The sequence below is a fragment of the Bacillus sp. FSL K6-2944 genome (assembly GCF_038005385.1).
Taxonomy (GTDB): Bacteria; Bacillota; Bacilli; order Bacillales; family Bacillaceae_G; genus Bacillus_A; species Bacillus_A cereus.
Window position 1 is genome coordinate 2,880,939 of record NZ_JBBOTE010000001.1, and the last position, 57,671, is coordinate 2,938,609.

Below are 57,671 nucleotides of genomic sequence, written 5' to 3' on the forward strand. Positions count from 1 at the left end.
CGCCACTCTTACACCATTATATCAGAAGAAGGGCTTCTGTCAAAAGAAAAAACAATAAAAACAAATTGATAATTATTCTCAAAAAGTATTTATTTTTTATTAATAGCCTCAACGACTTCTTTCATTAAAACTGGTGATGCGTAAGCCTCCACACTAGAAGCAAGTGCTAACACCACTCCAATTACGAGAAAGAAGCATGTATAACGGATTAATAATGGTAATAGTGGCTCGGTTATTTTTCTAATAAATTGATGCCTAATCATCCGTAAAGAAAAACTTGCAGCAATGGTTGTCATAACGAGAAAGACTGGAATGATAATTAAATTTTGTGGCAAAACAGATACAAATGCTAATAATAGTCCATTCCATCCATGCTGACTTACTAAAAAACCAACTGTAAATCCAACGACAACTCCTTTTACAAATAATAAAATAAAAATAAGTGGTAATCCAATAATTGAAATTCCTAAAATCCAAATAAATCCGATGTATTTTAATTGCGAAAAGTAACTTTCTCGAAACATTTCGCCCGCAATGGCAAATTCTCCTTTAGAGACTTGTCCAAAAAAACGTTGTAAATAAAATGATAAATCTTGTTTTTGATTGATTTGTAAACTATTCACGAGAATGGCTCCGAATATTACTCCCATCAATAATAAAACAGCGTTAAATATATATAATGAAGAGTTTTCCTGTATGTGAGACATTACACGGTCTTGCCAATTTTTTCGCCACATTTTTCTTCCCTCCGTTCACACTCTTATTAAAAATGTATGAAAGAAAGAAAAAAGTATGACGAATTAACATTGAAATTCCGCTCTACTTTGCTAAACTAAAAAGTAGAGAATAGGAGGGATTTCTCTTGAAACCATTATTATTAGATTTTCCAACATTATTTCAAACTGAACGCTTGCAAGTTCGTAAACCATTTCCAGGTGATGGTGCAGAAGTATATGAAGCAATCCAAGCTTCTCTAGAAGACTTAGTACCGTGGATACCAATTAACACTGAAACAGAAGAGAGTGCTGAAGAAATTGTTCGCGAAGCTCACGGACAGTTTTTACTTCGTGAAACACTTGATTTTCACTTATACGATAAAGTATCTGGTACATTCATCGGAGCAATTACACTAAAGCCTGAAAACTGGGATATTCCAAAGTTTTCACTTCACTTCTGGCTACATAGTGCCTATACAAAACAAGGCTATATGACCGAAGCTGTTAAAGGTGCAATTCAGTTCGCCTTTGATAAACTAGGCGCTAGAAGAATTGAAATTCGTACTGATGCAACAAATATAAATGCATGTAGCTTAGCAGAACGTCTAGAATTCATTCTAGAAGGGACAATGGAAAATGACTTCCTAGCACCAGATGGTAGCTTACGTGATGCACGTGTATATGCAAAAATCAATTAAAAAACACTCGCCTTTGGCGAGTGTTTATTTTTGTAGTTGTAAATATTGTACTGCAAACATCGTCTTCGCATCATGAATACGAAGATCTTTCATAAGAGTAATCGCTTCTTCTAACGATACTTCCATTAATTCCACAAACTCATCTTCATCTAACTCAGCTTTATTTTCTTTTCTTGTCAAACCTGTCGCTTTATATACATATAAAATTTCATCTGCGAATCCTGGAGATGTATAGAAAGAAGTAATGAGCTCCATATTTTCACATACATATCCTGTTTCCTCTTCTAATTCACGAACTGCTGTTACCTCAGGTTTTTCACCAGGTTCTAACTTGCCAGCCGGAATTTCTATAATCGCCTTTTCAAGTGCTTTACGATACTGCTCAACAAGCACAATTTTCCCCTCATCAGTAATAGCAATAATAGCAACTGCACCAGGGTGATTTACAATTTCACGTTTACTCATTGCTCCATTTGGTAATACTACATCATCAACACGAACTTTTATAACTCTACCATCAAAAATTGGCTCAGTTTTTACTGTTCTCTCTGCAAGATTACTCATACTACTTCATCTCCCTGTTCTATTTCCTATTCTTTCCTCATACATTTTACCACATTGAAAGGAGCGTGATAGAAATGAAAGTTTATATTTTACCAAATCGCGTCACTTTAGTCGGAAAAGCATGGCAAATTCGCCATAAGCTAAAGCAATATAGCAAAGAGTATACAACTGTACAAGAGTGGATTACAGCAAATAAAGTGAAACATTAATCATGCTTTTACGGGCAGTTAATGCGAAGCGGAAAGTAAACGTTTGTCAACCTCTTTTCCCTCTCGTACAATAAAGGTAAGGAGGTTGACCTATGAAAAAACGTCAATTAGGAAACTCAGATTTGTTTGTTACAGAAATGGGCCTTGGCTGTATGTCTCTCGGTACATCTGAAACAGAAGCTATGCATATTATCGATGAAGCAATCGATTTAGGAATTAATTTTTTTGATACAGCAGATTTATATGATTACGGATTAAATGAAGAATTTGTTGGAAAAGCCTTGAAGGGAAGAAGAGACCAAATTGTACTTACAACGAAGGTTGGAAATCGTTGGACAGAAGAAAAAAATGGCTGGTCTTGGGATCCTTCTAAAGCTTACATAAAGACTGAAGTAAAGGAAAGTTTACGTAGACTTCAAACTGATTATATTGACCTTTACCAACTTCATGGCGGAACAATTGAAGATCCAATAGATGAAACAATTGAAGCTTTTGAAGAATTGAAAAAGGAAGGTATTATTCGCCATTACGGTATTTCTTCTATACGCCCAAATGTCGTTCGTGAATATGCAAAACGCTCAAACATCGTTAGTGTACTAATGGAATATAACCTTTTAAATCGTCGTCCAGAAGAATGGTTCCCCCTTCTAAATGAACACCAAATTAGCGTCATTGCCCGCGGGCCACTTGCAAAAGGAATTTTAACTGACAATAATGCAAGAAAGATAGAAAGAGTAAAGGAAAAGGATTATCTCTCTTATTCTTACGATGAATTACATGCAACTCTAGCAAGTGTAAAAGAAATGATTGGAGCACGCTCTTTAACAGGAACAGCTATTCAATATTGCTTACATAATAAGACTGTTGCAGCTGTTATACCTGGTGCAAGCTCTCTTCAACAATTACAGGAAAATATACGAGCTAGTCAACAGTTACCTTTAACGAAAGAAGAATATATACAACTTCAAAAGATTGTTAAATATGACACATATGCTTTGCATCGTTAAAAATATCGAATTACCGATAAAACAGAAGACTGTCTCCAGTATTAGGAGACAGTCTTTTTTATAACGTATCATATTTATCAGGATTCGTTCCTACATGTAAATCACGATTCAACGTGTTAATTTGACGTATCTCTTCTTCAGTTAGTGCAAAATCAGAAATAGTAAAGTTTTCTTTAATACGAGATGGTGTAACAGATTTAGGAATTGTAACAATCCCGCTTTGAATATCCCACCTTAATATAACTTGTGCAGGTGTTTTTTCATATTTGTTAGCAATAGCCTGAATGATTGGATGCTGGAATACTTCTCCGCCCCTCATTAACGGACTCCATGCTTCCATTTGAATTTGCTCATCTTGACAATAATTTCGCAACTCAAATTGCGTCAACATCGGATGAAGTTCCACTTGGTTTACCATCGGCTTCACTTTGCAATTTGGTAATAATAGTTCTAAATGATGTTTATGAAAATTAGAAACACCAATCGCACGCACTTTACCTTCTTCATACAATTTCTCTAAAGCTCGGTACGTATCAACATACTTCCCTCTTACCGGCCAATGTATTAAATATAAATCTACATAGTCCATTTGTAATTTTTTCAAACTCTTTTCAAACGCCTCGAGTGTCTCCTCATATCCTTGATCGTCGTTCCATACTTTTGTTGTAATAAATATATCTTCTCTTGGAATTCCTGATTCACGTATCGCCTCTCCGACACCGCTTTCATTTTCATATACAGTTGCTGTATCAATCGAACGGTATCCAACTTCTAACGCTGTTTTTACTGCTTGCTTTACTTCGTCTCCTTCTTTCGCTTTATATACGCCTAGACCAATCATCGGCATTTTCACGCCATTATGAAGTGTAGTTGTTGGAATATGCACAGTCGTCTCCCTTTCATTGTTACATTTTTTATAAGCCACAATTTTATTTCAACAAGATTCATCCCAAAAGTCAAAACATACGTACAGTTTACATAACACTTTTATATAGCTAAAAAATAGCGTGAACTCATTCATTCACGTTATTTTTTCTCCATTCTTTCGCTTTTTCATCCACATTGCGCACAAACTCATTTTTTCCTTCCGTATATAACGCGCCATCATATGTATACTTTTCGGCTAATTCTTTCTTTAAGGTTGCATATGCCTCTGCTTCTTCACAATGAGCCATCATATAATCACGAAATGCTAAATGCCTTACTATCTCTGGATTTCCTTTTTCAAACACGTGTAAATGATACGAGCGTTTTTCTTCAGTTCCATGAATAAAATATCGGCGTCTTGAAATACCATTTTCCCCTTTTACGATGTAACCAAGCTCTATAAATCGTTCATTCCACCCATCTACTCTTTCGATATTTTCTACTTCCATGATCATATCAATAATAGGTTTAGCTGCCAGTCCGGGAACTGACGTACTTCCAATATGATAAATTTTTACCGTTTCTGGCATCGCTGATTTTAATCTTTTAGCCTCCATTTGAAATTTTTCACTCCAATGGTTTTCATGTGGAACAACGACAATTTTTCTCATTCTAACTCCCCTTTTCTTACAAGCTCGTCAAAAAATGATCAGTGGTATTTCACTAATCATTTTTTTATTATTTAAAGTCTTTCCAAGTAAGGTTACTTTCACTTAGCAGTTCTTCAAATGATTTATTCTTTTCACGTTCTTTTTGTTCTTGGCGCTTTCTTTCCAGTTCAGCTGCCTCTTTTTCCTCTTCCCTCACTTGCAACTCTTTCTTCTTACTCTTTAATTGTTGCATGAGTGAATCATTTAATTGATCGCCTAATGTAAGTGTTTCTTTCTTTGGTTGATTCACTTGTGATTGTCTTTGCATTTGTCTTTGTTTCTTTTTCTTCATGCTACTCACCTTTTACTTTTTTCTCCATTATAGTAGATACACAATGAAATCGACAATAAAAAAGGGTCTTTACTCTATTATTCACTTTTTGTAAATATGTTAATTTTTCGAAAAGACTAAATTTTTATGTAGCTATAATCCTATGAATCTATTAAAATTATGTCGTATGATGTCAGATTATAAAAAAGGAGAATTATATTATGTGGAAAAAAATTATTCCTGCCGTTGCTGTTTTAAGCACCATTACTTTTTCAAGCGTATTTGCCGCTCCCCCATCTCAGAATCCAGCTGAACAAAACCGCTACATAGACGTACAAATGCTTGGTATTAATGATCTCCATGGACAACTAGATACTGTTAAAAAAATCAATAATAAAGAAGCTGGTGGCGCTGATTACTTAGCTACTTATTTAAAAGAACATAAAAAACAAAACCCTAATACACTTCTCGTACATGCTGGTGATATCGTCGGAGCTAGTCCACCAGTTTCAGCATTATTACAAGATGAACCGACGATTGAATTTTTAAATGACTTAAAATTTGATGTCGGTACAATCGGGAACCATGAATTTGATGAAGGCATTGATGAAATGAAACGCCTCATTTACGGTGGATATCATGAAAAAACAGGAAATTTCAAAGGGGCTAACTTCCCCTATGTAGCTGCTAATTTCTATAACAAATCAACTGGCCGCTTATTTTTACCACCATTTACCGTAAAAATGGTAGATGGTGTTCCTGTAGGATTCATTGGGGTTGTTACAACTGATACACCAAATGTCGTTATGCCTACGATGCTTAACAATGTACAAATTACTGATGAAGTAGAAGCAATTAATAAATCAACACAACAATTAAAACGCCTCGGCGTTAAATCTATCGTCGTTCTTGCTCATGTCGGTGGAACAACCGATGAGTCTGGGGTAACAAATGGCGATCTTACTCGAATTGCAAATGAAACAGACCCAGAAGTTGATGTTATTTTCGGTGGACATAGTCATACGTATGTAAATGGTACAGTAAATAATAAACTAATTGTCCAAGCAAATTCATACGGAATGGCTTTCTCAGACGTCGATGTAACAATTGATCGTAAAACAAAGGATATTGTAAAGAAAAAAGCTGAAGTTATTACAACGTATCATGAAGGTGTAGAACCTGATAAACAAGTAAAGAAAAAACTAGATCAATATAAAGAAAAAATCGCACCACTTGTAAATGAAGTGGTCGGAAAATCTACAGCACCTATCGACCGTAAACAAAATGATGCTGGTGAGTCCACTCTTGGAAATTTAGTTGCCGATGCTCAGCGTCAAACGATGCAAACTCAAATCTCCCTCATGAATCCTGGTGGCATTCGTAATGACTTAGATGCTGGTGATATTACGTGGGGTGAGTTATACGGCATTCAACCTTTTGGAAATCAATTGATTAAAGTAGATTTAACAGGTCAAGACATTCGCGATATTTTAAATCAGCAATGGCAAAAAGGAACAACAAGAATGCTTCAAATTTCAGGTATTCAATATACGTGGGATGCAAATAAACCAAACGGTGAAAAAGTTACAAATATACGTTTAACAAACGGAGAAGAATTATCTCCATCTACAACGTATAGCGTAGTTGCAAATGCCTTCTTAGCTTCTGGCGGTGATGGATTCGTATCATTTAAAAATGGTAAAAATGCAGAAACTGGGCCAAACGACTTTGAAGCGTTAGTCAATTACGTAAAACAATTAAAAGAACCAATTCAGCCAGTTATTGATGGAAGAATTCAAAAAGTAAATTAAGTGTTTCTCTAATAATAAATTTCATTTTTCACGTATAAAGGATTTGTACTGATCCTCTATTTTATACGTAATATACATCATAAAAAGGATACTCGTTCTTCTAATGAACACAGTATCCTTTTCTTTAATTATCAAAATGTGATGTTTTGTCAACTTCATATTGCTGTAAAAATTGTTGCAACGCCTCTTCTACAAGTTTAGATTTTTGAATTCCTTTCGATTCTGATATAAGGTCCAATCTTGCTAATATTTCTGTATTAATAGAAAAGGTCCGTCTCTTTTTCTCTGTACTTTTACTCACAATTGGTGCAATTACTTCTTCTCTTTTTCTTAATAACTCATAAATGCTTTGTAATTGCTCATAAATTAATAATTGATAATCTGTTTTCTCATATTGAAGGGCGGTCGCTTCTTGGAGTTGTAAGTGACGTGGTTCTTCTCCATCTCCTACAAAAATACGTTTCTTCTGCTCTCCATCATATTCGTATCCAATCAATCTTAATTTCTTCGATAATGTATACGGGCTTATTTCAAGACGTTTTGCTATAATAGCGATGGATTCACGTCTATTTAAACCATCTATAATTTCTCCAATCGTCACAATTTCCCTCCTCCCGTGTTGAAATGACACTAGTATGGTATGTTACAATGATTTTCTAACAGTATATGCAAAATGAATAGCCTGTGCGATTCATACGATTTCACAAAAGGAGGTTTTCAATATGCTTTTTCGTAGCTACACCCCTCAGTTCTATAACGAAAACAAACAACTCATTCCTAATAGTATCGCTACGATAGAAAGCGTTATGATTAATAATCGAAAACAAACTCTCCTTATGCGTGGACAAAACGTAGAGCAACCTATTTTATTATGCTGTCACGGCGGACCTGGGATGGCACAAATCGGATTTATTCGCCATTTTCAAAAAGAATTAGAGAAGCAATTTATTGTTATTAATTGGGATCAGCGCGGAGCTGGTAAATCCTTTTCAATGAAAGATTTCGGAGCAAATTTCACAATCGAACAATTCGTTTCCGATGCAAAAGAAGTGATTCAATATGTACTTAAAAAGTTCAACAAACAAAAACTATTTCTCGCTGGTCATTCTTGGGGAAGTATTATTGGGCTTAACATAGCACATCAATATCCAAAGTATATCGAGGCTTACATCGGTATTGGGCAAATTGTACATATGAAACAAAATGAAGAATTGCTATATCAACATTTAATTCATTCTGCAAAAAAACATGATCATAAAAAAGCATTAGCTTCCCTTTTAAAATTAGGCAAACCACCATTTTTAGATACGAGACGTCTCATTATTCAAAGAAAGTGGCTTGGCACATTTGGAGGCGCAATCCAAAACGGATCTTCCTTTTCTTTCATACGAAAAGGTTTCTTTTCTCCCGAATATACGCTATTAGATTGGTTCAAGTTTCTCGCAGGAAATTTAAAATCTGGCATTTTATGGGAAGAAATGCTGACAATCGATTTCTTTTCTTCTATCTCAAGTTTATCTATTCCAGTTTATTTTTGTTCTGGTCGCTATGATTATCAAACTCCTTATGCACTCGTTCAGGAATATTGCGATATTATTGAAGCGCCTATAAAAAAGATGATTTGGTTCCCAAATTCAGCACATTCTCCTGATTTAGAAGAACCAGAATTATTCGCTAATTCTTTACAATCAATTAAACAAGAGCTAGCTTTTCAGCATTAGTAACAAAAGGCTCTTTTACATTTCATAGAAAACATTTTATAATAATATGTCGCAAGTATGTATAAACATAGCAAAATGTTTCATATTTACTTGTCTTAACAGAATAAAAATTTAGGGAGATTACATTTATTATGAACGCTGTACTCGTCGCAGTAGCAATTATGCTATTGCTTAGTTTGTTACGTGTCCAGGTCATTGTCGCCATCATTGTTGGAGCTTTAACAGGCGGACTTATCGGCGGACTCGGTATTTCAGAAACGATTAACACTTTTACAACTGGTCTTGGAAACAGTGCTCCAATCGCTTTAAGTTATGCAATGCTTGGTGGTTTCGCTATTTCCCTTTCCAAAACAGGACTTCCAGATGCTATGATTCAAACTGCATTAAAATGGATTGGCAATGAACAAGACACGAAAAAACAAGTTTATTCTAAAATACTTATTTTATTCATTATTTTAACGATGGCTTGTTTCTCACAAAATGTGATTCCTGTTCACATTGCTTTCATCCCCATCTTAATTCCAGCACTTTTAAAAGTATTAAATGAGCTGAGAGTGGATCGCAGACTTGTCACATGTATTATTACATTTGGATTGATTACTCCTTATATGTGGATCCCTGCAGGGTTCGGAAAAATTTATCATGACGTATTGCAAACCAACGCTGCGCAAAGCGGCCTTACATTTGATGTCACACTTATTCCAAAAGCAATGACTATTCCAGCAATTGGTATGATTATTGGATTATGTGTAGCGGTATTCATTACGTACCGAAAACCTCGTACGTATGAAACAGAACAAATTCATACTACCGAAAATGAAATCGTTCCCTATACAAAACGTAGCATTACTTTCGGGTTATTATCTATCATTGCTACATTAACTGTTCAATTAACAACAGAATCAATGATTTTCGGTGCTTTAGCAGGTATTATCGTCTTATCAGTTAGTGGCAGTCTACCACTTAAAGAAGCAGATGCGATATTAACAAGCGGAATGCGTATGATGTCCTTTATTGGCTTTGTTATGATTGCTGCCGCTGGATTCGGCGCTGTTCTTCGAAAAACAGGACATGTTGAATCTCTGGTGCAAACGAGTGCACATATAATTGGAAATAACAAACCACTCGCTGCATTTCTTATGCTCGTTATTGGACTTCTCGTTACGATGGGAATTGGTTCATCCTTTTCAACCATCCCTATCTTAACAACCATTTTTGTACCTCTTTGCATTCAGCTTGGATTTAGTCCAATGGCCACAATTGCAATTATCGGTACAGCCGGAGCACTAGGTGACGCAGGATCTCCAGCATCGGATAGTACCCTTGGACCAACATCCGGTTTAAATGCTGATGGTCAGCACCATCATATATGGGATACATGTGTACCCACTTTTCTACATTACAATATACCGTTACTTATATTTGGCTTTATTGCCGCAATTACATTATAAAAAGGTGCGTATAAAACGCACCTTTTACTTTTTTATTTTTCCTTTTAATTGTTGAAAAGCTACTTTTCCGTTATCTTTGACATAGCTTTCAATTGTCGGTAGTGATGGACCTATCCATTCACACTCTATACTCCCATTCGGTCCAACAATTTTTAATTTATCTGGTATATGTATATTTAGAAATCTCGCTGACCGAATTAACTCAATAGCAATCTGATCACTTGAGGCTACAATTCCATCTATATACGGATTGTTTTGCAATAATGTAATAAATTGTTTATTTGTATACCCTTGTACACATTCTTCTCGATAAGAGATTCCTTCATCCCAAACAGCGTCTAAAAACCCTGCTATATGATCTTCCATTTCTTCACTTTCTTCTCCCTCACCGAAATATGCAAGAAAGTGACACCCTTTCTCTTTTAATAAAGAAACAGCTCTCTGTCCACTTTCATAATAATTTCCATGTGATTGTTGCTCATCGATCACAACAAACGGAAATGGAATTTCTCCTACACTTTTAAAAACTGCTCTCGTCAAAATAACACCTGCAATGTTATTTTGCTTCAGCATATGTATGTATCTATCTTTATTCTCTATATTACAAATAATGATTTGATAGCCTTCTTTATATGCTATTTCCTCAATACAATGTAGCAAAGTGATGTTTGATTGGTTACATAAATTATCTACAAGTAATGCAATTATCGTTGAACTCTCTTTAAATAGTGGCTTCGCTGCACTGTTTGGCCTATAACGTAATTCTTCAATTGCTTCCTTTACTTGTTTTACTGTGTCCTCATGAACGTATCCTTTTTCATTAATAACTCGTGAAACGGTTGCGACTGAAACACCTGCCAATTTTGCAACATCACGTATAGTTGCCACATCGTCACCCCTTAATATGGTAATAGATTACAATTTTACGGTAACCTAAATTACACTATCCGTCAAGATTAATAACTAACATTTCTGAAAATTGTTACATCATTTCACTAAACGATACTCCAACTGAATTTCATGTAAAATTGGGATATTATCATATCCCATACGTGGAATTTCTTTCTTTATTTTTCGTGCCTCCTCTACCGCATTCACATATAAATTAGTCATTACAAAATTACGTTTTTGGTAAAATCGTAACGCATTCATATTATCATTTGTTGTAATAAGCCAAACCTGTCTGCACCGTTCTTCTTCTGCAACTTGTAATACACAATCCACAAGTTTCGTCCCTATTCCTTTTCTTTCTTCAAAGCTATCTAGCGATACAATTTCGCATATATTTCCGGTCACTTCATACGTTATAATTCCGATTATTCTGTCATCTGAGAGCGCAACAAATCCTGGCAACTCTTCTAACTGATGTCCCTTACCACGTGAAACCATCAATGAACTTCCCCAGTTCTCACACATGAACATTCGGATTGTTTCTTTCATCGCTGGCGTAATTTTTTGTATATGCAGCATTTCCTATTTCTCCCCTTTTATATCATTGTGATACAATATAAGTGTATCACATGTAACGGTATTTGGAGGATGAGGTAAAGTATGAAACGTTTTTTTGCAGCATTGTTTACTATACTAGGTGCAATAACTGCCCTTGGGATTTTCTTTACAAATAAAGTGATGTACTTAAAGAAAAAAACAGAGGAAGAAGTACTCGAAAGAGAAACGAAAAAACATTTTCGTATAGAGGATTTTGATGCTCTTCATAAAGAAGAAATTCATATCCCTTCACAATTCGGATACGACCTTCACGGATATTACATTCCTGCTGGTCATTCCACCAATAAGTTTATGGTTTTTTGCCACGGTGTAACTGTAAATAAAATAAACTCTGTAAAATATGCAAACTTATTCTTAAAAAGGGGATATAACGTCCTCATTTACGATCATCGTCGTCATGGTAAAACTGGTGGAAAAACAACAAGCTATGGATACTATGAAAAACATGATTTAAAATCCGTAGTTGACTGGCTAAAAAACCGTTTTGGCACCAATATTACACTTGGTATTCATGGTGAATCTATGGGAGCTGCAACACTTCTTCAATACGCAGGACTTGTAGAAGATGGTGCTGATTTCTATATTGCAGATTGTCCTTTCTCTGATTTTCACGGACAATTACAGCACCGTTTAAAGGTTGAATTCCATTTACCAAAATGGCCTTTATTACCTTTAGCAAACGCATTTTTGAAAGTTCGTGACGGTTATACAATTCGTGAAGTTTCACCAATCGACTGTATAAAAAACATTAACAATCCCGTTCTCTTTATTCATAGTAAAGATGACGACTATATTTTAGCTGATATGACAAAAGCGTTATATGAAGCGAAAGAAAATAATAAGCAGCTTTATATTGCAGAACACGGTGCACACGCTTGCTCTTATAACGAAAATAAAGAAGAGTACGAAGCAGCCGTCGATCAATTTTTAAACACATATGTGAAAGAAACAAAAAACAGGCTTGCATAAGCCTGTTTTTTATTGCGCTAAAACGTCTGTAACTTGTTCCATATTTTCAGAAATCCATTGCATTGCATCATCTAACGTTGGGAATTCTGTCGTTTGAAATGTTACTTCATCTTGAAGTAACCAAACATCCTTTGCCTCTTGCCCTACACCTGCAATGGACCAATGTAACAAACTATATGGATGATTATCATTCAAAAATGATGCCCACGTGCGCTCATTTGCAATGTTTCGTAATGTATGTAATTGTTTATCCATCTCTCGTCACCTTACTCTAGTCAGTTATGAAAACTATTATAACACTCTCTTCTTTCTCAAACAAAGTGCTCTTTTTATATTGTCAAGCACTTCCCTTGATTATATGATGAAATTAAGCGTTTGGGAAGGAGGGATAACGTTGGCAAAAGTACAAATTAAAGTAAATGATAATGGCTCTTTTCGCGTTACAGGGGACGTGGAATTAGTCGACTCACAAGGGAATGTATTCCCAGCAAAACCGGCATTTTCTTTATGCCGTTGTGGTTTATCAAAAAATATGCCTTATTGCGACGCTTCGCATAAAGGTAAATTCGAATCTGTTGTTAGAGCACCAGAGGCAGAATAATTTTACATGTGACATGCACATTTTTTTGTGCATGTTTTTTCTTTTTAGCAACTCCGTTATATCCCTTCTCCTTACAACATTTCTAATACTTTTATTTCCATTCCAGCCTGCATATATTTTCACACAATTCTTCACATTCGAATATTTTTTACTAGCCTTTTATTTTTTTTGTGCTATAATTTGAGCAAACAGCATCCTTCGGGGTCGGGTGAAATTCCCAACCGGCGGTGATGAAGTGAAAACTTCTAAGTCCGTGACCCGTTTTCAACTCGAAAACGGTGGATCTAGTGAAACTCTAGGGCCGACAGTATAGTCTGGATGGGAGAAGGATATGTTTCTAGTTTTTTATATAGTGAATACACTTTTATTTCAGTATGCATATTTTTAAAGATTCATTTTGATTCTTTATATATGTTTAATTTTCTATACTTATTTTTTATACTGAAATAAAAAGAGACAACTAGCGTTTAAAAATTCGATATTTTGCTAGGTTTTTTCCTTATGCAGAAATATCAATTATCGTTAGGTTTCTTTCCTATGCTTTCGTATTCAAACTATATTTCTAGAAATCACGTCTCCCAAACCCCAAGGATATTAAATCCTTGGGGTTTTTTGATTTTTTTAGGAGAGGTGAAGAAAATGACAGATCAAGAATATATGAGGATTGCCCTGCAGTTAGCAGAAGGGACATCAGGACAAACAAGTCCAAATCCTATGGTTGGTGCTGTTGTTGTAAAAGATGGAAACATCGTTGGTATGGGGGCTCATTTACGAGCTGGTGAAGAACACGCAGAAGTTCATGCCCTTCAAATGGCTGGTCAGAACGCCAAAGACGCTACCGTTTATGTAACACTGGAACCGTGTAGCCACTTTGGAAAAACACCACCTTGTTGTGAATTGCTCATCGAAAAAGGAGTTAAGCGTGTTGTAATTGCTACTCTCGATTGTAATCCGCTCGTTTCTGGTAACGGAAAAAGAAGATTAGAGGAAGCTAGAATTGAAGTAACGACCGGTGTTCTTGAAGCAGAAGCAGTTTTATTAAATCGCTACTTTTTTCACTACATGAAAACGAAGCGCCCTTTTGTAACAATCAAAACAGCGATGAGCTTAGATGGAAAAACAGCAACTGTAACTGGTGAAAGTAAGTGGATTACAGGTGAAGAAGCACGTGCTGATGTTCACCAATATCGCCATACACATGATGCAATTCTTGTTGGAGTGAATACAGTTATAGCTGATAATCCTCATTTAACAACAAGAATTCCAAATGGTGGGAAACATCCTATTCGCGTTGTTTTAGATACCCATTTACGAACGCCACCATCTTCTCATGTTATAACAGATGGTTTAGCACCGACATGGATTATTGTCGGTAAGGATGTAAAGGAAGAGAAGATATCTTCTTATGAATCTAAAAATATAGCTATATTCCAAATGGAAACGAAACATATAGAAATCGAGGACCTTCTTTCCTTTCTTGGAGAGAAACAAATTCTTTCTCTATTCGTTGAAGGTGGCCAATCGATTCATGCAAGTTTCTTAAAAACAAACAATTTTAATGAAATTGTAACCTATATAAGCCCGAAATTAATTGGTGGGAAAGATGCTCCTACTTTATTTGGAGGAAATGGTTTTTCAAAATTACAAAATGCGCTTTCCTTGAAAATTCAAGAGATGAAACAAATTGGTGATGATATAAAAATCGTTGCGAATGCCCGAAACGAGGTGACGAAATGTTTACAGGAATTGTAGAAGAATTAGGAACGATAGCAAACATGCAACAAAGCGGAGAAGCGATGAAATTAACGATTCATGCAAAGAAAATTTTATCAGATGTTCACTTAGGTGATAGTATCGCGGTTAACGGTATTTGCTTAACTGTAACAAGCTTTACAACTACTTCATTTACAGTTGATGCAATGCCTGAAACGATGCAGTCGACATCACTTCGCATGCTTAAACCGCACTCTAAAGTAAATTTAGAGCGAGCAATGGCTGCAAACGGACGATTCGGTGGACATTTCGTTTCAGGACATATTGATGGAATCGGAACGATTTTAAATAAAAAACAACATTACAATGCCGTCTATTACAAAATAGCAATTTCTGATGAACTACTGCGCTATTGTTTGCAGAAAGGGTCCATTGCTGTTGATGGAACGAGTTTAACGATATTTGATATAGACGAATCTTCCATAACGATTTCACTCATCCCGCACACAGTAAGCGAATCTGTCATTGGAGCAAAAAATGCCGGAGATATCGTAAACATTGAGTGTGACATGATTGGTAAATATATTGAACGCTTTATTACTAAACCTACAAAACGAGTAGGTTCAATGACCGAAAGCTTTTTACAAGAAAACGGATTTCTATAAGGGGGAAGCACAATGTTTCATCGTATTGAAGAAGCTCTAGAAGATTTAAAAAAAGGTAAAGTCGTTATCGTATGTGATGATGAAAACCGAGAAAATGAAGGCGATTTTATTGCTTTAGCAGAGTACATTACACCAGAAACAATAAATTTTATGATTACACATGGCCGTGGTCTCGTTTGTGTACCGATTACGGAAGGATACGCAGAACGTCTACAATTAGAACCAATGGTATCTCATAATACAGATTCACATCATACTGCGTTTACAGTGAGCATTGACCATGTCTCTACAACAACAGGGATTAGCGCTCACGAACGTGCAACTACGATACAAGAATTGTTAAACCCCGCATCAAAAGGTGCTGATTTCAATCGACCTGGACATATCTTTCCATTAATTGCGAAAGAAGGCGGTGTCCTGCGTCGTGCAGGTCATACAGAAGCTGCTGTTGATTTAGCAAAGCTATGCGGTGCCGAACCAGCTGGAGTTATTTGCGAGATTATAAATGAGGACGGCACGATGGCACGTGTACCTGATTTAATAGAATGCGCAAAACAATTTGATATAAAAATGATTACAATAGAAGATTTAATTGCTTACCGCCGCCATCATGAAACACTTGTGACGAGAGAAGTGGAAATTACATTACCTACAGATTTCGGTACTTTCCACGCAATTGGCTATTCTAACTCATTAGATACGAAAGAACATATCGCACTTGTAAAAGGTGATATTTCAACAGGTGAACCGGTACTTGTACGTGTTCATTCTGAATGCTTAACAGGAGATGTATTCGGTTCACATCGCTGCGATTGCGGACCACAACTCCATGCAGCACTTGCTCAAATTGAGCGTGAAGGAAAAGGTGTTCTTCTTTATATGAGGCAAGAAGGAAGAGGCATTGGGCTTCTTAATAAGCTTCGTGCTTATAAATTACAAGAAGAAGGATTCGATACTGTAGAAGCAAATGAAAAACTCGGCTTCCCTGCTGATCTTCGTGATTACGGTATCGGTGCTCAAATATTAAAAGATTTAGGTTTACAGAGTTTACGATTATTAACGAATAACCCAAGAAAAATTGCTGGCTTACAAGGTTACGATTTAGAAGTAGTCGAGCGTGTACCGTTGCAAATGCCAGCAAAAGAAGAGAATAAATCGTATTTACAAACGAAAGTAAACAAATTAGGACACTTACTAAACTTATAATTAAAGGAGAGATTTATTATGGTATTCGAAGGTCATTTAGTTGGTACAGGATTAAAAGTTGGAGTTGTTGTTGGACGTTTTAACGAATTTATTACAAGTAAGTTACTTGGCGGCGCTTTAGACGGATTAAAGCGTCACGGTGTAGAAGAAAATGATATTGATGTTGCTTGGGTTCCTGGTGCATTTGAAATTCCTTTAATCGCTAAAAAGATGGCTAGTAGCGGAAAGTATGATGCTGTTATTACATTAGGTACTGTAATCCGAGGTGCTACAACTCACTACGATTACGTTTGTAATGAAGTAGCAAAAGGTGTTGCGTCTTTATCACTACAAATGGACATCCCAGTTATTTTCGGCGTATTAACGACAGAAACAATTGAACAAGCGATTGAACGCGCAGGTACGAAAGCTGGTAATAAAGGATATGAATCAGCTGTTGCTGCAATTGAAATGGCTCACTTATCAAAACAATGGGCATAAAAAAAGAGGCTACGGCCTCTTTTTATTTTTTCACCTTTTTTTGTACATCTTTTATTAATTCATTCATCGTTTTTCCTTCTGTTTTTATATGAAGAGCTTGTGCTGTTCTCCATACATTCTCTCTTTTTTTCGCTTCTTCTATAATAGTAATTTCTTTTCTAACTTCCTTTAAATCTTTTCCTTCCGTTTTCAATCCAAAATGTTCAGCTTTCGTTCGAAAGTGTTGTTCGATTCTTTGTTGCATCTCTTTTTGTTCAGGATTTTCAGCAGCCTTAACTGGATCAGAACTTATTGCTTTTATTAAAATTAAACAAGTCATAATCGCTAATATGTATTTGTACATGTAAAATCCTCCAACCCAATATAAATTACATATTTACTATGTACAACTAGGGCTTGGAAAATTCGTTCACAAAAATTCTTTTTTTCGTTCAAAAACCAATAGTAACAGGCGTTCACAACTATTTATTACATTTTATTTACAAAAAAAGCAAACCCTTTTACAAGTTTGCTTTTTCATCTATCTTATAATGCACACTCTTCAATCTCAAATCCTAAATCTGCAATCATACCCCAGTCTGCAGTCGGCTCTTGTCCAGCTGTCGTTAAGTAGTCCCCGACAAAAATAGAATTTGCTGCAAATAAACCGATTGGCTGTACAGAACGTAAATTGATTTCACGTCCTCCTGAAATACGAATTTCTTTTGTCGGGTTTACAAAACGCATCATTGCCAGTACTTTTAAACATTCTACTGGCGTTAACTCTTTTTGCCCTTCAAGAGGTGTCCCCTTTACAGCAACAAGGAAATTACAAGGGATAGAATCTGCATCTATACGTTGTAATTCAAATGCAATTTCAGCACGCTCTTCAATTGTTTCTCCCATGCCAAAAATCGCTCCAGAGCATGGGGAAATGCCCGCTTGTTTTGCTTTTTGAACTGTATCAACACGATCATCATACGTATGAGTTGAACAAATACTATCGTAATTATTTGCATGTGTATTTAAGTTGTGGTTATAACGGTGCACGCCTGCTTCCGCTAAACGTCCTGCTTGATCTTCATTTAAGAAACCTAAACAACAACAAATCTTCAAGTCTGTCGTTTCACGAATTTCCTTAACTGCTCCAATTACGTGATTTACCTCTTTATCCGTCGGACGACGACCAGACGCTACAATACAATATGTACCTGCTTTACGGCGTATTGCTTCATGTGCCCCTTCTACAATCTTCTCCTGCGTTAACCATGCATATTTATCAATCGGTGCTTCTGAAATAATAGACTGTGAGCAATATCCACAATCTTCAGGACATAATCCAGATTTCGTATTAATAATCATATTCAATTTTACTTTCTTACCAAAGTGATGATGGCGAATAATGTAAGCCGCATTCATAATTTCTAAAACTTCTGTATCATCAGCTTCTAATATCGCTATTGCATCTTCTTTTGTAATCATCTTCTCTTCCACTACGTCGTATGCAAGTTTTTTCCAATCCCTTTTTGTTTGTACTTGTTTCATTTCATCTCTTCCCCTCTTTTGTTATATGTATAAATAAAGCATGATACGTTGCCATTATCCCTTCATTTCCCGTGAAGTCTCTTTCGTATATGCGTAGCATCGCACGAAAGAGTGAGGGACTTTGACAATATGATCCTTCATTGCTATTAGTTGCTCCTACTTTTCGAATAGAATGCAGAAACTCCTTAACTTCTGTAAAACTCTCTATGTAACATGTTTCAGAAACATGCACATCCCCTGTTTCTATCTTACATATATGAAGCAACTGATCTTTTGAATAAAAACGTTGACCAATCGATGTTTCATTTTTTATATTTCTTTCTTCTTTCGCACGTTGGAACGAAGCATGCAATTCTTTAAATGTTTCATGTCCAAACGTTGAAAAGAGTAATATCCCATCTATAGACAAATGTTGAAATAAATTTCTTAACACTTGTTGTAAATTATTTAACCATTGAAATGTAGCATTTGAAATAATGACATCATATGATTCTTCTAATCGTAATCGCTCAATATCTTCACAGTGAAACGTTACATTTTTTACATTTTGTCTAGTTTGCGCAATCGCAATCATACTTTCAGCAAAATCAACTGCTGTAATATGTGATTTCGGAAATAACTTTGATAATTGCTCTGTTACATACCCCGTCCCGCATCCTAGTTCTAAAATACGTATTGATGCCGTTTCACTATATCGTTCCTTTAAGATTGAAAGTAATGAATGTGCCATCTTTTTTTGTACATTTGCATATCGATCGTAAGATACGGCTGCCCCATTAAACCGTTTTTGTAGTAACGTTTTGTTGATCATGTCGTATCCCCTCTACAAATTGAATTATCTCATTTGCGCAATATTCAAAATTCGTCACACATAATGCATGCCCTGCTTCACTTACTACTTTCAGCTCGCTGCTGCTATTCTCCGTCATACTACGTGCCGCAGACAATGGGCATATTACATCCTGTTCTCCGTGAATAAGTAGTATAGGTACTTTAATTTCTTTTAGTTCTTCTCTCATATCTGTTTCTATTAAATAATCTAAACCTAGTTGTAAAGACTGAATAGAATCACCTTTAAAACGGTCTACAATGTCTTCAAAGTTTTTATTCTCTTTTAGCTCATCTTTCGTAAACATATTTTCATAAAACCGCTTGAGCGTATCTTCTTTCCTTCTCGCCAAATTCCTTTTCAGCCGTTCTACATGCAAAGCATTCCATCCGTTACTGTAATCGCTCGTATTTGTAAATTTAGCAGTACCACCAATTAATACGATGCCTTTTGCCTGAATCTTTTTATAAGCTTCAACTGCTGCTAACGCTCCTAGTGACCATCCAACCAATATTACGTTGTCATTATGCGCTACATCTATAATTCGTTCCGCAAATTCACTTCGTTCTTTCACATTACGCCAATCTATGCATTGAACAGAATATCCTTTAAAATACGGAAGTACTAAATCCCAAATATTCTCTTCCATTCCCCATCCGGGGATAAAAATAATCTTTAGCTCATTCATACGAAAAGCTCCTCTTCTTTCGCAATGTGGATAATTCGGTCAATAGCCCATTTTAAATCAGCTATTGTATGTTGCGATGTAACTGCAAAGCGAATTCGAGAACTATGAACCGGCACAGTTGGCGGACGAATTGCAATAGCCGCAATCCCTGCCTCTTGCAACCTTTTACTAAACCGTAAAGCATGTTCATTTGAACCGACTACAATCGGTACAATATGAGTTGAACTATTTCCAATATCAAAACCAGCATCCCTTAATTTAGTTCTGAAGTATTCTCCGTTTGCTATAAGGTTCTCTCTTCTTTCGTTATCTTCTTTTACAATTTCAATTGCTTTTTGCACTGCTCCTAACGTACTTGGTGGTAAGGCTGTAGTAAAAATAAAGCTTCTCATCATATTTTGTAAATACTCTATATAAATTTCATCACCTGTCAAATACGCACCATAACACCCTAAAGCCTTGCTAAACGTCCCCATATGTATATCAATTTTTTGAGAAAGATTTTTTTCTATATGAGATAACCCAGCTCCGCCGATTCCATATATTCCACTCGCATGTGCTTCATCGACTATAATGATTGCCCCGTATTTCTCTTTCAGCTGTACTAAATCTCTCAAATACGCAGTATCACCGTCCATACTAAAAACGGTATCTGTTACGATTAATTTCCTTTTTTCAGGCGAAGCCATTTTCAACAACTTCTCTAAATGATCCAAATCATTATGACGATACCTTTTATGCTCTGCCCCGCTTAATATGATTCCATCAACAATACTTGCGTGATTTAACTTATCACTAAAAACAATATCGTGCCGAGAGGCTAAAGAAGATATGGCACCTATATTTGCCGTATACCCACTATTTACAATTAAAGCTCTTTCAGTACCTTTCCAGTCACATATGCTTCTCTCAACCTCTTCATATAATAGATGATTTCCTACAACGAGACGAGAGGCAGTCGCTCCAGTTCCATATCTTTTTGTACAGGCAATAGCAGCTTCTTTTAACCTTTCATCTCCAGCTAACCCTAAATAATTATTTGACGCTAAATTTAACATCCTTTTTTTATCTCGAATAAGCCAAGTCTCTTCTGCCTTCTCTGTTACATGCAAATCACGATACTGCCCTTGCTCATGTAATTGTTGTAATTTAGATTGAAGGTGCGCCCGCCACGTTTGATTCATTTTGGATAAACTCCTCTAATTTTGAAATCATAATATGTTCTTTTGCAGATTCTAATACTTCTTCTTTCGTAAACTCACCTGCAAAGAATGGCAATAATCCTAAAACTGGTACCCCGCTCAGCTCTTCAATCATCTCTTTATTTTCTTGCACTCTTTCCATTTCACATTCTTTGCAACCTGATAAAATGACACCCGCTACGGTTAAACCATGCGCCTTTGCGTAAGCAATCGTTAACACTGTATGATTTACTGTTCCTAATGTAGGACGAGCTACTACAATAAGAGGCAACTGTAATTCTTTTGCAAAATCAATTACTAAAGCATCTTCTGTATATGGGACAGCAAGCCCACCTGCTCCTTCTACAAATAAGCTATTAAACTCTTTTAATAGTTCATTATAGTAATCAGTAATTTCTTTTAACTTTACTACTCTTCCAGCTCTTTTCATGGCAAGTCTCGGAGCAAGTGGTTCTTCAATAGAATAAGGGCAAATTTCATTTTCTGGTGTCGGTACACCTGATAATGATTTTAACCTTGCCGCATCTCCCTCAGGGTTTGATGCAACATGCCCACTTTGTAACGGTTTATATACCCCTACGTTATATCCTAATTCTCTAAATACACCTGCTATAGCACCTGCAACTACTGTTTTTCCAACTTCAGTATCAGTTGCTGTTATGAAAAAACCACTCATTATTCTCCCTCCGTAACATCTGAGATTGCCTTATATAAAATGCGTAACATATCATCAATCTCTTCAAAAGTAGAAGCAAGTGGTGGCATAAATACAATCGTGTTACCTAGCGGTCGTAAAATCATACCCAGCTCTCTTGAGCGTTTACATACTTGAACACCGACTCTTTCTGTCCAGTCAAACGCTTCTTTCGTTTTCTTATTCTTCACAAGCTCAATACCAACCATTAATCCGCACTGACGAATATCACCTACATGTTTATACGCAAAGAGCTTTTCTAATTGCGCTGTCACATAATCCGTTTTACGTGCCACTTCTTCTATTAAATTTGTTTTTTCATATAGTTCTAGATTCGCGATTGCTACGGCACACCCTAACGGATTACCTGTGTAGCTATGTCCATGGAAAAATGTTTTTTGTTCTTCATATTCTCCTAAGAAGGCATTATATATTTCATCTGTCGTTACCGTAACTGCAATTGGTAAATATCCACCTGTTAAACCTTTCCCAGCAGTTAAAATGTCTGGCGTCACATTTTCATGTTCACACGCAAACATTTTCCCTGTACGCCCAAATCCAGTCGCTACCTCATCTGTAATAAATAATACATTGTACTTTGTACATAAATCGCGCAGTCCTTTTAAATATCCTTTTGGCATTGTAATCATTCCGCCAGCACCTTGCATTAATGGCTCTACAATGATGGCAGCTACTTCTTCATGCTTTTCTTTCAACAATTCTTCCATTTCTTCTAAATGGATTTTTACAATTTCCTCCTTATTATTTCCGTAAGGAGAACGATATGTACATGGATACGGCATTTTAATCGCATCAAATAAGAGCGAACTATACACTTGGTGAAACAAGTCTATTGCTCCTACTGAAACAGCTCCAATTGTATCACCGTGATATGCTTCTTTTAATGTAACGAATCTTTGTTTCTTTGGTTTCCCTTTATGCTGCCAATATTGGAAAGCCATCTTAATTGCAATTTCAACAGCGGTAGAACCTGAATCAGAATAGAATACCTTCTTCAATCCATCTGGTACAACCTCAATAATTTTTTCTGCTAATAAAATAGATGGAACGTTAGCAAGTCCTAGCATAGTAGAATGAGCAATTTTATTTAATTGCTCACGAATTGCTTCATCTAATTCCGGTACTTGATGTCCGTGAACATTTAACCATATAGATGAAACACCATCCCAATATTCATTACCATTTACATCGTATAGTTTTCTTCCCTCTCCACGTTCAATAATGACAGGATCTTCTTCTAAATAATCTTTCATTTGTGTAAATGGGTGCCATACGTAAGCTTTATTTTTCTCTGCTAATTCTTCATATGTATAAGATGATTTTTCAATCGTTCTACTATTTATTGTCACAATTGTCACCCCTAATGTTAACTTGTTTATAAATATAGTTAACATTAAATCCGAATGACTGTCAATTATTTTAAAATCAAATAGTTCTTAAAAAAGAACAACTTATCATACGATAAGTTGTTCTACTTTCCATGCTGTATCTTTCCAATTTCTAAAATAATTTCTTCATCTTTTTTTCCCTCTGTATTAATTCCAAGCTGCTTCGCATGCTCAATTAATAAATCATGACGCTGCTCAAATCTAGCCTTATTTACTTCTTTCGTAATTTCTTCTTTTGTTTTTCCATCACTAGAAACCCCTAGTTTCGTAGCTGCTTTCTCCATCGACTTCTTCTCTTCCGCTTCTTTCGCTTTCTTCACTTCTGACTGCTGTACTTGCTTTTGCTTCGCTTGCTCTGATTCAGCTGCAAAAGCTGTGTAAATGCCAGCACTTCCGCCAATGACTAGTAAGGTGGTAAAAAGAATTATTTTTTTCTTCCCTCTTTCCTCCCCTTTCAAATTCATTATAACGCACATTTTTTAGTGTTAAAACCTATCTCCTTTATTTCCCTAAAAAAATATCACATATTTTTATTGACATGTATGATGAATATATGATAAAAATTTAACTAACATCATATGAATCGGCGTTGATAGGATTTAGTAGTATTTCGATTTCTGATTTCAGAGAGCTGGTGGTCGGTGCGAACCAGTACAGAGCGAATTATGAATTACCCCCTGGAGCTTCTTTTACGAAACGTGAGGAGTAGTGAAAGACGGTTATAGACCGTTATGTCTAAAGAGTGGTGAAACGACACTGTTTCACAATTTAGGGTGGTACCGCGAATTTTTCGTCCCTGCATATATTGCAGGGGCGTTTTTTATTTTATAAGCGCATATCATATGACCCTTTATTTTGTGACGCATTCATTTCACAAGCTAGGGTGGTACCGCGATTTCTTCGTCCCTGCATAATTATATGCAGGGACGTTTTTTTATCCAATCATTTCCGTATCATATAGAAGGACTAACAATTACCGATAATTTGTCACAAAATTCTAAATTTTAGAAGGAAATATACAATATTGGCGAATTTTATATAAAAAAGAGCTATTTTACATTACTTAGGAGGGGAAAACAATGGTTTCAAAAATTGAGTCTGTTCTTTTAACAATTTTTATCTTTTTCTGTATTGGTTTTAGTGTTATTCAATTAGAAGTTTCACCACACATTCCAATTTTATTTGGTATCGTTCTTTTATTAGCATTTGGATTCCTAAAGAGAATCTCTTGGTCTACTATGGAGAAAGGGATGATTAGTAGTATTTCAGCTGGTATTCCATCTATATTTATTTTCTTACTTGTAGGCGTATTAATTAGCGTTTGGATCGCAGCTGGAACTATTCCGACTTTAATGGTATACGGCTTCCAGCTTGTATCTCCAAAAATTTTCGTTCCAACTGTTTTTGTTGTTTGTGCAATTGTTGGAACGAGTATCGGTAGTGCTTTTACAACTGCTGCAACTGTAGGACTTGCTTTTATGGGAATGGGTACTGCCCTTGGATACGATCCAGCTCTTATTGCTGGTGCAATTATTTCTGGTGCATTCTTCGGAGATAAAATGTCTCCTTTATCTGATACAACAAACTTAGCGCCTGCTGTAACGGGTGTAGATTTATTTGAACATATTCGTAACATGCTTTGGACAACAGTTCCAGCTTTCATTATTGCTTTTATCGCATTTTTCATTTTAGGAAGCGGATCTGGTGGAAACGTTGATTTCTCAGCATTTATTAACACACTAGAAAAAAATGCAACGATTTCTATCGTTACACTGATTCCTATTTTATTACTGTTCCTATTCGCATTTAAAAAGGTACCCGCAGTTCCAACATTACTTGCAGGAATTGTGGTAGGAATTATTATTCTCTTTATTTTTAAACCTAGCACTTCTTTAGCTGATTTAATTAAAATTATGCAAGACGGTTACGTTTCTAAAACTGGTATCAAAGATATTGATAGCTTATTATCTCGCGGTGGCCTGCAAAGTATGATGATGTCAATTGCTCTTATTTTCCTAGCTCTTTGTATGGGAGGATTATTACAAGGAATGGGTATTATAGCGCAGCTGATGAATATTATCTCTAGCTTCGTAAAAACTAGTACACGCTTAATTATTTCTACTGCTTCAACTGCAATTGGTGTAAACTTCTTACTTGGTGAGCAGTACTTATCCATCGTTTTAACAGGACAAGCATTTGCTAATAAATACGATGAAGTCGGTTTAGAACGTCGTAATTTATCACGAGTATTAGAAGATGCTGGTACAGTAATTAATCCACTCGTACCATGGGGTGTAAGTGGCGTATTCTTAACAAACGTTCTTAGCGTTCCAACATTCGATTACCTGCCATACGCAATCTTCTGTTTAGCATGTCCAGTCGTAACCATTATTGTCGGTTTTACTGGATTCGGTCTTTCATGGAAAAAAGAAAAAGCAGTACCAGTTTCATAATATAACAAAAAGGATTACCAAATCGGTAATCCTTTTTATATTTCTTGACTATCTATTCGCTTTCTTTCTTCTAAATAACAGAAGTAATCCCGCTCCAACAAACGCAAGACCAGCTCCAATTGTAGAAGCAATACTTGCACCTGTTTTCGGTAAATCACGTTCATCTTTTTCAGCTTCTTTATTTTCACTTACAGTTGTTGTTTCTTTTGTATTTTGATCATCTGTTGTAGTTTGTCCAGATCCAGTATTGTTTCCATCTTGCTTTGGTTCATTACCATTATTACCTTCTTCTGTTGGCGGTGTTGTTGGGTTTTCTCCATCACCTTTTGGTGGTGTCGTCGGATTTTCTCCACCACCTGTTGGCGGTGTTGTTGGGTTTCCTTCACCAGTTTCTTTATCATCATTTTTCTTCGTTATATCAATTGCATATTTCGCAAATTCATTTTCAGATGGTCCAACATATGAAATCTTTCCATCTTTCTTTATATACTTTTGTGCATTTGGTGAAGAATCAAATGTTGTATTTAATTTATCTGCAACAATCGGTTTAAATGTCCAATTTTGATCAGCTGCTGGATCAATATCTTTTATTTTTTGCATATACTTCACAATGATTTGACGTGTTTCATCTTGTGATTGGTATACAACTTCCCCTTTACTTACACCTGGGAACGTTTGGCTACTTCCACGATAGTTATTTGTAGCGACGATGAACTCTTGCTTGTCAGCTACTGGCTTACCTTCATATGTCATATTTACAATACGATTCGTATTTGCATTTACAACTTTTCCATCTTTATCGTATTTCGCCGGTTGTGTTACATCAATTTCGTATTTTAAGCCATCTAAAATATCAAAGTTATATGTAGGATACCCTATATTTACTAACGGCTGTTCTTCTGTTTTCTTTGGATCAATTTGATTAAACTGACCTGCAGACATTTCAAGCCATTCTTTCACTTGTGCCCCATTTACTTTTACAGCATATAACGTATTTGGATATACATATAAATCTGCAACGTTTTTAATCGCTAACGTTCCAGCTGGAATATCCGTATAATATGTAGCACCGTTTCGGCCACCTGCTTTAAATGGTGCGCCTGCAGATAAAACCGGAATATTTTTAATCTTTTCGTACTCTGGTTTTTTAAGTTCTTGTTCTACATACCATTTTTGCGCATTTGTCACAATTTGTACGGAAGGATCATCTTGTACTAATGAAAAATAACTATTAATTGGTGCTTTCGTTTTACCTACAGGTGTATTTACATAGTCGATTGTCGCTTGATGCTCATCTTTAATTTCATTAACTAATTTTTGATCAGATTCTACTAATGGGGTACCTTTACTATTAGCAATCGGGCGAAGTTGTGGCTTAGATTGATCTTTTTGTACTTCCCATTTTCCGTTTACCTTTTTCAATTGCATATCAATAATACCTAAGTTACTTCCAAAGACACCAGGCATTACAACTGGAACACCATTAAATACATCCTTCACTTCAGTATGTGAATGTCCCATTAATACTGCATCTACGCCAGGAACTTCTGTCGCTAAATAAAACGATGAATTTTCCATTCCTTCGTTGTATCCACTCTTATCAACACCTGAATGCGCTAGTGCAACTATAATATCCGCACCTTGCGCCTTCATTTCCGGAACTAATTTTTTCGCTGTTTGCACAATATCTTTTGCCTTTACTTTTCCTTCTAAATTCGCTTTATCCCAATTCATAATTTGTGGTGGAACAAATCCCATTACACCAATCTTCACTATTTGTTTTTGGCCTGCTTCATCCACTACTTCTTTCTCTAAAATATGATATGGTTTATCAAAGTAATGCTCGTCATTCTCATCATTACCATCATGGTCATCTATATAGACATTCGAGTTAATAACCGGGAAATCCGTTTTTTCAATCACTTTATTTAAATAATCTAAACCGTAGTTAAATTCATGATTCCCAAGAGAGATGACGTCATACTTCATTAAATTCATTACACGATATAATATGTGTATAACTAGGATCCACAGGATTCTTCGGATCTTTTATTTTATTTGCTACATAATCTCCAAGCGGTGTCCCTTGTAATGCATCTCCATCATCAAATAGGACAGAGTTTTTCGCTTCTTCACGTGCTTTATTAACGAGTGTTGCCGTTTGTACGAGACCTACTTTATTATCTGTTTTCGTTTGATAATAATCGTAATTCATTAAGTTAACGTGAATATCTGATGTTTCTAGAATTCGTAAGTTAACTGTACTCTCCCCAGCGTTCTCATCTGCATGAGCTGTTGTTGGCATTACTTGCGGTGCTATAACACCAATCGCAAGAGTTGCTCCAGCTAGCATTTTTTTTGACTTTTTCACAAAAAATCCCCCTTATACAATTACCAGAAATAATGAAATGAATCCCTATCTGTCTCTAACCACATACCTTTTTTCTTCTATTAGAGACACAATTTTCATTTCACCCTGCGCTAACGAGTAGTCCCCTTAAACGCTCGATTGATGAAGACTAACAATTAATAGGAAATAAAGCTCCCACTAATTAAAATTTCACCTTATCTGACATTATCATATATAAAGTTCTTTCCTATCGTCAATATTTTTTGACAAACTTCAACAAATTTTCTGTAAAGTTATTATAAACTTTTCATAAACATATAATATGCCCTTACATTGCTAATACTGCTGAATATGATACAATTACCAATTACAAGGAGGATGAATTTATGAAAAAAGTCATCTTAACAATTGTTTGTCTCCTCCTTCTGATCATTTCTTATTCTTATTTTGAAAAGAACGACGAGACAAAACAAAATGAACCCGAAGAAAAAACAGAAAAAACATCTACTCCAAGTTGGATTGATAAGCAAACAAACGATTCCTTTTATCATCTCGTACTAGGTGATTCGCTCGCCAAAGGATATGGATCAACACAAGGTGGATTTGCTGAATTAGCCTCTAAACAAATAGAAGCACAAATTCATAAACCAATTACTGTAGAAAACCTTGGGATAAACGGTCTTACAACAGATCGTCTCGCTAAAAAAGTTCAATCAGAAGATGTAAAGCAAAAAATTAGAGCAGCAAATATCATTACCATTAATATTGGAGGAAATAATTTATTTCGCTTAAATCGTGATGTCGGTGTTATAGACGGTATTAAAATGTTAAATAAAGAAAAAGCTCATTTTGAAGCGGATGTAAAAAATATTGTAAAGACAGTCCGAGATCAAAATCCGGATGCTTTACTCATTCTTTCTGAACTCTATAACCCATTACAACTCGATGACTCCATCGCAAGTTATGCAGATATGTTTTTAGACGGCTGGAATGAATCCGTTTATTCCATTGCAAAAGTGAATCAACCATCTATCGTTTTGCCAATTCGTAAATTAATATCGAATGATAAAAAAGAATTGCTCTTTGACCAAGTACACCCAAATGATAAAGGCTATACGATTATTGCCGATTCATTTACAAAAAAAGTGTTGGCCTACAAATATTAAAATTCCCATGAAACAATTCTAGTAACTACTCAGCCACCTTTCGGTGTCTTTTTTAAATTTTACTAGTTTCATATGCCTCCCATTTGTAAATACTGAGTATATCAAACAGGGGAGGTGAATCTTATGGTCGATCGAAAAATTATTTTAGATACATATAAAAAAGGACCTGAAGCTGTTATTTCTTTATTTGAAGAAACATTTTCTAAGTTAGAAAAACGTATACAAGAACTAGAAAATGCTTCAAAAAAAAACTCCAAAAATAGTCATAAGCCACCTTCTACAGATGGTTTGGGTAAGCCCGTTACAAAAAGTTTGCGCAAACCGTCTCATCGTCAAACGGGTGGCCAGTTGGGCCACAAGGGACATACTCTTGGTTTGACAGCGACTCCAGATCATACGATTACACATTCTCCTACATATTGTACTTGTTGTCATACTTCCTTGAACCACGAGCCTGTAAAAGGGTATCGCATTCGCCAAGTGTATGACTTACCACCTATTCAGATCGAAGTGACAGAACATAAAGTAGAACAGAAAGAATGCCCACATTGCCATTCTATCCAAGAAGCCCAATTTCCTTCGACAGTATCTCGTCCTGTTCAATATGGTCCAAATATAAAAAGACTGATTCCCTATTTAACGCATTATCAATGCATTTCTTTGAAGCGAACAAAAGAATTCTTTCAGGATTGTTTTGGACATTCTATAAGCGAAGGAACCCTGGTAAATCATACACAGGCTTTCGCTTCTCAATTGCAGCCATTCATAAAAGAAGTAAAGGAAAAGATTCTGCAGTCTCCTGTTGTCCATTTTGATGAAACTGGTATGCGTGTAGAAAACAAAACACAATGGTTACATACTGCCAGTACACCGGAGGTGACATTGCAACATATTCATCAAAAACGTGGAAAAGAAGCAATGGATGCTGGAGAAATCTTGCCATCTTTTTCTGGAATTGCGATGCATGATGGTTGGAAATCGTATGATGCGTATACAGATTGTCGTCACGTTTTATGTAATGCCCATCTCTTACGAGATTTACAAGGAATTATAGATAGTACTGGAGAACAATGGGCACAACAGATGCAGAAATTTCTAACGCAAGCGTTGACGATGAAAAAGCAATCCGAAGGTACCATGCCAAAAGCGACGCAAAAGAATCTGTTTATTATGTATCAATCCATATTGAAAGAACAACAGATTCTTTCCACGAAACAAAAGAAGAAAGGAAAGCAGACGCCTTCTCAAAATTTATGGAATCGCTTCGTCAAGTATTCTGACAGAATTCTAGCGTTTTTAGAACATCCAGCCATTCCATTTGATAACAATCAAGCAGAACGGGATATTCGGATGACGAAAGTAAAACAGAAAGTGTCTGGGACTTTCCGAAGTAAGAAAGGCGCAGAATCTTTTTGTCAGATACGAAGCTTTATGAGTACCATGAAAAAACAAAAACAATCGGTCTTACAAGCGATAAACCAAGTCATAGAAACTAGAACGGTTCCTTGGAATAACACGACTTCATAAGAGAATTTCTCTATTTGGCATAGATTCTTTCTCTGATTGGAGTATTTTCTTTTCATGTTTTCGAATCGGAAACATGTATTTGGCCTGTTTTTTTATTTGAAGAAGCTGAGTAGTTACCAATTCTATTTTTATAACATGTCTTTTTTGTTACAATGAGAGTGGAAGGGGGCCTTTATATGGAATCACGCGAGTGGGAACGTATTGTTGATCATCTTCTTTCGCTAGTGCCTCTTTTTTATCGCAAATTTATGCTTCCTGGAGAATTTTCTTCTCAAAGACATATGCCGCCATCACATACACAAGTATTACTGCTTTTGCATGAAAACGGCACATTAGCAGTTTCCGAAATCGGCAAGCGGCTAGCGATTTCACGGCCTAACATGACACCTCTATTAAACAAACTTATTCAAGAAGAACTAATAGAGCGTCATTATAGCGAAAAAGATCGACGGGTCATTTTAATTTCCCTAACAGCTGAAGGGAAATTATTAGTAAATCAGTATCAGCAATTCATTTTAGACAAACTAAAAGAAAATTTCCAAACATTATCTGAGGAAGAGCGCGAAAAGCTCATTCATTCTCTTCAAACCATTCAAAATTTAATTTTGAAAACAAACGTATAAAGCTGCTTCTAAATAGAAGCAGCTTTATGATTCGTAATAATTACCATAGTACACATTGGAATATGGCCATGTTGTTAAATATGGTTTTTTTTCCTGTGTAGGCTGTTGTTGTGGTATTTGTGGTATTTGTGGTATTTGTGGTATTTGTGGTATTTGTGGTATTTGTGATAATTGCTGTAATTGTTGTTGCCGATATAATTCGTATTGTCTACTCGTATCATAAACCGGATAATAATTTACATATGGATATACTTGAGGTACGTAATAATAATACATTATCCTCTCCTCCTTTTTCTTAAACATATTCAAAGGAGAAAATGGATGTGACATTGTTTATAATTGTACAAGTGGTTCTCTCACTCGTTTCTTCCTTTTCTTCAAGCGTAACTTACGGTTCTTTTCGTATAAATAATGCACAACGAAATACGAAATGAGACCAAACACAACTCCTAAAATCGTCATTCCAATTAATACATACACTTCACTTTGTAATAAGCTCTTTAATATCGTAAAAATGTGACTTGAAAACAAGTCCGATATCGTAAATGGTTCATGATGAATTTTCTGTACATGAAATGGATAAATCATTTTTCCTAGCGCATACGCAAGCGGAAATAAAAATACTGGGAGAAACGATATTTTCCCAATAATATTGCCAATAACTGCCGCAGGAAAAGATCCCTTTGCTAACCTGACGATTGGATAAAATATTACATATACGAGCGATGCCGTATAAATGACTAACATTTCTAAGCCGAATCCTATAGCAAACCCTAACGATACTTTCTTTGCGCCTTCTGGCGATCGAAGCAACTTATAATATTGAAACTTTAATATTCTCCACATCCGCTGAAAAAACGAATATGTTTTCTTAGTTGTTTTCACCCTCATCATCTCTTTAACTATATTTTTATATGTAGTATGTCCTTACACACTCTGAAAAACAAATTTAGTTTTCTCTTTTATTATAAATGATATCGAAATGGTTAACTAAATATACATATGACATTTTAATATAAAAAAACCTCCCTTTTAGGAAGGCTCTTCTACATTTTTAAATAAACTCACTAATAACGCTTTTTGAGCATGCAATCGATTACCAGCTTGCTCAAAGACGATAGACTGCGGTCCATCTATAATTTTTCCTGTTACTTCTTCTTCACGATGGGCAGGTAAACAGTGTAAGAAACGATATGTTTGCTTCGCATGCTTAACAAGTTCGTTATTGATTTGGTAAGGTTGAAATAAAGAATATTTCTCTTCTTCGCCCTCTTGCCCCATGCTCATCCAAACGTCAGTATAAATGAAATCTGCTTCATTCACCGCTAATTCAGGATTATGCAAAACTTCAATCTCAGCTCCTGTTTCCTTGGCAATCGCTAACGCTTTTTTTACAATCTCTTCATTCGGTTCATATCCTACAGGCGTTGCAACAGTCATATGCATTCCGACTTTTGCACTCGCTAACAACAATGAATGACATACATTATTTCCGTCACCTACGTAAGCCAATTTTATTCCTTTAAATGTATTTGTTTCTTCATATATCGTCATGAGGTCTGCCAATGCTTGACAAGGATGATGATCATCCGTTAAACCGTTAATAACAGGAATACTTGATTCTTTTGCAAGCTCTTCTACATCCGCGTGCGAGAATGTACGTATCATAATCCCGTCAATATACTGCGATAATACTTTCGCAGTATCTGAAACAGTTTCTCCTCTTCCCATTTGCATCTCTTTTCCACTTAAAAACATACCATGTCCCCCGAGTTGTACCATTCCCGCTTCAAAAGATACACGAGTACGAGTTGAATGCTTATCAAAAATAAGCCCTAATATTTTGCCTTGTAATAAAGGCTCTTGCTTATTCTTTTTTAAATATATAGCGAACTCAATTAAAGAAATAATTTCTTCTTTCGTTAATTCTTCTAGTGTTAAAAGATCTTTCGTATTTAATTTCGGTACTTGTACAGTTGACATGAAACTTCCCCCTTATATGATTGATACGTTTTTTGTACAAACTACTTTTTTTATTATATATACTGCCTGTTCTAACTCTTCATTCGTGACAATGAGTGGCGGTAATAGTCTTATAACATTAGGGCCTGCTTGTAATACGAGAAGCCCTTCGTTTTCTAGTTGTTCTATAAAACTTGCAACTTCATGCTTACACTCAATCCCAATCATAAGCCCCTTACCACGTATATTTTGAATACATTCGACATGCTGTAATTCCTCTTGCAACTTCTCTAATACGTACTCGCCCTTTTCTTGTACTTCTTTTAAAAACGATGGTTTTTTACTCACTTGCAATACTTCTTTCGCTGCAGCCATCGCGATGTAATTCCCGCCAAAAGTTGAACCGTGTGATCCTGCAGTAAACGACGTTCCGAGCTCTTTCCGGCCAATCATCGCTCCGACAGGAACCCCATTCCCAAGTGCCTTTGCAACGGTAACGATATTAGGCTCTATTCGCACTTGTTCATAAGCGAATAGTGTTCCAGTTCTTCCTATCCCCGTTTGTACTTCGTCTATAATAAATAAGGAACCGAACTTATTACATAATGTTTCAATCTCTTTCAAAAAAGATAGATCGGCAGGTATTACTCCTCCCTCTCCTTGAACAACTTCTACCATTACCGCCGCAACTTCTTCATTCATTACTTCCTCTAATGCTTTAATATCATTAAAAGGGATATGTAAAAAAGATGGAAGTAATGGACCAAATCCTTCTTTTACCTTATCTTGGCCTGTTGCACTCATCGTTCCAAATGTTCTACCGTGAAAAGACTGCTGGCATGTTACGACGAGAGATTTTCCAGTATGCTTACGTGCTAACTTTAAAGCCGCTTCATTTGCCTCTGCCCCACTATTACAGAAAAACACATAATCTAATGCTCTATTTTCTGTTAATAATGACGCAACTTCTTCTTGTAAGCTGTTTGTAAACAGGTTAGATATATGCCATATATCATCAAGTTGATCTTGTACACCTTTGAGAACAGTAGGGTGACAATGTCCTAAATTACATACGCCAATTCCTGATGTGAAATCTAAATATTCCTTACCGTTATTATCAATAACTTTCGTTCCAGTTCCCTTTACAAACTTAATAGTTCTTCTGCCATACGTTTGAAAAAGATGACTCGTCATGCAATACTCACGCCTTTCGTTACCGTCGTTCCAATACACTCTCCCGTAACCTCAGTAAAATCTTTTGTACCATTCACAATACTTATCTTTTGCACTCCCATTTTTAATGATGCTAGTGCCGCCTGTACTTTCGGAATCATCCCACCTGTAATAACACCTGTTTCTATAAAAGTTGCAATTTCAGATTCATCCGTTTCCTTTACCAAATTCCCTTCATGTAATATTCCATCTACATCCGTAATAAAAATCAGCTCTTTTGCCCCTAACGCGGCCGCAATCCCAGCTGCAGCATTGTCCGCATTTATGTTATAAATTTCATTACCATTTACCCCGATTGGAGCAATAACAGGAATATACCCCATATTTATTAATCCTTTTAATAAGGCTGTTTCTACATAATTTACTTCTCCCACATATCCTATCTCCTCGCTGACAGGTTGAACTTGAAGTAAATTGCCGTCACACCCTGAACAACCTACAGCAAGTAAATTATGCTTTTGTAAATTCATTACGAATTTTTTATTCGTACTTCCGCATAGCACCATTTGAACAACATCCATAACTTCTTTTGGTGTTATCCGTAATCCATCTCTTTTTTCTACGTTGATGTTACAATCTTTTAATTTGGCATCAATTTCTGGTCCACCACCATGAACAATCACTACTTTATACTTCTGTTGCAATTTCTTTATACATTCAAAAAACACATCATTTAATTGATTCAACATACTACCGCCGCATTTCACTACAATATAATCGCTCATCTTCTCTCTCCTTATGTACGATAACAAGCATTTATTTTCACATATTCATAGCTTAAGTCACAGCCCCAAGCTGATCCTGTCTCTTCACCTAAGTGTAAGTACACATTAATGACTATTTCATCTTCTTGTAATCTCTCTTTCATTTCTTCTTCAGAAAATATTTGAGGCTCACTATTTTTTAATACCGATATAGATTGAAGAGTAATGTCAATTGTGTTTGGATTAATAACTACTTCACTTTGTCCAATACTGCTAATAATTCGCCCCCAGTTTGGGTCTTCACCATGTATTGCTGTTTTCACAAGACTCGAACCGACTATTTGCTTTGCAATTTTTTTTGCCTCTTCATTCGTTTGAGCTCCTAGCACATTGACTTCTATTAACTTCGTAGCGCCTTCACCATCTTGCGCAATTTTTTTTGCTAAATCTTCACATACCTTCTGTAAAGTACATACGAAAGTTTCCCAATCTGTATGTTCCATATTTATCGGGCTTGTTTCTGATAATCCACTTGCCATAACGATGACCATATCATTCGTAGAAGTATCTCCATCTACCGTAATTTGATTAAATGTATGATTCGTAATTTGGGATAATGCTGTTTGCAATACGTCATGCTCTATATGAGCATCTGTCGTAATAAAACTAAGCATCGTTGCCATATTCGGATGAATCATCCCTGAACCCTTTGCAACACCCGCAATCGCCACTTTCTTCCCATCAATAATCATTTCATAGCAAGTTTCTTTCGTGATAAGATCTGTCGTTAAAATTGCTTCAGAAAAAGAATACGCTCCACTTTCTTCCTTCGTCGGTATAAGAGTTGCAATCCCCTTTCGGATTATATCCATCGGCAGTGGAACACCAATTACACCTGTTGAAGCTACTGCAACGTAATTTTCTTTCACTCCAAAATGTTCCGCCCCTAACGCGCGCATCTCGTATGCGTCTTGTAATCCTTGCATTCCAGTACAAGCATTTGCATTTCCACTATTAACGATAATTGCTTGTAACTTCCCTTCTGCCGTTATACTATCCTTCGTTACTTGCAAAGGGGCTGCTTGTATTTGATTCGTTGTATACACAGCGGCACATGATGCTGGTACGTCACAAACGATTGCCCCTAAATCCTTTTTCTCCTTTTTCAGACCATTTACAGTACCAATTGCCGAAAAGCCTTTAGGCGTTACAATTGAACCATTTTCTAATTTTGTAATAGACGCTACTTTAATCATCATGTCCCCCTTATAGATAAAGCGGCATATGTTGTAAACCTGTTGTCTCTTCTAGTCCCGCTATTATGTTTGCATTTTGAATCGCTTGCCCAGCCGCGCCTTTCATCATATTGTCTATAACAGAAACGACCGTAACTCTTTCAGTTCTTTCATCGTAAGCTATGCCAATATCACAATAATTTGAGCCTCTCACTTCTTTTGGACTTGGAAATTTCCCTTGCGTACAAATTCGGATGAAAGGCGATTGTTCATACGTTTCTTCATACAATTTTTGAAGTTGCTTTATTTCCATCTTTTGTTTTACTTTTGCATAAAGTGTAATCATAATTCCTCGTGATATCGGTATTAAATGTGTGCTAAATGTAATTGGCTGTGATCCATTATTCCATTCTGTAAGCATTTGCTCAATCTCTGGAACGTGCTGATGCTCATTCACTTTATAAATGTGCAAGTTATCATATAGCTCAGGAAAGTGAGCCATTGTTGTTGGTGTTTTACCTGCTCCTGATACCCCTGATTTCGCATCAATAATAATCGAATCTTCTTCAATCATGCCGCTACGTACTAACGGCGCTATCGCTAGCAATGTGGCTGTAGCAAAACATCCTGGGTTTGCAATTAAATTTGCCTTTTGAATCCCAGTCCTTTTCCATTCACTTAACCCATACACTGCTTTTCTAAGAATTTCTTCTTTCGCTGCTGGCCTTTTATACCACAGTTCATATGACGAAGGATCTATCATACGAAAGTCTCCAGATAGGTCAATTACTTTTAAACCTTCTGCTACTAACTTGGGAGTTAACTCCGCCGATACTCCTGCTGGTGTTGCTAGAAATACGATTTCTGCTTCTTTCCCTATTGTCTTCACATCAATTTCTTGTAACGTATGAACGAGAACATTTCGAAGATGCGGATATACATTTGTTATACACTCACCAACTTGCGAAAAAGAATGAAGAGATGCTATCGAAAAATATGGATGTTGTTCTAATAAACGAATTAATTCAATGCCCCCATATCCAGTGGCTCCAATAATTGCGACTTTCATAAGTTCCTCCTCAAATCGATTCTTTAAATTAAGTATGATTATAATATTGTATATTTATAGAGTCAATTAAATATTTATAAATTTTCAAATCTAAAAAAACTTAATTTTATTAGAAAAATAATATACTCAACCGAATTTTTATACAAAAATAGTGCATAGTAGTTTTTTTATTTCACTTCAAGTACAATAAAACAATACATACGTACATACAGGCGGGAAAAAATATGAACGAAAAATTAATTGAGAAAATGATTATAAAAAGTTTTCAGCAATATCAATGCAGTCCAATATCAAAAGAAGATCAGGAAATGCTAGTGAAACATATTCAAACGGTGACTCATTCAAATATTGAAATTGATTTATACGAGGAGATTGAGGATATTGTTTATGATTATGTGACTGGAAAACAATAAAAAATAGGAGATTTCCATGTGGAAATCTCCTATTTTTTACTTAATGATTTACCTGCTACACGTTCAAATAAACCTGGGAATAAAGCATAAAGTTTTGGACCAATTCCCATCCACTTCGGTAAGTTTACTTCACGTTTTTTCGTGTGCATCGACTTTACGATTTGTTCTGCTACGTATGTTGGTTTTAACATGTAACGTCCCATATTCTTTACATATGTACCAGATTGATCCGCTATTTCAAAAAAGTTTGTATCTATCGGACCTGGATTAATTGCTGTAACATAAATATCTGTATTCGCTAATTCCATGCGTAAACTATTCGTAAATCCTAATACAGCATGTTTCGTTGCTGCATACGCACTTGATTTCGGAGTTGCAATTTTTCCGGCAAGTGAAGCAATATTAATAATATGTCCTTCGTTCTTGTTTACCATATAAGGTAGTACCGCTTTCGTACATGCTACTAATCCAAATACATTTACTTGGAACATATCTTTTACTTCACCCATTGACGCATCTTCAAACGTTTTAAAAATACCAAATCCCGCATTGTTTACTAATATATCAATACGTCCCACTTCTTGTAATACCTTTGAAAAAACAGACTGTACTTCCATCTCTTCACTTACATCTAATACATAATAATAGCAAGGCGTATTATAAGTTTCTTTAATTTTGTCTACTAACGCTTGTAGTTTCTCTTCTGTTCGAGCCATTAATACTGGAGTCGCTCCCTGTGCTGCAACTTGCATTGCAACTTGCTCACCAATCCCACTAGAAGCACCTGTAATGACGATTACTTTATTTTGTAAACGTCCTGTCATTGCTGTCACCTACTTTGCATAATAAATCACTTGTTGCGATGACTCATCAATCATCACTTGTTGATTATATGCTAAATAGTCCAATTGTCCAACCGTTTCTGAAATAGTAAGTGGTAATTGTTCTTTATATAATACCGGAAATAGTTTTACACATACTTCAAATGCTGTCATTGGTTTTTCCTTTAATAACTCAAGCACTTTAAAAGCACGTGTTTCTTGCTTTTGTAATCTCGTTTCAATAAGTTGTTTCACATTTAGAACATCTTCCCCATGCCCTGATAAAATGCGTGAAATATTCATTTCGCTTAAACGCTGTAATGTTTGATTATATTGTAGTAATGGGCGTGCCCGCTCTGTTTGCCCTTCATATGGCGGTTCTAGTATTGGATTCGAAGAAATATGACTAATGAGAGCATCTCCACCAATTAATATTCCATCAGATTCTCTATATAAAGAAATATGAGTAGAAGCATGACCTGGTGTTTCAAGTACTGTAAATCCAGGCAAAGAATCAATACGATCTCCTTCTCTCACAGTATGCGTTAACGATCTATTACAAGAATATTTAAGTGTCCTCGTCGTCAATAACGACTCGTCTTTCAAAAATGCTGCTGGCACACCAAACTGTAAGGCCGTCTCTCTAAAAAATTCATGATACCGCTTTAAAAATTCTGGATTTTGTGTAATCCAAGGCTCATTCCAAGGATGTCCAATAATATTCGTCTTCTCAGAAAATATGTTTAAAAGTCCACAATGATCTGCATGATGATGCGTAATGACTACTGTTTCAATATCTTCTATCGTATGTCCTAATGCACCTAATTGACTTTCTAACGCATTCCTTGCCTCTTCTGTATTCGTCCCTGTATCAATTAATGTTAATGTCTCCCCCTCAACTAAAAACACATTCACAGTTTCCACTGCAAATGGTACAGGAATCTCCATTCGGTGAATCGCCGTCATGCTTAGCCCCCCTGTCTCTTTCCGGTTCAAAAATGAATACTTCTTCAGTTTACAACTTCTATATATATTTGTCATTATTTTCAGATAAAAAGAGGTGTTTCCTATAAAAAAACGAATGTATGTACATTTATAAGAATTTCTAACCAAAATTAAAGGAGGAACATCATGTCTATTCAAAACATTTCCTTTCTCGGTGCAGGCTCTATTGCCGAAGCTATTATTGGTGGCTTGTTACATGCAAATGTCGTTAAAGGTGAACAAATTACTGTAAGTAATCGTTCTAACGAGACAAGATTACAAGAGCTACATAAAAAATACGGTGTCAAAGGTACTCATAATAAAAAAGAATTACTTACTGATGCAAATATTCTTTTTCTAGCAATGAAACCAAAGGATGTTGCAGAGGCGCTTACCCCTTTTAAAGAATACATAAATAATAACGTGCTTATTATTTCATTACTAGCAGGTGTTTCTACTGACTCAATTAGAAAACTACTTCAAAAAGACGTTCCAATTATTCGTGCAATGCCAAATACATCCGCAGCCATTTTAAAATCAGCTACCGCTATCTCCCCTTCAAAACATGCAACAGCGGAGCATATTCGCACTGCAACATCTTTATTTGAAACGATTGGTCTCGTCTCTGTTGTAGAGGAAGAAGATATGCATGCTGTCACTGCATTATCCGGAAGTGGACCTGCTTATATTTATTACGTAGTGGAATCTATGGAAAAAGCTGCAAAAAAAATCGGTTTAAAAGAAGATGTTGCAAAATCACTTATTCTTCAAACGATGATTGGTGCTGCTGAAATGCTAAAAGCAAGTGACAAACACCCTTCTATTTTGAGAAAGGAAATTACTTCTCCTGGTGGAACTACCGAAGCAGGTATTGAAGTATTACAAGAACATAAATTTCAACAAGCACTTATTTCTTGTATTACACAGGCAACGAAACGATCACATAATCTTGGAAAAACATTAGAACAACTAACAAAAGAAAAATAGAAAAAGGAGCTCAAGTTTATTTGAGCTCCTTTTTCTATAATTACACTTAGTTATTGTTCTTCCCAAAAATCTCTTCTTGCAGGCGACGACCAGTCGGCGTTGCTGCAAGTCCACCTTCTGCTGTTTCACGAAGTGCTACTGGCATCGTTTGTCCGATTCTAAACATTGCCTCAATTACTTCATCACATGGAATTGTACTCGTTACACCAGCTAATGCTAAATCTGCTGAAATCATCGCATTCGCAGCTCCTGCTGCATTACGTTTTACACAAGGTACTTCTACAAGTCCTGCAACAGGATCACACACTAAACCAAGCATGTTCTTTAATGAAATTGCCATCGCTGTAGCTGCTTGATCTTGTGTTCCACCAGCCATCTCAACTGCGGCTGCAGCCGCCATTCCACTTGCTGAACCAACTTCAGCTTGGCATCCTCCCGCTGCACCAGAAATACAAGCGTTATTCGCAACAACCATACCGAAAGCTCCTGCTGTAAATAAGAATTCAATCATTTCTTCACGTGTAGGCTGCAATTTTTCTCTTAGTGCAAATAGTACACCTGGCACTGTTCCAGCAGACCCTGCTGTTGGTGTTGCACAAATAATTCCCATCGCCGCGTTTACTTCATTTGTTGCAACAGCTTTGCTTACTGCGTCCAAAATCGTATCTCCTGATAAGCCTTTTCCACTCTTCATATACGCTTGAACTTTTACAGCATCTCCACCAGTTAAACCAGTTGGTGATTTCACGCCGCGAATACCACGTTCTACTGCTTGCTCCATCACTACTAAGTTCTTTTCCATACCAGCAATTACTTCTTCACGTGAAATACTTCTTGTTTCCATTTCACATTGAATCATAATTTCTGCGATTTTTACATTTTGTTCTTTAGCTTGCGCCACTAGTTCCGCTGCGTTCCGAAACATGGTGTGTCCCCCCTGCAATTATTCCATAATAGTTACTTGACAAATATTTTGTTGCGCTTTTATTTCTTCAATCACTTCATCTGCTAATAATTCATCTGTTTCAATGACCATAAGCGCTCTTCTTCCTTTTTCTTTACGAGAAACACTCATTGTACTAATGTTAATCTCATGTTTCGCAAGGATTGAAGCTACCGCTGCAATAGCACCGAAGCGATCGTTATTTACAATAAGTAGTGCTGGGCTCGTGCCTGATAATTGAAGATCGAATCCGTTTAATTCTACAACTTCAATTTTACCGCCACCAATTGAGCAAGCAACAACTTCAATTTCATCTTCACCTTTATACAAACGAATTCTCGCTGTATTTGGGTGAGGTGCATTGGCATCTTCTTCAATGAATTCCACTTCAATTTCGCGCTCTTTTGCTATTTCTAGCGCCTCTGGAATACGTAAGTCATCTGTTTCAAATCCTAATATTCCACCGATTAGTGCTACATCCGTACCATGCCCTCGATACGTCTTTGCAAATGATCCATATAACGAAATGCTTACTCTTTCTGGTTCATGACGAAACAGCTGGCGAGCAACTTGCCCCATTCTTGCTGCGCCTGCTGTATGTGAACTTGATGGTCCAATCATAACTGGACCGATAATATCAAATACTGAGCGATACTTCATCATAACTCCCCCTAAACCTCTATGAAAAAATTTATTCTACTATTCTATTAAGCTGCTACATCTGTCGCTTTTCCAGTTGTACCACGAATTTGTTCTGCTGTACGAATTGGATAGTTTTTGAATAAAAGTAATCCAATATAACCTGAAATAATACCAGTTATCATAATACATAAGAATCTTAGCATTATTTTCATTTAAAAATGATACAAGATAATCCAGAATAAAGTCTGGTAGCAATCCAAAGTTTAACACAGAAGCCATTGCAAGCATAGCATAAACAAGTGATATAACCATTGCTAATGCAACTAAATTTGCACCCGCTATTCCGCCTAGACTACCTGCTGATGTTCTGAACTCTTTTAAAGAGTGGTGTACCAATTAAATCTCCACCACCTTATTAATAAAAAGCTTCTACTAAGGAACTCGCAATAGCTACACTTGCTAATCATATCGTTTAGCTAAAAAGTGAAAAAGACTTATGACAAATAATAGTAATATCTTTCCTATTATAATTCTCGTGTTACTCTCTCATGATTTAGTCAACTTCACTTGTTACGATAATGACTAAAATACATGCGACTTATCATAAATTATAATCTGCCCTCATTATAGCTTGTTTTTTATAAAACGCTTACTTTTGTTGAATTTTAAAAGTTCTGAATAAAATTCCATTTCTGCTATTTGTATCACTTGTATGTCATCTGACTTATATAACAGTTTTTCTAAATAATCATTATTTCGTATTTTTATCCTATATATTCAAAGCATCCTAATTTTCTGTATCATCCAAGTATAAGTATAAAATAATAACAGTTTTATTTTTAAATTTTTTTAGACATAAAAAAATGGTAACCCGCCGTTACCATTTTTTACAAAATTATTATTTTTCTACTGGGAATGATTTCAAATCTGTCGCTATTTCTGTATTAGAAAACAACTCTCTAGCCTCTTTCAATAATTCCTTATATGTATCTCCTTGATAGCGAGAACTAATGTGAGTTAATATTAGTCGCTTCGCATTTGCCTGAAGTGCAATGCTCGCAGCTTGCTTAGATGTAGAATGAAAATAATCATACGCTTGTTGCTCATCTTCTGCTGCGAAAGTCGCTTCATGGACAAGTACATCTGCATCTTGCGCAAGCTCCCTACTCGCTTCGCAATATCGCGTATCACCTAAGATAGTAATAATTCTTCCTTTTTGAGGTGGGCCGATAAACTCATTTCCATTTAATATCGTGCCATCCTCTAATTCAACTACTTCACCATCTTTTAAACGTTTAAAGATTGGACCTGGTTTCACACCCATCTCAAGCAACTTATCAACTAAAAGAGCACCTTGTATATCTTTCTCTACAATACGATATCCAAAGCATTCTATACCGTGTGACAATCTTTTCGTTTCTACATAAAATTCATTATCTTCAAATACGGTACCTTCTTCTGTTATCTCCACAACTTCAAGTGGATATTTCACATGTGTCGTACTTACCGATAATGCCACTTCAATAAATTGTTTAATTCCTTTCGGTCCATACACCGTTAAAGGCGTAGTTCCTCCTTGAAATGAACGGCTACCTAATAAACCAGGCAATCCAAAAATATGATCGCCATGTAAATGCGTAATAAATATTTTTTCAATGCGGCGCGGACGTACAGATGTATGTAATATTTGATGTTGCGTGGCCTCGCCACAATCAAATAACCAAGTTTGTCCTCGTTCTTCTAACAATTGTAAAGCAATTGCTGAAACGTTCCTTCCTTTTGAAGGAACACCTGCACCAGTTCCTAAAAATACAAATTCCACTTTCTTTCCTCCAGCTCTAAATATACTCTATCTCTCATCTTACGGAATGTTATTTCAAATGGCAAATTGAATTTACATAACCAAACATCTAGACAACTATATAACACGAACGTTATACTCAAAAAATTTAGCTATCGTTCGTGTTTTGTGTTAAAATAATTATACTACATTTTAAGGGAGCGTTTTATTATGAAAGAAGTATTTCGTTTACAAACTGATTTTTCATCTTCATTTGATCGCTGGGTAAGTTCTTTCGTGTCTGATCACCCAGCACAATTAGAATGGACAACTTTAAAGGAATTAATCCATGAATATACAACATCACATACAAATGATACGTTACCAGCATATATTTCTTCAGCTTTAACATATTACGCCCAACGTGTTTCAACTACAAACAGTTCAGAGATTGTTATATTTGAAAACCCTACAATCTCGTAATCTATAATAAAAAAGCACTGGTTACAGTGCTTTTTTATTTATACTTATTTAGTAAATGATTATATTCCGTCCAAAAGTCTGTATACATACTTTGATCAAACTCATCTAAAATTATCTTTTCACTTGATTTATTGAATAATTCTTTTGCCTGTAGCGCAAAAGAAACAATTTGTTTTCTATATTCATTTTCATTTACTTCTATATGAAGCCCTTCATAGTATATAGCCTTTTGATCAGTAGAAATAACTTTGACAAAATCCTTTAAAACCACATTTTCACCTATATGGTTTATAGTCCAATGAATTGAAATTGGGCATCCTAACATGAGCATAGTGCCACATCCGTGCAAAATAAGTCCCTCTTCATTTTCAATATCACAAATATATTCTTTATCTAAAGTTCGTAACAGAGCTAAAGCTGATTCACTTATTCCCCATTCCTCATCCATACCTGTTTGTGTAATAATCGTTCCATCCACATTTAAATAAATTTCCCCGTGAGAACATAAATCTTCCTGCTCATTAAACAACCACTTTTGATTCTCAATATTTATAATAAAATTTTGTGGTACCATTACAAATTCCCCTTTTATAAAAATATTTATTTTCCATATTATTCATAATCAATATCATACATTTCATCCCATATATCTATTATAAATCCATTTAATATTTTAAAAACACAGATAAAAAGATATTGACACTACGATTTTACAGTGCTAACATTCAACATGTAATTGAATATGGTCTCTGTTAGGTGAGGCTCCTGTATAGAGAAACGCTGCTGCCCAAAAATGTCGAGAGACGCCAATGGGTCAACAGGAAAGGTCGGAATGAAGGCCTTTTTTAATGTAGCTGGTTTCAGTACCTATGCTATACAGTGCTAAAACTCAACGAGGGAGAGGTGCATGTATTTTGTCATACACAAAAACTGTTTTTATTTATGTCTACTAACAGTCTTTGTTGTGGACTCTTTTAGCTGCGAATTCAGACCTTTACTCGTTTTGAGTAAAGGTCTTTTTACGTCTATATGCACCTTACTATGAAACAAACATAGCATATTCAGAAACTACTAAATTGTACGGAGGTGAGGAACAGTTGGCAATTGATGATTCGGCCCAGATACCCATACGTTTTACATTCATATTTCATCATGTAGGTAGGAAAGAAACTGTTCCTCACCATTTCAAATAGTTAGGTAACAGATTGTTTCCTCCTTCATGACAGAGGAGGAACTACCGATGTTTAATTTACAAAGACAAGAAACAAAGCATGCTTATGAGCAAGATAGCATGAAAACAAATAACGAATTATTAGTGGAGGTTGCAACACAAGATGTAAGCTCTGCGTTAAAACTTTTAGAAACAACACAAGATGGATTATCTAAACAAGAAGCGTCTCGTAGACTTTCTTTATATGGTCCGAACGAAATAGCTCATAATAAAATGGCACCGTGGTACATTCAATTTCTGTCGGCATTTAAAAATCCATTTATTTTCGTTTTATTAGCTCTTGGAGCACTCTCCTTTTTCACGGATGATATGCAAGGAACAATTGTCGTATCTGCAATGGTACTACTTAGTGCAACAATTCGGTTTTCCCAAGAATTTCGTTCTCAAAAAGCTGCCGATAATTTAAAAGCTATGGTTCGAACAACTGCAAGCGTATTTAGAATAAATGGATTTGTACATGAAACAAAAAATGTAACGAATTTAAATCGAAATTACACAACAGAAATTCCAATTGAGGAACTTGTACCTGGCGATATCATTTCCCTTTCAGCCGGTGATATCATTCCAGCTGATGTGCGTATTGTATCCGCTAAAGATTTATTTGTTAATCAATCTTCTTTAACAGGGGAAGCACTTCCTGTAGAAAAATACGAACACTGCTACCATACAGAAAATAAGCATATCTTACCGACAAACATGAAAAAAAATTACAATCCACTCGATATGGAAAACCTTTGTTTCATGGGAACAAATATTGTAAGTGGTAGCGCAAAAGCTGTTGTCATCTCAACAAGTACCGATACGTATTTCGGCTCTTTAGCCAATAAGGTAATTGGAAAGCGTGTAGAAACAAGCTTTGATAAAGGTGTAAACAAAGTAAGCTGGCTCTTAATTACATTCATGCTTATTATGGCACCTATTGTCCTTCTCATTAATGGATTCACAAAAGGTGATTGGCAAGAAGCTTTCTTCTTCGCTATTGCCGTCGCTGTTGGCCTTACACCTGAAATGTTACCAATGATTGTAACTGCTAATTTAGCTAAAGGTGCCGTTAAAATGTCTAAACAAAAAGTAATTGTAAAACAGCTAAATTCTATTCAAAACTTAGGTGCTATGAACATTCTTTGTACAGATAAAACCGGAACTTTAACAGAAGATAACGTTGTCCTTGTTCGTCACTTAGATCCCAAGGGAAATGAATGCAATCGCGTCTTGCAATTTGCCTATTTAAATAGTTTCTATCAAACTGGATTGAAAAATTTAATAGATAAAGCTGTTATTAAGCATACAGAGGAAAACAATACATTTAATCCATCAGCTTTTCAAAAGCTAGATGAAATTCCATTCGATTTCGCCCGCCGGCGTATGTCAGTCATCGTAAAGGATATTTCAGGTGAACATACAATGGTTTGTAAAGGTGCCGTAGAAGAAATTTTATCAATTTGTAACTACACTGAAGTGGATGAAAAAATCGTTCCACTCACCCAGGAAATACGTTCAAATGTCAAAAAAATAAGTGAGACACTAAATAGTGAAGGTATGCGGGTTATTGCTGTGGCTTATAAAAAAGATAGAAGAATAAATGATACAGAGTACGCAGTAAAAGACGAAACTGATATGATTCTCGCTGGATATATCGGCTTTTTAGATCCACCGAAACCATCTGCAGCAGCTGCAATTCAAGCATTACAAAAACATGGTGTACAAGTGAAAATTTTAACTGGCGATAACGAAATTGTTACAAGAAAGGTTTGTAAAGAAGTTGGATTAGATATCTGCGAACCAATCCTCGGTTACGAGATTGATTCTTTACCAGATAAAGCATTAGCAAGACTTGCCGAAGAAACGACTGTATTTGCGAAGCTTAATCCCATGCAAAAATCTCGTATTATACACGCATTACAAGGAAATGGACACACTGTAGGTTACATGGGAGACGGCATTAACGATGCTGTAGCATTACGTGAAGCTGATGTCGGAATATCTGTTGATACTGCTACTGATATTGCGAAAGAAGCTTCCGATATTATTCTACTCGAAAAAAGTTTAACTATATTAGAAGCAGGGATTTTAGAAGGACGTACTACATTCGGAAATATTTTAAAATATATTAAGATGACAGCTAGCTCTAACTTCGGTAATGTGTTTAGCGTGTTAGTAGCAAGTGCTTTCATTCCTTTTTTACCGATGCTTGCCATTCATCTTTTAATTCAAAACTTACTTTATGATATTTCACAACTTTCTATTCCATGGGACAAAATGGATAAAGAGTTTCTAGAAAAACCACGAAAATGGGATACTGCAAACTTACGAAACTTCATTATTTGTATCGGCCCAATTAGTTCTATATTTGATATTATCACATACGTAGTCATGTGGAATGTATTTGGTGCAAATACACCGAGCGAGCAATCATTATTCCAGTCCGGTTGGTTTGTCGTTGGGTTGTTAACACAAACTTTAATTGTTCACATGATAAGAACACAAAAGATTCCATTTATTCAAAGCACTGCATCAACACCAGTCGTTTTATTAACCGCTCTTATTATGGCAATCGGGATTTATATTCCATTCTCACCACTTGGTGCAGCCGTTGGTTTACAAGCATTGCCACTTAACTATTTCCCTTGGTTAGTAGGAATACTATTAGGCTACGCTTTTTTAACACAATTCCTGAAAAAGCTTTATATTAAAAAGTTTCATAGCTGGTTGTAAAAATAAGAATGAGTGGGTATCCCCCGCTCATTCTAAAAAACATAACACATATTATATATGGAGGTGACCATGATGGTATGGTACGACATTGTATTCAGGTTAGTTATAGCAATTATTGTAGGAGCTTGCATTGGAATGGAAAGACAATGGAGACACCGAATGGCTGGGTTACGGACAAATGCTCTCGTATCACTTGGTGCCTGTATATTTGTTTTATTATCCGTCATGCTTGATCATGATGCTAGCCCATCCCGCATTGCTGCTCAAGTCGTTAGTGGTATTGGATTTTTAGGGGGTGGCGTTATTATCCGCGATGGTTTTAGTATTAGAGGGCTAAATACAGCAGCTACTTTATGGTGTGCAGCTGCTGTCGGTACTCTTACAGGCGCCGGTTTCCTCGTTGCAGCTATATTAGGTGCAGCCGGCGTGTTACTAGCAAATATACTTCTTCGCCCAATTGCTCTTTTTATGAATAAAAAATCAAAAGAAGAATCACCAGAACAAACGAACTACTTACTTTCCCTTACTTGTTCAGAAGAAAATGAAGCACATATTCGTTTTTTACTTATGCATATGGTAAGTACAGAAGGAATCGGTTTAAAAGAGTTGTATAGTGAAGACGTAGATTCTAATCAAAAGGTGTGTATACAGGCTACATTACATTGCAAGACAAATGCGGCTATCTTAATTGAAAAAATAGTAAGTAGAATGCTATTAGAATCTGGCGTTACTGGAGCTGGATGGAAGACTTCTTTAAATTTAGAAGCGAGTTAACTAGGAAAGGTGTCATGATTTTACTACTTCATGACACCTTCTACATAAACTTATTTTCTAACTTTTGTTGAAACGACTTCTCTTGCTTACGTAGTAGTTGACTACCTCGTTGTAAAATCGGTGTTCCATACTTATCGTTAATTTGATCAATGACAGCAAGTAGTGGTTCTTTTTTCGCATCCTCTTCAAATGAAAATAAATCTAATTGTTTCACCGATTCTGTCTTCCACTCTATTTCAGTAGCTGTAACACCTAGTAAACGAACGGAATCACCATCCCAATGTTGCTTCCATAAACGGGATGCTGCTTGAAAAATATCGCGTTCTTCCCAAATTGCATTTTTCAATTGCTTACTCCGTGTTACTGTTCGCCTATCATGGTATTTAATCATAATTTGAATATTATAGCTGACAAGGGTTCGCTTTTGTAATCTTTTACTCACTGATTTTGATAACCGTTCTAACATATCAAGTAATTCTTTCTCTTCATCCATATCCTTTGAAAAAGTCATCGAGTTACCGACACTTTTATGTTGGCCCATTTGACTCGGATCCACTTCCCTATCATCCGTACCTTTTGCACGCTTTTGTAAATCAATACCGTGCTTGCCAATTTTAGCGCGAATGATATGCTCGTCTCCCTTCGCTAACTGTTCAATTGTATGTATATGAATTTCATTTAATTTTTCAGCTGTTTTTTCTCCAATCCCATGCATTGCTTCAACTGAAAGTGGCCAAATCATTTCTGGAATATCACGTTTTCGAAGTACGGTAATACCGAGAGGTTTTTTCATATCAGAAGCTGTTTTTGCTAGGAAAAGATTTGGAGCGATTCCGATACTACACGGAAGCTGCAACTCTGTTAATAGTGCTTGTTGAATCATCTTTGCTATTTCAAGAGGCGAACCAAGTGCGTAGCAATCTGTAATATCTAAATATCCTTCATCTATTGAGACTGGTTGTATCTTTTCTGTAAAACGAGAAAGGACTTGAAACATTTGAAATGAAGCTTCGCGATATAATGTGAAATTAGGACGCCTTACAACTAATTGCGGGCATAACCTTTTCGCTTCCCAAAGGGGCATCGTCGTACGTATTCCGTATTCTCTCGCCTCATAACTACATGTTATAATAATTCCTTTTCTCTCTTTTTCATTTCCAGCAACCGCTAATGGCTTTCCTTGTAATGATGGATCATGAGCAATTTCAACAGATGCGAAAAAGCAATTCATATCTACATGTAAAATAACACGACCATTTTTCGGATACATTTCTCGCATAGTACTCACTCCCTAATCAGAACGTTCGTTCTTTTATTATATCAAATTTTGCACAATAGTTATAATAATTACTTGTTCTTTTTTATAATCGATATAAATCGAAACTTTAATCAACTCTCACTAATCGGACTTTTATGGGCAGCAGGGCCCCCACCTAACTTCTTTACTTTCGCTGAATTTTGAGGTAGGGGTCTTACTGTCCGGCAAATAGCGGGATAAACTCAACTATACATTCCTTGTAGTTATATTAATCATTGCAATTAATTATTTACTACTTCCGATTTTCAATATGAATACGTTAAGGTTATTCCCTCGTCTAGTACATGTAGCAACAACGTATATACTTCCATAGTTTTTCTTATATTCGCTTATACGTCTTGTCAAAGCAATCGAATCAAAATAAAAAGCGTGTAAATCATAATTGATTTACACGCTTTTTCTATTCCATTACTTCGCTACTTCTTCAATAATTGCAACAACTAATTCTGCTGTTTTTGCTAATTCTTCAACAGGAATCTTCTCGTTTGTTGTATGAATTTCTTCATAACCAACCGCTAAGTTAACTGTTGGGATACCATGTCCTGCAATTACGTTTGCATCACTTCCGCCACCACTTTGGTGAAGAGAAGGTGTACGACCAATTTTTTCAGCTGCACGTTTTGCAACTTCTACAACGTGATCGCCATCAGCAAATTTAAATCCTGGGTACATAACGTTTACTTCAACGTCTGCATGACCGCCCATTTCTTTTGCAGTTGTTTCAAATGCTTCTTTCATTTTCGCAACTTGTGCTTCCATTTTCTCATTAATTAAAGAACGAGCTTCTGCAAAGATTTGTACATGATCGCAAACGATATTCGTTTGTGTACCACCTTCAAAACGTCCAATATTTGCAGTCGTTTCAGAGTCAATGCGACCAAGTGGCATCTTCGCAATTGCTTTCGCTGCGATAGTAATTGCAGATACACCTTTCTCCGGCGCTACACCAGCGTGAGCTGTTTTCCCGCGAATAATTGCGTTCACTTTCGCTTGTGTTGGAGCTGCAACAACGATTTCACCAACTTTTCCATCGCTATCTAATGCGTAGCCATATTTCGCTGTAATACGCTCACGGTCTAATGCTTTTGCACCAACAAGACCTGATTCTTCTCCGACTGTAATAATAAATTCTATTTTACCATGAGGGATATTTTTCTCTTTTAAAACACGGATTGCTTCGAACATTGATGCTAATCCAGCTTTATCATCCGCACCTAAAATTGTTGTACCATCTGATACGATATATCCATCTTTAATAGAAGGCTTAATTCCATTACCAGGAACTACTGTATCCATATGAGAAGTAAAGTAAATTGTATCAACACCATCTTTTGTTGCTGGTAAAGTACAAATTAAGTTACCTGCACCATGACCAGTTACAGCCATTGTGTCATCTTCAAATACTTCTACACCTAAATCTGTAAATTTCTTCGTTAATACTTTGCAGATTTCTGCTTCAAATTTCGTTTCAGAATCTACTTGTACTAATTCCATAAATTCATTTACTAAACGTTCTTGATTAATCATAAGACTGCGCCTCCTGCACTACCATTATGTATGTAACACTATTAATTATAACAGAATTTCGCAAAAGTTTCGAAATACAAGACAAAAAACAGATGGTTTACATGTCTAGATAACCATCTGCTTTCTATTACTCATTTAACAATACCCAGCGCATATGATCTTCCCACACGCCATTTACCATTAACATCTTCCTAGACACGCCTTCATATTGAAAACCTATCTTCGTTACTACTTGTATAGATGCTAAATTACGCGGCATAATCGGAGCTTCTATACGATGTAACTGAAATTCCCCAAAAGCAACTTGAATTGCTTTTCTAAGCGCTTCTGTCGTATACCCTTTGTTTAACTCTGCTTTATCTAATTTATAACTGAGTACACAAGATTGATAAATGCCACGAACGATTAAATTAAATGAAATACACCCAATTATTTTCGTATCATCACCCTTTTTAAAAATCCATAGTCTGATGATTTTCCCTTCTTCGAACTCTTTTCTATCCTTTTGCAACTTTTTCTTTTGATAATCTAGCGTAAAAAAATCATCCGGTCTATACTCTTCCCAAGCTTTTAAAAATTCACGATTTCTGTCGTAATATTGAAGAACTGTTTCAGCATACGACTCATCAATTTCCCTTAAGTATAAACGATCTGTTTCGTATATTTTCATCATCGTATCTCCATTCTTCAGCTTGCCCAACTAAAAATTAACAATATACCCTTTTACTATATTCTCTATACACACTCAAATTTCCTGTTATATTTTGCAATCCCCTCCCGAATTTTGTCCTCACTCTCCCCTTGTCCATAATTTCATTTCTCGTTACAATGAAATTGTACTGATTTGCAAGGAGGTATAACGATGCATAAAAAAGCTCAAAAAGTTATGGTTTATGTGATGCTGATTTCTATGCTTGTAACAACATTACTTGCTGGCGCGAGTATGTTTTGGTAAAAAGGGCGATGTGTTCGTCCTTTTTTTACTTTTTACACATGACAAAATAAACCATCTCGACATCGAGATGGTTTATTTTATATAAAACACAATCGCTACAATACTAAAGGAAAATGACATTACAAGTGCTATTACAAAACTTGTATATTGTTTCTGCTGAAATGCTCCAATAACAAAAGTTAGATTAAGTAATGCCATACATACAATCGCTACAAGATAAGAACATATATTAAAAGTTGCCAATATGAATGTAATAACAAATAGAAATCCCATAAAAAACTGCATATACGAAAGTTTTGGATTCAAGTACATATGAGCAACCCCTTTATCTAATTTTATCTTTCTATATTCTCATTAACGCACGGTTATGTACACATGTCAAGACAACTTATTATAATAGAAAAAGCCAACCTTTTGAAGTGACCCCTAAAAGTTAGACACGGTTATTTCATTAGGCAGCTCGATAAAAATGAGTCCGGTATTGCACCGGGCTCATTTTTAATTTTGCTTTTATCCGTTTTGTATTGTAATAATCTATATATTTTTCTAATTCTATTTTGAAGTGCTCTACACTTTCAAACTCTTTTATGTAGAGAAACTCAGACTTCATGATTCCAAAGAAATTCTCCATTACTGCGTTGTCATAACAGTTGCCTTTACGAGACATACTTTGTACGATACCTCTTTTTTGTAATGCGTGACGGTACTGTTTCATTTGATAATGCCACCCTTGATCTGAATGCATCATTAGTTGGTGATTTTCAGGTAAACCTTCTAATGCTGTCTCTAACATTTCTGAAACAAGTGAATACGTCGGTCTAGAGCCAATTGTATAGGTAATGATTTCACCATTATACAAGTCTAATACAGGTGATACATAAAGTTTCTCACCGAATAATTTAAATTCTGTAATATCGGTTACCCATTTTTCATTTGGCGTATCTGCCGTAAATTTACGCTCTAAAATATGAGATGCAATTTTACCGACTGTTCCTTTATAAGATTTATATTTTTTCATACGTACAAGACATTTTAAACCTAACTCTTTCATAATTCGTTGCACTTTTTTATGATTCACTATTTGATTACGATTGGCTAACTCATCACGAATACGACGATATCCATAACGACCTTCGTGTTCATCATAAATCGCTTTAATTTCTACTTTTAAATCGGCATCTGGATCGATTCTATCCATTTGTTTTACATAAAAATAATAGGTGCTTCGAGGGATATCCGCTAACTTTACTAATTCTTTCACTTGAAACTCATGCCTTAATTCATAGACTACTTGTGCCTTGTCTTGTTTGGTGATTTTTCCTTGTTTTGAACTAAGGCATTCAACTTTTTTAAATACGCATTTTCCATACGTAAGCGTTCTAATTCAGCTTGTAACGCTTCAACTGAACCTTCTGCCGGAATCTTTTTAGTATCATGTTTTGTGTTTTTATTTTTCATGGATGGACGCCCCTTTTTCTTTGGTTCAAGGGCATCTAAGCCACCTACTTCAAATTGCTTCTTCCATTGATAAACCGTTGTAAAAGAAGGAATCATGAAGATAGCCGCTGTATCCATTAACGATATACCCGATTGAGCCATAAAATTTAGTACGTCTAGTTTAAACTCTGCGGTGTAATTTGTATAGACCTCGTGTAAACCTTCTTCTCCATGGAGTTCGTATAAGCGTAACCAGTATTGAAATTGTGCCTTTGTAATATGCATCTGTTTTGCATATTCTGCTTGAGAAATTATTTTCGGATTAAATCCTTGAACGAGCGTTAACTTTAAATCCTTCGTAAATTTTGTCATACAAAAAACTGCACCTCCAATTGTTAGACTGTGTCTAACAATTGGGGTGCAGTTCATTTTCGTTGGCTTTTTCATATGCAACGGCTCCTTTTTCTTTTGCCAATTGCTGAAATGATTTTTTCGATTTCACAATCCATACTTTCGTTCCAATTGGAATGCGATCAAACAAATATTCCACATCGTTTTTCTTCATTCTTATACACCCTTGTGAAATATACTTTCCAATTGAACTCGGTTGGTTTGTTCCATGTATTCCATATTTACTTCCATCAGTTCCTCTTGCATTAAATCCAATCCACCTTGACCCAAGTGGATTTTTTGGCGACCCACCTGGAATATCCTTCGCAATATAATACGGATCCTTCGCTTTCATTACAACATCAAAAGTTCCTTCTGGAGTTAATTCATTCGTTTTCCCTGTCGCTACTGGAAAAACCTTTTGAATCTTCCCATCGTCAATGTAAGCTAATTTATTCGTTGCTTTATTTACAATAATAAAAGGATCTCCGGCACGTGGATTATCCCCAAGAGGCCAAATCGGCGATAAAGAAAGACATAATATGATAGAGAGAAGATACGGCATAGATAATTCCTACCTTCTATATAAGTTCTTTTATATTATCCTTTCCCTTAAAGCGACTTTTAATGAGTAAATATTGTTCCATTTCATACACAAGTTGAACAAGTTTCGCACGTATCTCAAATTCTTCGCGTGTAGCTGGTAATGGCATGTCTCTAAATAATTCCCTCATTTCTTGAAGCTGCCTTAAGGAAATAACGCCAGTACTCTCAGGGCTAATAGCATTACCAATGTTTTCAACAACATCTGCAATCATATCAGCTTGTTCATATGTCCATGATAAAGAAGCTGCTAGTGGTATCATTCGCTCTAAAATTTCGAATTGTTGCATACGCATATTAAAATAACGATAGTAATAATCATCTTCTCGCATAAATGCATTCTCAAGTTTTTTAAACGATAAATCTCTTGCTTCATTTAACATATTCTCGGTTTCAATGAGTTCTGCCCCACTCCAACTACTTTCTCGATTTCGTAAATACACAACCATTTCAAACAAAATCGTTTTAAAATTGCTCTCTATTTTATCCTGATACTCTTTTAGCTTAGTTTCACTACTCGGCATATACATATTTACTAATAACGCCACGCTAATCCCTATCGTTAATATAGCAATTTCATTTCCAACTATAAGCCATGTAATTTGCTTCAATGAATATAGATGCATAACAATAACTGAACTCGTGACAATGCCTTCTTGAATTTTAAGCATTACTGCAGTCGGAATAAATGTAAGTAACAATATGCTAATTGCAAGTGGTGTATAGCCGATCGTTTCAAAAATACAAAACGCGAATACCATTGATAATACACAAGCTAGAAAACGATGTAACGACACTTGAAGCGATTTGCGCTTCGTATTTTGTACACATAAAATAACTAAAATACCTGCTGAACTATAAAATTCCAACCCTAATAACTGAGCAATAAAAACTGCCGCGCCTGTCCCTATTGCTGTTTTTACTGTACGGTATCCAATTTTAAACATATCATTACTCCTATATGTATAAACGTATTTACAGCTAGTATAAAAAAAGGATGACACAATGTCATCCTTTTCTACTTATTATTCACATAACCTTTTCATATTACAATATTTTTTGTAAAAATTGTTGCGCACGTTCACTTTTCGGCGCTGCAAAAAATTCTTCTGGCGCACTATCTTCTACAAGCTTTCCTCCGTCCAAGAAAAGAACACGATCTGCCACTTCTTTTGCAAAGCCCATTTCATGTGTAACGATAGCCATCGTCATTCCTGTCGTAACTAACGATTTCATAACTTCTAACACTTCTTTCACCATCTCTGGATCTAGCGCCGATGTCGGTTCATCAAATAACATAACTTCGGGTTCCATTGCTAACGCTCTTGCAATTGCTACACGTTGCTTTTGTCCTCCCGAAAGACGATTTGGATACGTATCTTTTTTATCTACTAGTCCAACCTTTTCTAAAAGTTTCTCAGCTTTCTTTTCAGCTTCTTGCTTCGTTACTCCTTTTACATTGGTAGGAGCATACGTAATATTTTCTAATACAGTCATATGAGGAAATAAGTGAAAATGTTGAAATACCATACCGACATTTTCACGAACATGCATAACATTCGTTTTCGGATTCGTTACTTCTTCCGTTCCAATCCAAATGTGACCATCCGTTGGTGCTTCTAACATATTCATACAACGTAAAAATGTTGATTTTCCTGATCCAGAAGGTCCTATAATTGCAACTACTTCCCCTTTTTCAATCGTTGTTGTAATTCCTTTTAATACTTCGTTTTTACCAAATGATTTATGAAGGTTTTCAATTTTAATCACTTTTCTTCATTCTCCCTTCAATTGCCTTCCCGACTAATGTAAGAATAATGACTAACATATAA

The 57,671-nt window shown here is 35.9% G+C and carries 61 protein-coding genes, 1 pseudogene, 2 riboswitches and 1 other annotated feature (1 of these 65 only partly in view); of the genes and pseudogenes, 22 read left to right on the plus strand and 40 right to left on the minus strand.

Going from position 1 to position 57,671, the window contains the following annotated elements:
• Window positions 1-89: 89 nt before the first annotated feature.
• Window positions 90-707 (minus strand): stage II sporulation protein M, encoded by a 618-nt coding sequence (gene spoIIM / locus MHH55_RS14525; RefSeq protein ID WP_013142149.1) that lies wholly within the window; start codon window positions 705-707, stop codon window positions 90-92.
• A 155-nt stretch (window positions 708-862) separates the two neighbouring features.
• On the opposite strand from spoIIM, the gene MHH55_RS14530 reads away from it, so the two are divergent.
• Window positions 863-1,414, plus strand: coding sequence for a GNAT family N-acetyltransferase (locus tag MHH55_RS14530; RefSeq protein ID WP_078186897.1), 552 nt, complete (start codon window positions 863-865; stop codon window positions 1,412-1,414).
• 24 nt (window positions 1,415-1,438) lie between these two features.
• On the opposite strand, the gene MHH55_RS14535 is transcribed toward MHH55_RS14530, so the two are convergent.
• Window positions 1,439-1,978, minus strand: a complete 540-nt coding sequence (locus MHH55_RS14535) for an NUDIX hydrolase (RefSeq protein ID WP_000067042.1) — start codon at window positions 1,976-1,978, stop codon at window positions 1,439-1,441.
• A 74-nt stretch (window positions 1,979-2,052) separates the two neighbouring features.
• Between MHH55_RS14535 and mciZ the strand changes: the two genes are divergently transcribed.
• Complete coding sequence (mciZ, locus tag MHH55_RS14540; RefSeq protein ID WP_000870302.1) at window positions 2,053-2,187, plus strand: Z-ring formation inhibitor MciZ; 135 nt, start codon at window positions 2,053-2,055, stop codon at window positions 2,185-2,187.
• Between the two features lie 92 nt (window positions 2,188-2,279).
• Window positions 2,280-3,194, plus strand: a complete 915-nt coding sequence (locus MHH55_RS14545; RefSeq protein WP_000747209.1) for an aldo/keto reductase — start codon at window positions 2,280-2,282, stop codon at window positions 3,192-3,194.
• Window positions 3,195-3,252: 58 nt separating this feature from the next.
• On the opposite strand, the gene MHH55_RS14550 is transcribed toward MHH55_RS14545, so the two are convergent.
• From MHH55_RS14550 to MHH55_RS14560, 3 genes are all read right to left on the minus strand, one after another.
• Window positions 3,253-4,080, minus strand: coding sequence for an aldo/keto reductase (locus MHH55_RS14550; protein ID WP_000547993.1), 828 nt, complete (start codon window positions 4,078-4,080; stop codon window positions 3,253-3,255).
• 127 nt (window positions 4,081-4,207) lie between these two features.
• Window positions 4,208-4,732, minus strand: a complete 525-nt coding sequence (locus MHH55_RS14555) for a GrpB family protein (protein WP_001227190.1) — start codon at window positions 4,730-4,732, stop codon at window positions 4,208-4,210.
• Between the two features lie 67 nt (window positions 4,733-4,799).
• On the minus strand, window positions 4,800-5,063 hold the full coding sequence (locus tag MHH55_RS14560) for a YqkE family protein (protein ID WP_000727561.1): 264 nt from the start codon (window positions 5,061-5,063) through the stop codon (window positions 4,800-4,802).
• 200 nt (window positions 5,064-5,263) lie between these two features.
• Between MHH55_RS14560 and MHH55_RS14565 the strand changes: the two genes are divergently transcribed.
• Window positions 5,264-6,853 carry a bifunctional metallophosphatase/5'-nucleotidase gene (locus tag MHH55_RS14565; protein ID WP_000265550.1) on the plus strand — a complete coding sequence of 530 codons (1,590 nt, stop codon included), beginning with the start codon at window positions 5,264-5,266 and terminating at the stop codon, window positions 6,851-6,853.
• 124 nt (window positions 6,854-6,977) lie between these two features.
• Here the strand turns inward: MHH55_RS14565 and MHH55_RS14570 are convergent, their stop codons facing one another.
• Window positions 6,978-7,454, minus strand: coding sequence for a ribbon-helix-helix domain-containing protein (locus tag MHH55_RS14570; protein WP_000151931.1), 477 nt, complete (start codon window positions 7,452-7,454; stop codon window positions 6,978-6,980).
• Window positions 7,455-7,575: 121 nt separating this feature from the next.
• Here MHH55_RS14570 and MHH55_RS14575 point away from each other — a divergent pair, with 121 nt between their 5' ends.
• Window positions 7,576-8,574 carry an alpha/beta fold hydrolase gene (locus MHH55_RS14575; RefSeq protein ID WP_000898969.1) on the plus strand — a complete coding sequence of 333 codons (999 nt, stop codon included), beginning with the start codon at window positions 7,576-7,578 and terminating at the stop codon, window positions 8,572-8,574.
• Between the two features lie 131 nt (window positions 8,575-8,705).
• A complete protein-coding gene (locus MHH55_RS14580; protein ID WP_000994817.1) occupies window positions 8,706-10,025 on the plus strand; it encodes a Na+/H+ antiporter family protein in 1,320 nt (439 codons plus the stop codon).
• 24 nt (window positions 10,026-10,049) lie between these two features.
• Here MHH55_RS14580 and MHH55_RS14585 read toward each other — a convergent pair whose 3' ends face one another.
• The gene (locus MHH55_RS14585; RefSeq protein ID WP_078186896.1) at window positions 10,050-10,913 is read right to left on the minus strand and encodes a LacI family DNA-binding transcriptional regulator; all 864 of its coding nucleotides are present in this window, start codon (window positions 10,911-10,913) and stop codon (window positions 10,050-10,052) included.
• 99 nt (window positions 10,914-11,012) lie between these two features.
• Window positions 11,013-11,495, minus strand: coding sequence for a GNAT family N-acetyltransferase (locus tag MHH55_RS14590; RefSeq protein WP_000902435.1), 483 nt, complete (start codon window positions 11,493-11,495; stop codon window positions 11,013-11,015).
• Between the two features lie 81 nt (window positions 11,496-11,576).
• Between MHH55_RS14590 and MHH55_RS14595 the strand changes: the two genes are divergently transcribed.
• Window positions 11,577-12,503 (plus strand): alpha/beta hydrolase, encoded by a 927-nt coding sequence (locus MHH55_RS14595; protein ID WP_000819234.1) that lies wholly within the window; start codon window positions 11,577-11,579, stop codon window positions 12,501-12,503.
• A 9-nt stretch (window positions 12,504-12,512) separates the two neighbouring features.
• On the opposite strand, the gene MHH55_RS14600 is transcribed toward MHH55_RS14595, so the two are convergent.
• Complete coding sequence (locus MHH55_RS14600; protein ID WP_000360793.1) at window positions 12,513-12,758, minus strand: DUF2552 family protein; 246 nt, start codon at window positions 12,756-12,758, stop codon at window positions 12,513-12,515.
• A gap of 139 nt (window positions 12,759-12,897) precedes the next feature.
• On the opposite strand from MHH55_RS14600, the gene MHH55_RS14605 reads away from it, so the two are divergent.
• The 5 genes from MHH55_RS14605 to ribH all read left to right on the plus strand — a co-directional run bounded on the left by MHH55_RS14605 (window position 12,898) and on the right by ribH (window position 17,168).
• Complete coding sequence (locus tag MHH55_RS14605; protein WP_001151582.1) at window positions 12,898-13,104, plus strand: CDGSH iron-sulfur domain-containing protein; 207 nt, start codon at window positions 12,898-12,900, stop codon at window positions 13,102-13,104.
• A gap of 190 nt (window positions 13,105-13,294) precedes the next feature.
• Window positions 13,295-13,438, plus strand: a riboswitch (FMN riboswitch).
• A 305-nt stretch (window positions 13,439-13,743) separates the two neighbouring features.
• On the plus strand, window positions 13,744-14,856 hold the full coding sequence (ribD, locus tag MHH55_RS14610; RefSeq protein WP_000131986.1) for a bifunctional diaminohydroxyphosphoribosylaminopyrimidine deaminase/5-amino-6-(5-phosphoribosylamino)uracil reductase RibD: 1,113 nt from the start codon (window positions 13,744-13,746) through the stop codon (window positions 14,854-14,856).
• Window positions 14,838-15,482, plus strand: coding sequence for a riboflavin synthase subunit alpha (gene ribE / locus MHH55_RS14615; RefSeq protein ID WP_000493908.1), 645 nt, complete (start codon window positions 14,838-14,840; stop codon window positions 15,480-15,482). Before ribD ends, ribE begins: the two co-directional genes overlap by 19 nt.
• Before the next feature lie 12 nt (window positions 15,483-15,494).
• Window positions 15,495-16,688, plus strand: a complete 1,194-nt coding sequence (gene ribBA, locus MHH55_RS14620) for a bifunctional 3,4-dihydroxy-2-butanone 4-phosphate synthase/GTP cyclohydrolase II (protein ID WP_000468976.1) — start codon at window positions 15,495-15,497, stop codon at window positions 16,686-16,688.
• A gap of 18 nt (window positions 16,689-16,706) precedes the next feature.
• A complete protein-coding gene (ribH, locus tag MHH55_RS14625) occupies window positions 16,707-17,168 on the plus strand; it encodes a 6,7-dimethyl-8-ribityllumazine synthase (protein ID WP_000230895.1) in 462 nt (153 codons plus the stop codon).
• Window positions 17,169-17,190: 22 nt separating this feature from the next.
• On the opposite strand, the gene MHH55_RS14630 is transcribed toward ribH, so the two are convergent.
• From MHH55_RS14630 to MHH55_RS14665, 8 genes are all read right to left on the minus strand, one after another.
• Window positions 17,191-17,511, minus strand: coding sequence for a hypothetical protein (locus tag MHH55_RS14630; protein WP_000280032.1), 321 nt, complete (start codon window positions 17,509-17,511; stop codon window positions 17,191-17,193).
• Between the two features lie 182 nt (window positions 17,512-17,693).
• Entirely contained in the window at window positions 17,694-18,692 is a 999-nt protein-coding gene (gene bioB / locus MHH55_RS14635; protein ID WP_000815856.1) for a biotin synthase, read from the minus strand.
• Between the two features lies 1 nt (window position 18,693).
• Window positions 18,694-19,503, minus strand: coding sequence for a malonyl-ACP O-methyltransferase BioC (bioC, locus tag MHH55_RS14640; protein WP_000608913.1), 810 nt, complete (start codon window positions 19,501-19,503; stop codon window positions 18,694-18,696).
• Window positions 19,469-20,209, minus strand: coding sequence for an alpha/beta fold hydrolase (locus MHH55_RS14645; RefSeq protein ID WP_001004172.1), 741 nt, complete (start codon window positions 20,207-20,209; stop codon window positions 19,469-19,471). Before MHH55_RS14645 ends, bioC begins: the two co-directional genes overlap by 35 nt.
• Complete coding sequence (gene bioF / locus MHH55_RS14650) at window positions 20,206-21,393, minus strand: 8-amino-7-oxononanoate synthase (RefSeq protein ID WP_001077293.1); 1,188 nt, start codon at window positions 21,391-21,393, stop codon at window positions 20,206-20,208. The genes MHH55_RS14645 and bioF overlap by 4 nt, the downstream gene beginning before the upstream one ends.
• A complete protein-coding gene (bioD, locus tag MHH55_RS14655) occupies window positions 21,359-22,087 on the minus strand; it encodes a dethiobiotin synthase (RefSeq protein WP_000012473.1) in 729 nt (242 codons plus the stop codon). Before bioD ends, bioF begins: the two co-directional genes overlap by 35 nt.
• Window positions 22,087-23,520, minus strand: a complete 1,434-nt coding sequence (bioA, locus tag MHH55_RS14660) for an adenosylmethionine--8-amino-7-oxononanoate transaminase (RefSeq protein ID WP_139362458.1) — start codon at window positions 23,518-23,520, stop codon at window positions 22,087-22,089. The genes bioD and bioA overlap by 1 nt, the downstream gene beginning before the upstream one ends.
• Window positions 23,521-23,597: 77 nt before the next feature.
• Window positions 23,598-23,978 (minus strand): hypothetical protein, encoded by a 381-nt coding sequence (locus MHH55_RS14665; protein ID WP_078186894.1) that lies wholly within the window; start codon window positions 23,976-23,978, stop codon window positions 23,598-23,600.
• 116 nt (window positions 23,979-24,094) lie between these two features.
• Window positions 24,095-24,315 (plus strand) — a binding site (T-box leader).
• Between the two features lie 278 nt (window positions 24,316-24,593).
• On the opposite strand from MHH55_RS14665, the gene nhaC reads away from it, so the two are divergent.
• Window positions 24,594-25,967, plus strand: coding sequence for a Na+/H+ antiporter NhaC (gene nhaC, locus MHH55_RS14670; protein WP_000253736.1), 1,374 nt, complete (start codon window positions 24,594-24,596; stop codon window positions 25,965-25,967).
• A 48-nt stretch (window positions 25,968-26,015) separates the two neighbouring features.
• Here nhaC and cpdB read toward each other — a convergent pair.
• Window positions 26,016-28,338, minus strand: a pseudogene (cpdB, locus tag MHH55_RS14675) (bifunctional 2',3'-cyclic-nucleotide 2'-phosphodiesterase/3'-nucleotidase).
• Window positions 28,339-28,703: 365 nt separating this feature from the next.
• Between cpdB and MHH55_RS14680 the strand changes: the two are divergent.
• From MHH55_RS14680 to MHH55_RS14690, 3 genes are all read left to right on the plus strand, one after another.
• Window positions 28,704-29,483, plus strand: a complete 780-nt coding sequence (locus MHH55_RS14680; RefSeq protein WP_000755838.1) for a GDSL-type esterase/lipase family protein — start codon at window positions 28,704-28,706, stop codon at window positions 29,481-29,483.
• 123 nt (window positions 29,484-29,606) lie between these two features.
• Complete coding sequence (tnpC, locus tag MHH55_RS14685) at window positions 29,607-31,010, plus strand: IS66 family transposase (RefSeq protein WP_100910632.1); 1,404 nt, start codon at window positions 29,607-29,609, stop codon at window positions 31,008-31,010.
• 176 nt (window positions 31,011-31,186) lie between these two features.
• The gene (locus tag MHH55_RS14690; protein WP_000445819.1) at window positions 31,187-31,633 is read left to right on the plus strand and encodes a MarR family winged helix-turn-helix transcriptional regulator; all 447 of its coding nucleotides are present in this window, start codon (window positions 31,187-31,189) and stop codon (window positions 31,631-31,633) included.
• A 24-nt stretch (window positions 31,634-31,657) separates the two neighbouring features.
• Here MHH55_RS14690 and MHH55_RS14695 read toward each other — a convergent pair whose 3' ends face one another.
• From MHH55_RS14695 to argC, 7 genes are all read right to left on the minus strand, one after another.
• A complete protein-coding gene (locus MHH55_RS14695; RefSeq protein WP_284996553.1) occupies window positions 31,658-31,909 on the minus strand; it encodes a hypothetical protein in 252 nt (83 codons plus the stop codon).
• 57 nt (window positions 31,910-31,966) lie between these two features.
• Entirely contained in the window at window positions 31,967-32,527 is a 561-nt protein-coding gene (locus MHH55_RS14700) for a DUF2062 domain-containing protein (protein ID WP_002005691.1), read from the minus strand.
• A gap of 138 nt (window positions 32,528-32,665) precedes the next feature.
• Window positions 32,666-33,616 (minus strand): ornithine carbamoyltransferase, encoded by a 951-nt coding sequence (gene argF, locus MHH55_RS14705; RefSeq protein ID WP_000108865.1) that lies wholly within the window; start codon window positions 33,614-33,616, stop codon window positions 32,666-32,668.
• 12 nt (window positions 33,617-33,628) lie between these two features.
• Window positions 33,629-34,789: an acetylornithine transaminase gene (locus MHH55_RS14710; RefSeq protein ID WP_078187052.1), complete on the minus strand. Its 1,161-nt coding sequence runs from the start codon at window positions 34,787-34,789 to the stop codon at window positions 33,629-33,631.
• On the minus strand, window positions 34,786-35,553 hold the full coding sequence (argB, locus tag MHH55_RS14715) for an acetylglutamate kinase (protein ID WP_078187051.1): 768 nt from the start codon (window positions 35,551-35,553) through the stop codon (window positions 34,786-34,788). The genes MHH55_RS14710 and argB overlap by 4 nt, the downstream gene beginning before the upstream one ends.
• Window positions 35,554-35,564: 11 nt before the next feature.
• Complete coding sequence (argJ, locus tag MHH55_RS14720; protein ID WP_000598398.1) at window positions 35,565-36,788, minus strand: bifunctional glutamate N-acetyltransferase/amino-acid acetyltransferase ArgJ; 1,224 nt, start codon at window positions 36,786-36,788, stop codon at window positions 35,565-35,567.
• A 10-nt stretch (window positions 36,789-36,798) separates the two neighbouring features.
• Window positions 36,799-37,836 (minus strand): N-acetyl-gamma-glutamyl-phosphate reductase, encoded by a 1,038-nt coding sequence (gene argC / locus MHH55_RS14725; RefSeq protein WP_078187050.1) that lies wholly within the window; start codon window positions 37,834-37,836, stop codon window positions 36,799-36,801.
• A gap of 224 nt (window positions 37,837-38,060) precedes the next feature.
• Between argC and MHH55_RS14730 the strand changes: the two genes are divergently transcribed.
• Complete coding sequence (locus MHH55_RS14730; protein ID WP_001003222.1) at window positions 38,061-38,249, plus strand: YqzH family protein; 189 nt, start codon at window positions 38,061-38,063, stop codon at window positions 38,247-38,249.
• Window positions 38,250-38,278: 29 nt separating this feature from the next.
• On the opposite strand, the gene MHH55_RS14735 is transcribed toward MHH55_RS14730, so the two are convergent.
• Both MHH55_RS14735 and MHH55_RS14740 read right to left on the minus strand, forming a co-directional pair.
• The gene (locus tag MHH55_RS14735) at window positions 38,279-39,073 is read right to left on the minus strand and encodes an SDR family NAD(P)-dependent oxidoreductase (RefSeq protein WP_000147794.1); all 795 of its coding nucleotides are present in this window, start codon (window positions 39,071-39,073) and stop codon (window positions 38,279-38,281) included.
• Window positions 39,074-39,082: 9 nt separating this feature from the next.
• A complete protein-coding gene (locus MHH55_RS14740) occupies window positions 39,083-40,036 on the minus strand; it encodes an MBL fold metallo-hydrolase (protein ID WP_078187049.1) in 954 nt (317 codons plus the stop codon).
• Window positions 40,037-40,201: 165 nt separating this feature from the next.
• Between MHH55_RS14740 and proI the strand changes: the two genes are divergently transcribed.
• Window positions 40,202-41,041, plus strand: a complete 840-nt coding sequence (proI, locus tag MHH55_RS14745) for a pyrroline-5-carboxylate reductase ProI (protein ID WP_078187048.1) — start codon at window positions 40,202-40,204, stop codon at window positions 41,039-41,041.
• A 46-nt stretch (window positions 41,042-41,087) separates the two neighbouring features.
• Here the strand turns inward: proI and sdaAA are convergent, their stop codons facing one another.
• The 3 genes from sdaAA to rnz all read right to left on the minus strand — a co-directional run bounded on the left by sdaAA (window position 41,088) and on the right by rnz (window position 44,448).
• Window positions 41,088-41,966, minus strand: a complete 879-nt coding sequence (sdaAA, locus tag MHH55_RS14750) for an L-serine ammonia-lyase, iron-sulfur-dependent, subunit alpha (RefSeq protein ID WP_000489461.1) — start codon at window positions 41,964-41,966, stop codon at window positions 41,088-41,090.
• Between the two features lie 18 nt (window positions 41,967-41,984).
• Window positions 41,985-42,644 carry an L-serine ammonia-lyase, iron-sulfur-dependent subunit beta gene (sdaAB, locus tag MHH55_RS14755; protein ID WP_000877445.1) on the minus strand — a complete coding sequence of 220 codons (660 nt, stop codon included), beginning with the start codon at window positions 42,642-42,644 and terminating at the stop codon, window positions 41,985-41,987.
• Window positions 42,645-43,524: 880 nt separating this feature from the next.
• Window positions 43,525-44,448, minus strand: coding sequence for a ribonuclease Z (gene rnz, locus MHH55_RS14765; RefSeq protein ID WP_000397455.1), 924 nt, complete (start codon window positions 44,446-44,448; stop codon window positions 43,525-43,527).
• Between the two features lie 189 nt (window positions 44,449-44,637).
• Between rnz and MHH55_RS14770 the strand changes: the two genes are divergently transcribed.
• Window positions 44,638-44,889 carry a DUF3932 family protein gene (locus tag MHH55_RS14770; RefSeq protein ID WP_000665709.1) on the plus strand — a complete coding sequence of 84 codons (252 nt, stop codon included), beginning with the start codon at window positions 44,638-44,640 and terminating at the stop codon, window positions 44,887-44,889.
• Window positions 44,890-44,923: 34 nt separating this feature from the next.
• Here the strand turns inward: MHH55_RS14770 and MHH55_RS14775 are convergent, their stop codons facing one another.
• Window positions 44,924-45,463: a hypothetical protein gene (locus MHH55_RS14775; protein ID WP_065485158.1), complete on the minus strand. Its 540-nt coding sequence runs from the start codon at window positions 45,461-45,463 to the stop codon at window positions 44,924-44,926.
• A 167-nt stretch (window positions 45,464-45,630) separates the two neighbouring features.
• Window positions 45,631-45,798, plus strand: a riboswitch (M-box (ykoK) riboswitch).
• A 331-nt stretch (window positions 45,799-46,129) separates the two neighbouring features.
• Here MHH55_RS14775 and mgtA point away from each other — a divergent pair.
• Both mgtA and MHH55_RS14785 read left to right on the plus strand, forming a co-directional pair.
• The gene (gene mgtA / locus MHH55_RS14780; RefSeq protein ID WP_048538477.1) at window positions 46,130-48,835 is read left to right on the plus strand and encodes a magnesium-translocating P-type ATPase; all 2,706 of its coding nucleotides are present in this window, start codon (window positions 46,130-46,132) and stop codon (window positions 48,833-48,835) included.
• Window positions 48,836-48,907: 72 nt separating this feature from the next.
• Window positions 48,908-49,609, plus strand: coding sequence for an MgtC/SapB family protein (locus MHH55_RS14785; protein WP_000262342.1), 702 nt, complete (start codon window positions 48,908-48,910; stop codon window positions 49,607-49,609).
• Window positions 49,610-49,649: 40 nt separating this feature from the next.
• Here the strand turns inward: MHH55_RS14785 and MHH55_RS14790 are convergent, their stop codons facing one another.
• The 3 genes from MHH55_RS14790 to MHH55_RS14800 all read right to left on the minus strand — a co-directional run bounded on the left by MHH55_RS14790 (window position 49,650) and on the right by MHH55_RS14800 (window position 53,127).
• Window positions 49,650-50,888, minus strand: coding sequence for a DNA polymerase IV (locus tag MHH55_RS14790; RefSeq protein ID WP_001208858.1), 1,239 nt, complete (start codon window positions 50,886-50,888; stop codon window positions 49,650-49,652).
• 447 nt (window positions 50,889-51,335) lie between these two features.
• Complete coding sequence (locus MHH55_RS14795) at window positions 51,336-52,454, minus strand: tripeptidase T (protein ID WP_000609803.1); 1,119 nt, start codon at window positions 52,452-52,454, stop codon at window positions 51,336-51,338.
• A gap of 127 nt (window positions 52,455-52,581) precedes the next feature.
• Window positions 52,582-53,127, minus strand: coding sequence for a GNAT family N-acetyltransferase (locus tag MHH55_RS14800; RefSeq protein WP_001987197.1), 546 nt, complete (start codon window positions 53,125-53,127; stop codon window positions 52,582-52,584).
• A gap of 189 nt (window positions 53,128-53,316) precedes the next feature.
• Here MHH55_RS14800 and prli42 point away from each other — a divergent pair, with 189 nt between their 5' ends.
• Window positions 53,317-53,409, plus strand: a complete 93-nt coding sequence (prli42, locus tag MHH55_RS14805) for a stressosome-associated protein Prli42 (RefSeq protein ID WP_000549040.1) — start codon at window positions 53,317-53,319, stop codon at window positions 53,407-53,409.
• Between the two features lie 72 nt (window positions 53,410-53,481).
• Here the strand turns inward: prli42 and MHH55_RS14810 are convergent, their stop codons facing one another.
• The 6 genes from MHH55_RS14810 to MHH55_RS14835 form a co-directional block, all read right to left on the minus strand.
• Window positions 53,482-53,721: a DUF3894 domain-containing protein gene (locus tag MHH55_RS14810; protein WP_000281167.1), complete on the minus strand. Its 240-nt coding sequence runs from the start codon at window positions 53,719-53,721 to the stop codon at window positions 53,482-53,484.
• 139 nt (window positions 53,722-53,860) lie between these two features.
• A protein-coding gene (locus MHH55_RS14815; protein ID WP_139362596.1) for an IS3-like element ISBce18 family transposase occupies window positions 53,861-55,218 on the minus strand; the annotation gives its coding sequence in 2 pieces (ribosomal slippage) (window positions 53,861-54,762 and window positions 54,762-55,218; 1,359 coding nt in all).
• 34 nt (window positions 55,219-55,252) lie between these two features.
• A complete protein-coding gene (locus MHH55_RS14820; RefSeq protein ID WP_078186516.1) occupies window positions 55,253-55,801 on the minus strand; it encodes a L,D-transpeptidase in 549 nt (182 codons plus the stop codon).
• 16 nt (window positions 55,802-55,817) lie between these two features.
• Window positions 55,818-56,786 carry an aromatic acid exporter family protein gene (locus MHH55_RS14825; RefSeq protein ID WP_000472676.1) on the minus strand — a complete coding sequence of 323 codons (969 nt, stop codon included), beginning with the start codon at window positions 56,784-56,786 and terminating at the stop codon, window positions 55,818-55,820.
• Window positions 56,787-56,886: 100 nt separating this feature from the next.
• Entirely contained in the window at window positions 56,887-57,609 is a 723-nt protein-coding gene (locus MHH55_RS14830; RefSeq protein WP_000590206.1) for an amino acid ABC transporter ATP-binding protein, read from the minus strand.
• Window positions 57,602-57,671, minus strand: partial view of an amino acid ABC transporter permease gene (locus MHH55_RS14835; RefSeq protein WP_001046916.1) — the final stretch only. Its footprint extends 590 nt past the window's final position; only the last 70 of its 660 coding nucleotides appear in the window; its start codon lies off the right edge, out of view; its stop codon occupies window positions 57,602-57,604. Before MHH55_RS14835 ends, MHH55_RS14830 begins: the two co-directional genes overlap by 8 nt.

Coding starts and splice junctions, on each gene's coding strand:
- spoIIM (WP_013142149.1), bottom strand. CDS start 707: ATGTCTCACATACAGGAAAACTCTTCATTATATATATTTAACGCTGTT.
- MHH55_RS14535 (WP_000067042.1), bottom strand. CDS start 1,978: ATGAGTAATCTTGCAGAGAGAACAGTAAAAACTGAGCCAATTTTTGAT.
- mciZ (WP_000870302.1), top strand. CDS start 2,053: ATGAAAGTTTATATTTTACCAAATCGCGTCACTTTAGTCGGAAAAGCA.
- MHH55_RS14545 (WP_000747209.1), top strand. CDS start 2,280: ATGAAAAAACGTCAATTAGGAAACTCAGATTTGTTTGTTACAGAAATG.
- MHH55_RS14555 (WP_001227190.1), bottom strand. CDS start 4,732: ATGAGAAAAATTGTCGTTGTTCCACATGAAAACCATTGGAGTGAAAAA.
- MHH55_RS14560 (WP_000727561.1), bottom strand. CDS start 5,063: ATGAAGAAAAAGAAACAAAGACAAATGCAAAGACAATCACAAGTGAAT.
- MHH55_RS14565 (WP_000265550.1), top strand. CDS start 5,264: ATGTGGAAAAAAATTATTCCTGCCGTTGCTGTTTTAAGCACCATTACT.
- MHH55_RS14575 (WP_000898969.1), top strand. CDS start 7,576: ATGCTTTTTCGTAGCTACACCCCTCAGTTCTATAACGAAAACAAACAA.
- MHH55_RS14580 (WP_000994817.1), top strand. CDS start 8,706: ATGAACGCTGTACTCGTCGCAGTAGCAATTATGCTATTGCTTAGTTTG.
- MHH55_RS14590 (WP_000902435.1), bottom strand. CDS start 11,495: ATGCTGCATATACAAAAAATTACGCCAGCGATGAAAGAAACAATCCGA.
- MHH55_RS14595 (WP_000819234.1), top strand. CDS start 11,577: ATGAAACGTTTTTTTGCAGCATTGTTTACTATACTAGGTGCAATAACT.
- MHH55_RS14600 (WP_000360793.1), bottom strand. CDS start 12,758: ATGGATAAACAATTACATACATTACGAAACATTGCAAATGAGCGCACG.
- ribD (WP_000131986.1), top strand. CDS start 13,744: ATGACAGATCAAGAATATATGAGGATTGCCCTGCAGTTAGCAGAAGGG.
- ribE (WP_000493908.1), top strand. CDS start 14,838: ATGTTTACAGGAATTGTAGAAGAATTAGGAACGATAGCAAACATGCAA.
- ribBA (WP_000468976.1), top strand. CDS start 15,495: ATGTTTCATCGTATTGAAGAAGCTCTAGAAGATTTAAAAAAAGGTAAA.
- ribH (WP_000230895.1), top strand. CDS start 16,707: ATGGTATTCGAAGGTCATTTAGTTGGTACAGGATTAAAAGTTGGAGTT.
- MHH55_RS14630 (WP_000280032.1), bottom strand. CDS start 17,511: ATGTACAAATACATATTAGCGATTATGACTTGTTTAATTTTAATAAAA.
- bioB (WP_000815856.1), bottom strand. CDS start 18,692: ATGAAACAAGTACAAACAAAAAGGGATTGGAAAAAACTTGCATACGAC.
- bioC (WP_000608913.1), bottom strand. CDS start 19,503: ATGATCAACAAAACGTTACTACAAAAACGGTTTAATGGGGCAGCCGTA.
- MHH55_RS14645 (WP_001004172.1), bottom strand. CDS start 20,209: ATGAATGAGCTAAAGATTATTTTTATCCCCGGATGGGGAATGGAAGAG.
- bioF (WP_001077293.1), bottom strand. CDS start 21,393: ATGAATCAAACGTGGCGGGCGCACCTTCAATCTAAATTACAACAATTA.
- bioD (WP_000012473.1), bottom strand. CDS start 22,087: ATGAGTGGTTTTTTCATAACAGCAACTGATACTGAAGTTGGAAAAACA.
- bioA (WP_139362458.1), bottom strand. CDS start 23,520: ATGTTAACTATATTTATAAACAAGTTAACATTAGGGGTGACAATTGTG.
- MHH55_RS14665 (WP_078186894.1), bottom strand. CDS start 23,978: ATGAATTTGAAAGGGGAGGAAAGAGGGAAGAAAAAAATAATTCTTTTT.
- nhaC (WP_000253736.1), top strand. CDS start 24,594: ATGGTTTCAAAAATTGAGTCTGTTCTTTTAACAATTTTTATCTTTTTC.
- MHH55_RS14680 (WP_000755838.1), top strand. CDS start 28,704: ATGAAAAAAGTCATCTTAACAATTGTTTGTCTCCTCCTTCTGATCATT.
- tnpC (WP_100910632.1), top strand. CDS start 29,607: ATGGTCGATCGAAAAATTATTTTAGATACATATAAAAAAGGACCTGAA.
- MHH55_RS14690 (WP_000445819.1), top strand. CDS start 31,187: ATGGAATCACGCGAGTGGGAACGTATTGTTGATCATCTTCTTTCGCTA.
- MHH55_RS14695 (WP_284996553.1), bottom strand. CDS start 31,909: ATGTATTATTATTACGTACCTCAAGTATATCCATATGTAAATTATTAT.
- MHH55_RS14700 (WP_002005691.1), bottom strand. CDS start 32,527: ATGATGAGGGTGAAAACAACTAAGAAAACATATTCGTTTTTTCAGCGG.
- argF (WP_000108865.1), bottom strand. CDS start 33,616: ATGTCAACTGTACAAGTACCGAAATTAAATACGAAAGATCTTTTAACA.
- MHH55_RS14710 (WP_078187052.1), bottom strand. CDS start 34,789: ATGACGAGTCATCTTTTTCAAACGTATGGCAGAAGAACTATTAAGTTT.
- argB (WP_078187051.1), bottom strand. CDS start 35,553: ATGAGCGATTATATTGTAGTGAAATGCGGCGGTAGTATGTTGAATCAA.
- argJ (WP_000598398.1), bottom strand. CDS start 36,788: ATGATTAAAGTAGCGTCTATTACAAAATTAGAAAATGGTTCAATTGTA.
- argC (WP_078187050.1), bottom strand. CDS start 37,836: ATGAAAGTCGCAATTATTGGAGCCACTGGATATGGGGGCATTGAATTA.
- MHH55_RS14730 (WP_001003222.1), top strand. CDS start 38,061: ATGAACGAAAAATTAATTGAGAAAATGATTATAAAAAGTTTTCAGCAA.
- MHH55_RS14735 (WP_000147794.1), bottom strand. CDS start 39,073: ATGACAGGACGTTTACAAAATAAAGTAATCGTCATTACAGGTGCTTCT.
- MHH55_RS14740 (WP_078187049.1), bottom strand. CDS start 40,036: ATGACGGCGATTCACCGAATGGAGATTCCTGTACCATTTGCAGTGGAA.
- proI (WP_078187048.1), top strand. CDS start 40,202: ATGTCTATTCAAAACATTTCCTTTCTCGGTGCAGGCTCTATTGCCGAA.
- sdaAA (WP_000489461.1), bottom strand. CDS start 41,966: ATGTTTCGGAACGCAGCGGAACTAGTGGCGCAAGCTAAAGAACAAAAT.
- sdaAB (WP_000877445.1), bottom strand. CDS start 42,644: ATGAAGTATCGCTCAGTATTTGATATTATCGGTCCAGTTATGATTGGA.
- MHH55_RS14770 (WP_000665709.1), top strand. CDS start 44,638: ATGAAAGAAGTATTTCGTTTACAAACTGATTTTTCATCTTCATTTGAT.
- MHH55_RS14775 (WP_065485158.1), bottom strand. CDS start 45,463: ATGGTACCACAAAATTTTATTATAAATATTGAGAATCAAAAGTGGTTG.
- mgtA (WP_048538477.1), top strand. CDS start 46,130: ATGTTTAATTTACAAAGACAAGAAACAAAGCATGCTTATGAGCAAGAT.
- MHH55_RS14785 (WP_000262342.1), top strand. CDS start 48,908: ATGGTATGGTACGACATTGTATTCAGGTTAGTTATAGCAATTATTGTA.
- MHH55_RS14790 (WP_001208858.1), bottom strand. CDS start 50,888: ATGCGAGAAATGTATCCGAAAAATGGTCGTGTTATTTTACATGTAGAT.
- MHH55_RS14795 (WP_000609803.1), bottom strand. CDS start 52,454: ATGATTAATCAAGAACGTTTAGTAAATGAATTTATGGAATTAGTACAA.
- MHH55_RS14800 (WP_001987197.1), bottom strand. CDS start 53,127: ATGATGAAAATATACGAAACAGATCGTTTATACTTAAGGGAAATTGAT.
- prli42 (WP_000549040.1), top strand. CDS start 53,317: ATGCATAAAAAAGCTCAAAAAGTTATGGTTTATGTGATGCTGATTTCT.
- MHH55_RS14810 (WP_000281167.1), bottom strand. CDS start 53,721: ATGTACTTGAATCCAAAACTTTCGTATATGCAGTTTTTTATGGGATTT.
- MHH55_RS14820 (WP_078186516.1), bottom strand. CDS start 55,801: ATGCCGTATCTTCTCTCTATCATATTATGTCTTTCTTTATCGCCGATT.
- MHH55_RS14825 (WP_000472676.1), bottom strand. CDS start 56,786: ATGTTTAAAATTGGATACCGTACAGTAAAAACAGCAATAGGGACAGGC.